General features: G+C 34.1%; 37 protein-coding genes (2 of these 37 only partly in view). 14 read left to right on the top strand and 23 right to left on the bottom strand.

Translation table 11 applies throughout. The features are described from left to right. The 3 genes from IPJ23_16645 to IPJ23_16655 form a co-directional block, all read right to left on the bottom strand. Positions 1 to 1,964, bottom strand: partial view of a CHAT domain-containing protein gene (locus IPJ23_16645; GenBank protein ID MBK7632297.1) — the 5' portion only. The gene continues 1,147 nt to the left of window position 1, outside the view; the window shows 1,964 of its 3,111 coding nt (coding positions 1-1,964); its start codon is at positions 1,962 to 1,964; its stop codon lies beyond the left edge, outside the window. Between the two features lie 338 nt (positions 1,965 to 2,302). Continuing rightward, positions 2,303 to 3,259 (bottom strand): hypothetical protein, encoded by a 957-nt coding sequence (locus IPJ23_16650; GenBank protein MBK7632298.1) that lies wholly within the window; start codon positions 3,257 to 3,259, stop codon positions 2,303 to 2,305. Positions 3,260 to 3,319: 60 nt separating this feature from the next. After that, entirely contained in the window at positions 3,320 to 3,769 is a 450-nt protein-coding gene (locus IPJ23_16655; GenBank protein MBK7632299.1) for a sigma-70 family RNA polymerase sigma factor, read from the bottom strand. 162 nt (positions 3,770 to 3,931) lie between these two features. Between IPJ23_16655 and IPJ23_16660 the strand changes: the two genes are divergently transcribed. From IPJ23_16660 to IPJ23_16700, 9 genes are all read left to right on the top strand, one after another. Then, positions 3,932 to 4,351, top strand: coding sequence for a hypothetical protein (locus tag IPJ23_16660; GenBank protein MBK7632300.1), 420 nt, complete (start codon positions 3,932 to 3,934; stop codon positions 4,349 to 4,351). Continuing rightward, entirely contained in the window at positions 4,320 to 5,525 is a 1,206-nt protein-coding gene (locus IPJ23_16665) for a T9SS type A sorting domain-containing protein (GenBank protein MBK7632301.1), read from the top strand. The genes IPJ23_16660 and IPJ23_16665 overlap by 32 nt, the downstream gene beginning before the upstream one ends. Before the next feature lie 213 nt (positions 5,526 to 5,738). Continuing rightward, on the top strand, positions 5,739 to 6,077 hold the full coding sequence (locus tag IPJ23_16670) for a hypothetical protein (protein ID MBK7632302.1): 339 nt from the start codon (positions 5,739 to 5,741) through the stop codon (positions 6,075 to 6,077). Between the two features lie 251 nt (positions 6,078 to 6,328). Further along, complete coding sequence (locus tag IPJ23_16675) at positions 6,329 to 8,311, top strand: T9SS type A sorting domain-containing protein (GenBank protein ID MBK7632303.1); 1,983 nt, start codon at positions 6,329 to 6,331, stop codon at positions 8,309 to 8,311. A gap of 140 nt (positions 8,312 to 8,451) precedes the next feature. After that, the gene (locus IPJ23_16680; GenBank protein MBK7632304.1) at positions 8,452 to 8,658 is read left to right on the top strand and encodes a DUF2892 domain-containing protein; all 207 of its coding nucleotides are present in this window, start codon (positions 8,452 to 8,454) and stop codon (positions 8,656 to 8,658) included. A 46-nt stretch (positions 8,659 to 8,704) separates the two neighbouring features. Next, the gene (locus tag IPJ23_16685) at positions 8,705 to 9,124 is read left to right on the top strand and encodes a hypothetical protein (GenBank protein ID MBK7632305.1); all 420 of its coding nucleotides are present in this window, start codon (positions 8,705 to 8,707) and stop codon (positions 9,122 to 9,124) included. A 355-nt stretch (positions 9,125 to 9,479) separates the two neighbouring features. Then, the gene (locus IPJ23_16690) at positions 9,480 to 12,122 is read left to right on the top strand and encodes a T9SS type A sorting domain-containing protein (protein MBK7632306.1); all 2,643 of its coding nucleotides are present in this window, start codon (positions 9,480 to 9,482) and stop codon (positions 12,120 to 12,122) included. A gap of 1,124 nt (positions 12,123 to 13,246) precedes the next feature. Beyond that, on the top strand, positions 13,247 to 13,660 hold the full coding sequence (locus IPJ23_16695) for a T9SS type A sorting domain-containing protein (GenBank protein MBK7632307.1): 414 nt from the start codon (positions 13,247 to 13,249) through the stop codon (positions 13,658 to 13,660). An 80-nt stretch (positions 13,661 to 13,740) separates the two neighbouring features. Beyond that, entirely contained in the window at positions 13,741 to 16,341 is a 2,601-nt protein-coding gene (locus tag IPJ23_16700; protein MBK7632308.1) for a T9SS type A sorting domain-containing protein, read from the top strand. A 114-nt stretch (positions 16,342 to 16,455) separates the two neighbouring features. Here the strand turns inward: IPJ23_16700 and IPJ23_16705 are convergent, their stop codons facing one another. Next, on the bottom strand, positions 16,456 to 17,388 hold the full coding sequence (locus IPJ23_16705; GenBank protein ID MBK7632309.1) for a cation transporter: 933 nt from the start codon (positions 17,386 to 17,388) through the stop codon (positions 16,456 to 16,458). A gap of 375 nt (positions 17,389 to 17,763) precedes the next feature. Between IPJ23_16705 and IPJ23_16710 the strand changes: the two genes are divergently transcribed. Then, positions 17,764 to 18,843 carry a hypothetical protein gene (locus IPJ23_16710; GenBank protein ID MBK7632310.1) on the top strand — a complete coding sequence of 360 codons (1,080 nt, stop codon included), beginning with the start codon at positions 17,764 to 17,766 and terminating at the stop codon, positions 18,841 to 18,843. Positions 18,844 to 19,111: 268 nt separating this feature from the next. On the opposite strand, the gene ugpC is transcribed toward IPJ23_16710, so the two are convergent. The 18 genes from ugpC to IPJ23_16800 all read right to left on the bottom strand — a co-directional run bounded on the left by ugpC (position 19,112) and on the right by IPJ23_16800 (position 50,946). Next, entirely contained in the window at positions 19,112 to 20,212 is a 1,101-nt protein-coding gene (gene ugpC, locus IPJ23_16715) for a sn-glycerol-3-phosphate ABC transporter ATP-binding protein UgpC (GenBank protein ID MBK7632311.1), read from the bottom strand. Positions 20,213 to 20,221: 9 nt separating this feature from the next. Then, on the bottom strand, positions 20,222 to 22,054 hold the full coding sequence (locus IPJ23_16720; GenBank protein MBK7632312.1) for a peptidylprolyl isomerase: 1,833 nt from the start codon (positions 22,052 to 22,054) through the stop codon (positions 20,222 to 20,224). Between the two features lie 13 nt (positions 22,055 to 22,067). Next, the gene (locus tag IPJ23_16725; protein ID MBK7632313.1) at positions 22,068 to 22,880 is read right to left on the bottom strand and encodes a carbohydrate ABC transporter permease; all 813 of its coding nucleotides are present in this window, start codon (positions 22,878 to 22,880) and stop codon (positions 22,068 to 22,070) included. Then, positions 22,877 to 23,758: a sugar ABC transporter permease gene (locus IPJ23_16730; GenBank protein MBK7632314.1), complete on the bottom strand. Its 882-nt coding sequence runs from the start codon at positions 23,756 to 23,758 to the stop codon at positions 22,877 to 22,879. Before IPJ23_16730 ends, IPJ23_16725 begins: the two co-directional genes overlap by 4 nt. After that, positions 23,758 to 25,047 carry a sugar ABC transporter substrate-binding protein gene (locus IPJ23_16735; protein MBK7632315.1) on the bottom strand — a complete coding sequence of 430 codons (1,290 nt, stop codon included), beginning with the start codon at positions 25,045 to 25,047 and terminating at the stop codon, positions 23,758 to 23,760. Before IPJ23_16735 ends, IPJ23_16730 begins: the two co-directional genes overlap by 1 nt. Before the next feature lie 3 nt (positions 25,048 to 25,050). Further along, on the bottom strand, positions 25,051 to 26,934 hold the full coding sequence (locus tag IPJ23_16740; GenBank protein ID MBK7632316.1) for a T9SS type A sorting domain-containing protein: 1,884 nt from the start codon (positions 26,932 to 26,934) through the stop codon (positions 25,051 to 25,053). 35 nt (positions 26,935 to 26,969) lie between these two features. Then, positions 26,970 to 29,093, bottom strand: a complete 2,124-nt coding sequence (locus IPJ23_16745) for a beta-galactosidase (GenBank protein ID MBK7632317.1) — start codon at positions 29,091 to 29,093, stop codon at positions 26,970 to 26,972. A 23-nt stretch (positions 29,094 to 29,116) separates the two neighbouring features. Next, positions 29,117 to 32,287 carry a discoidin domain-containing protein gene (locus IPJ23_16750; GenBank protein MBK7632318.1) on the bottom strand — a complete coding sequence of 1,057 codons (3,171 nt, stop codon included), beginning with the start codon at positions 32,285 to 32,287 and terminating at the stop codon, positions 29,117 to 29,119. 12 nt (positions 32,288 to 32,299) lie between these two features. After that, positions 32,300 to 33,700, bottom strand: a complete 1,401-nt coding sequence (locus IPJ23_16755) for a Tat pathway signal protein (GenBank protein MBK7632319.1) — start codon at positions 33,698 to 33,700, stop codon at positions 32,300 to 32,302. Positions 33,701 to 33,716: 16 nt separating this feature from the next. Beyond that, positions 33,717 to 34,754 (bottom strand): PorV/PorQ family protein, encoded by a 1,038-nt coding sequence (locus tag IPJ23_16760; GenBank protein MBK7632320.1) that lies wholly within the window; start codon positions 34,752 to 34,754, stop codon positions 33,717 to 33,719. 13 nt (positions 34,755 to 34,767) lie between these two features. Then, on the bottom strand, positions 34,768 to 38,100 hold the full coding sequence (locus IPJ23_16765; GenBank protein MBK7632321.1) for a hypothetical protein: 3,333 nt from the start codon (positions 38,098 to 38,100) through the stop codon (positions 34,768 to 34,770). A gap of 2 nt (positions 38,101 to 38,102) precedes the next feature. After that, on the bottom strand, positions 38,103 to 40,772 hold the full coding sequence (locus tag IPJ23_16770) for a TonB-dependent receptor (GenBank protein MBK7632322.1): 2,670 nt from the start codon (positions 40,770 to 40,772) through the stop codon (positions 38,103 to 38,105). Between the two features lie 76 nt (positions 40,773 to 40,848). Then, the gene (locus tag IPJ23_16775; protein MBK7632323.1) at positions 40,849 to 42,771 is read right to left on the bottom strand and encodes a T9SS type A sorting domain-containing protein; all 1,923 of its coding nucleotides are present in this window, start codon (positions 42,769 to 42,771) and stop codon (positions 40,849 to 40,851) included. Positions 42,772 to 42,828: 57 nt separating this feature from the next. Beyond that, positions 42,829 to 45,204 carry a glycosyl transferase family 36 gene (locus IPJ23_16780; protein MBK7632324.1) on the bottom strand — a complete coding sequence of 792 codons (2,376 nt, stop codon included), beginning with the start codon at positions 45,202 to 45,204 and terminating at the stop codon, positions 42,829 to 42,831. A gap of 21 nt (positions 45,205 to 45,225) precedes the next feature. Next, positions 45,226 to 46,224 carry a LacI family DNA-binding transcriptional regulator gene (locus IPJ23_16785; GenBank protein MBK7632325.1) on the bottom strand — a complete coding sequence of 333 codons (999 nt, stop codon included), beginning with the start codon at positions 46,222 to 46,224 and terminating at the stop codon, positions 45,226 to 45,228. 66 nt (positions 46,225 to 46,290) lie between these two features. Next, positions 46,291 to 48,288: a T9SS type A sorting domain-containing protein gene (locus tag IPJ23_16790; GenBank protein ID MBK7632326.1), complete on the bottom strand. Its 1,998-nt coding sequence runs from the start codon at positions 48,286 to 48,288 to the stop codon at positions 46,291 to 46,293. A gap of 784 nt (positions 48,289 to 49,072) precedes the next feature. After that, the gene (locus IPJ23_16795; GenBank protein ID MBK7632327.1) at positions 49,073 to 50,605 is read right to left on the bottom strand and encodes a solute:sodium symporter family transporter; all 1,533 of its coding nucleotides are present in this window, start codon (positions 50,603 to 50,605) and stop codon (positions 49,073 to 49,075) included. Positions 50,606 to 50,784: 179 nt separating this feature from the next. After that, positions 50,785 to 50,946, bottom strand: coding sequence for a hypothetical protein (locus IPJ23_16800; GenBank protein ID MBK7632328.1), 162 nt, complete (start codon positions 50,944 to 50,946; stop codon positions 50,785 to 50,787). A 229-nt stretch (positions 50,947 to 51,175) separates the two neighbouring features. Between IPJ23_16800 and IPJ23_16805 the strand changes: the two genes are divergently transcribed. After that, on the top strand, positions 51,176 to 51,940 hold the full coding sequence (locus tag IPJ23_16805) for a L,D-transpeptidase family protein (protein ID MBK7632329.1): 765 nt from the start codon (positions 51,176 to 51,178) through the stop codon (positions 51,938 to 51,940). Between the two features lie 46 nt (positions 51,941 to 51,986). On the opposite strand, the gene IPJ23_16810 is transcribed toward IPJ23_16805, so the two are convergent. After that, positions 51,987 to 55,241: a glycosyl hydrolase gene (locus IPJ23_16810; GenBank protein ID MBK7632330.1), complete on the bottom strand. Its 3,255-nt coding sequence runs from the start codon at positions 55,239 to 55,241 to the stop codon at positions 51,987 to 51,989. A 234-nt stretch (positions 55,242 to 55,475) separates the two neighbouring features. Here IPJ23_16810 and IPJ23_16815 point away from each other — a divergent pair, with 234 nt between their 5' ends. The 3 genes in view from IPJ23_16815 to IPJ23_16825 are tightly spaced (at most 11 nt apart) and all read left to right on the top strand, a layout consistent with a single transcriptional unit that may run on beyond the window. Beyond that, positions 55,476 to 56,039 carry an RNA polymerase sigma factor gene (locus tag IPJ23_16815; protein ID MBK7632331.1) on the top strand — a complete coding sequence of 188 codons (564 nt, stop codon included), beginning with the start codon at positions 55,476 to 55,478 and terminating at the stop codon, positions 56,037 to 56,039. An 11-nt stretch (positions 56,040 to 56,050) separates the two neighbouring features. Then, complete coding sequence (locus IPJ23_16820; protein MBK7632332.1) at positions 56,051 to 56,995, top strand: HEAT repeat domain-containing protein; 945 nt, start codon at positions 56,051 to 56,053, stop codon at positions 56,993 to 56,995. 1 nt (position 56,996) lies between these two features. Then, positions 56,997 to 57,671, top strand: partial view of a DUF4097 family beta strand repeat protein gene (locus tag IPJ23_16825; GenBank protein ID MBK7632333.1) — the 5' portion only. Its footprint extends 402 nt past the window's final position; the window shows 675 of its 1,077 coding nt (coding positions 1-675); the start codon lies at positions 56,997 to 56,999; its stop codon lies beyond the right edge, outside the window.

A 57,671-nucleotide genomic window follows, 5' to 3' on the forward strand; every position in this document is an offset into this window, starting at 1 on the left:
CTTTTTTCGACTACGTAATTTGTTTGGTTAAGCTTAAGGAAATAAAGTTTTTTTCCGCTAAAAAACAGGGTTATCAAATTCTCGCCAGCACTAAGATTGTTTTGAATATTTGAAAGACTAAAATCTCTATTGGTATTAATAGCAGGAACTATTTTCTGTCCAAAGTTACTATTTAGGATTTGATAATCCGAAAGAAGTTCTTTAAGCTTACTGCCGGAAAACAATCCCGACTCAATCATCCATTTTAAATCGTAGTATTCGTTTAATTTTTCATTGGAAATACCAGACGAATTAATTCTCAGATTGGATAAATTTTGGAAAGTGTTTCTGGAATGTGATTTTTCAATAATTGAAAACGCCTCTTCATTGCGATTCTGTTTAATATACAGCTCAGCAAGATCCGAATAACAATCGTTTATACCAGAAAAGTGTGCGATTTGTATTTCTGCGTTGTTTATTAAAGACTCAGAAATCTTATCAGTAAGTTGAATGGCTTTTAGAAAATGTTTTTCTGCTTCAACAATATTGTTTTGATTCAAGTAAGATTTTGCCATTAGATATTCAGATTCAAAAACATTATTGTAATCCAGTTCATTTGCAGCTAATGAAGAAGCTATATTAAAATATGTTATAGCGTTACCGATATTGTTTTTGGCAAGGGCAATTTTACCCAAATACAAATTTTGCAATCCTAAAAGTTGATTATAACCATAGTTTTTAGATACCTGCATAGATCTTGTTATAATATTCTCGGCCCTAGTTAAATCTTTTTGCAAAAGATAATTGTATCCAAGTTCTGTTGAGATAATGGTTTTATAATACACATCGGTTAAGGATTCGGATAAGCTGAGTGCATATAATAATGCAGCATTGCTTTTATTAAAACTATCAATCTTAGAGTAAGCTAACCCTATTTTAAAATAAATATCTTCTGCTGTATATGGATCTGATTCAGAATTAACTTTATCTTTTGTTTCAAGAAAAATCTGCAAGGCTTTAATTGGTTTATTAATATTGTAATACAGCGTTCCAATGCTTACATCAACAGATGATTCCGTAGAAATATCTTTTACTTGATGAGCCAGCTCTTTTGCTTTTTGATAATATTCTAAAGACTTAGAATAATTCGAAAGATTAGCATAAACATCTCCTAGTCCGCGTAGATTTAAAACTTTAGAAACAACATTGTCTCCTGAGTAATCTAATCCATTATTATAATATTCTATTGCCGATGAGTAATTAGCTGTTTGTGCGTACAGAGAGGCAATGTTTGCACAAAGATTTGAAAGTCTTTCTTTATTATTTAGAATCTTAAATATCTTGAAGCTTCCTTCATAATTATTCTTTGCTTCAACCACATTTCCCGAATATGTATAAGAAACAGCGATTTCTGATAAGGCAGTTGCTTGTAGTTCTTTATCCTCGATTGTTTTTGAGATTTTATATGCTGATTCTAATTTTAATTTAGCTTCATCAATATTTCCATTTTGATCATCAAGTATTGCAAGATTTATCAGTGATTTTGCTTCTTCTATCCTGTTGCCGGATTGTTTTGCTGATTCAAGTCCTATTAGATATAACTTTTTTGCTTCATCATAATTGCCCGATAGTAAGTAAAGCGAGCCCTTTGAAATTAATACCTTGCTTACTTCATAGCTGTTCTGTTGTAATAAAATTTCTGCATTGTTTAACACCTTTAAAGCGTTATCATAATCACCGAGACCACGATAAGAGTATGAAAGCAAATATTGTGGTTGAATATCATTATTATCTTTTAGCAGTTCAATAGATTTTGAATATTGATTTGTATGATAAAAATATAGTGCTTTAAAATAATCTAAATACTTATTATACGATTTTTCGCTATTTATAGACTGTTCAATCTGCATTAGATTATTTGAGGCTTTTGCAGAGAATGTTAACTCATCATAAAAAGGATAATATTTTGGATAGCTTGAAAGCATTGAATATAATAGATCGAATGATTTTCTATACTCGCTCTTTCTTTTAAATGCTAATGAAGTTAAATAATTTTTCTCAAAACTATTTGTTAGTTGATTTATCGAATCGGAAGTTGAAGTAATATTTGATGAGTTTATAAGTGCCTTCTCAATTCGTCGAAACGCTATAGATGGAAAGAAAATATCAGATTGATTTTTTTAAATCTGTTGTTTGGAGAGAAATATTTTTATCGTTAGATGAGAAACCTGTGGAAATAATAAACAAACCCACAAGAGCAGACAGCATCAGAGCAAAAAATATAATTGCGGGCTTTTTCATAATCATTGTTAATTAGGGCTAATCATAATTCTTTTATCAACTGTTCGGCATTTTTGTAATAACTTCCCTTTCCTTCAACAACTAATTGTAGATGTTCACGTGCAGCTATTTTATCATCAATCATCAAATATGATTTTCCAATAAAATAGTGTGCATCAAGTTTTAGGTTATCAAACTTTCCGCTGTCATTTAGTTCGATTGATTTATTGAAGCTTGCTATACCATTCTCCACGTCTGCTTTATTAAACGATTTAAACAATCCAAGAAAATCACTTTCGGCTTTATTCACATAAGTAATCCCGAGAATAAAGTGCGTATAAAAAATGGATTCCTGAAGACTGTTATTGTTCACATCATCTTCCAAATACTTGATCGCGCTATCGTAATCTTTTCTATCAATTGCATCTAACCCACGCTGGAATAATTCCGAGGTTCTTCCGCGTGTTGTGTAAAAATCTTCACCGTCTAAAAATGATTTTTTATAATCAGGGGTTGTTAAAGAAGAAACAGCAAATAATCCTAGATATAAAACAACAACAGCAGCTAAAGATGCAAAGGCATATTTTGCCGAGCTAAAATTGTTAAACAAAAAGAATCCTTTTTGATTGGCCTGCTTATTCTGTGCAATTTGTTGAGAAACCGATTGGCCAACAAAAGTGTCCACTTCCGCATATTCAACGTTTAATTCTTTAAACAAATTTTCACAGTGTTTACATTTGCGAATATGATCTTCAACCATCTTTGAAAGTAGGATAATTACATTTTCTGATGAAATATCGTTTTTATACAAAACATATTCAGCTATAAGTTCTTCATCTATGTGTTCATTTCTTTTAAGAGTAGATTTAAGATCTAAATATGTATCGTGAATTTTCCTTGCTTCAGGATCATTGTCAATTATTCCATTAAGAAGTTTTTTTTCTTCATTTGTTATGGAATCCTTATCCAATAGTTCAATTATTTTATCAATATCATTCATTTTAAAAATGCCTTTTTGTGCTTCTTAACCATTAGTAATAACAATCATTTAAAAGTGACATTATCCTAATTTATTTTTTATCTCTTCAATCGTACGATAGAACATTTTCTTAATTGCCGCCTCGTTTTTATTCAGTTTTTGAGCAATCTCAGCAAATTTCAAATCACCCCAGAACCGTAGCTTTACTATCTCCTGCTTTTCCTCACTTAAATTATCTAATATTTTTAAAATTGCATTTACATCAAATCCTTCATCAGTCCTAAGGTTTGAATCATCAGCGGTAATTTCTTCGTTCAGTTCTATGGTTCTTCGAATATTATTTTGCTTATACCATCTTACAAATGTTAAAAATAGAACTCTACGAAGCCAGTTTTCAATCTTATCGATTTTATGATATTGTTCAGCAAAAGAGATGTAAACATTTGTAGCTAAATCATCCACATCGTCTTTATTTACAATTTTGTGTGCACGGTGTTTGGATAAAAAGTAGGAAAATGATATTTCCCGCACATAACCGGATATCTTCTTAAATGCTTCAGAATTCCCTTCTTTTGAAGAATTTAAAAGTGATTCTAGCTCATTTTTGGAAAAATTTAAAAAATCGATTTTTATCTCTCTTTATTTTGTCACTAATTTTATATTATTAGTACTAAGATAAATAAACTAGTGACTATGAATAAATATTTTTTTACAATTTTAATGTTAATAACATTGGCTCGCGGCATTTTTGCCCAGCCAAATATAAGAATCGAACCAAGAAATATTCGATTTGAAGATGTTTTTAATAGATACGATTACGCAATAATATATAATGATGGAGATCAGCCACTATCTATTGATAGCTTATCCCCGACAAAACCATATTACATTTTAGATTTTGAGGAGCATCCTCAATTACCATTTATAATTAATCCTGGGGACACGATAAAATTAAATATAACGCTTGCAAATTTTTATAACATAACCATAAGCGATACAACAGATACTATTTGGGTGTACAGTAACGATCCTGAAAGTCCAAGAGATATTAGAATTAAAATAGACTTTTTTGATGATGATTTTGGAACATATCTTAGGTACAATTTCAGATGAAACATTGACCCCGCTACCCGATTCTAAAATATTTTTTTTCTATTATGGTGTATATCTTTTTGATTCTACGTTCACTGACTTTTTGGGTAATTATAATAAACTATTACCTAAGGGCAATTATACAGTTGCGGCTGAAAAAGAAGGTCATCGTGTGATCTTTTCGGGTAATACACCTGATCCATTTTTTGCTCAACCAATTCAGCTCGATTCCGGTCAGGTAATAAATGTTGATCTGACACTTCCATCTGTGAATAATATTGGATTTAGTGTTTCAGGGGTTGTTATAGACTCTGTTTATGGTACACCAATAGATAAAGGTGTTGTCATTGTTAGAAAAGGAACTCATACACCTACATTATTAAAACAAAATACCTTAGCTGCTGATTCAACAGTCTATGCGGGATTCGTAGGATCTGATGGCGTGTACAATATAGTTGTAGAAGATAGTGCTTATTATTTTGTTCAGGGATACTCTGATTATTATTTACCTACCTATTTTAACAGCAAAAGTGCAGCATCACTTTTTTGGCAGGATGCTGATTCTATATTTATTAACCAATCCCTACAAACCAAAAATCTTTATTTAAAGAGGGATTCCTCTTATGGTGGTGGAGGGGCTTATGGAACAATATCGATTCCATTTTTTGATGCACAAGGATTTGATGGAATAACAGTACTTGCAAAATCTTTAACAAATAATCAACTCTATTCTTACAATTTCGGAAAAGAAGATGGGCGGTTTAATATCAATAATCTTCCTTACGGATCTTATCAACTGGTGGCACAAAAGGTTGGATTTGATAATGCACTGAGCAATGTTTTCACGATCAGTCCACAAAACCAGAATCAATATAATTTAAACATACAATTTACTTTAACTGATATAGATGAAGAGGAAAGGTTTATTCCCGCTGAAGTTTATCTTTACCCAAATTATCCCAATCCTTTTAACCCAATAACCACAATTTCTTTTGTGTTGCCATCGTCACAGATTGCAAAGATTAAAGTGTTTAACCTATTGGGCGAAGAAGTTGCCGAAATTGGCAATCAATTTTTTTCGGCAGGATTAAACAAGGTTACTTTTAATGCTAATGGATTAGCCTCAGGCATTTACCTTGTCTCACTCGATACTAAATCTATACGGCTTTCACAAAAAATTGCTTTGATGAAGTAAAATTATTAATTACATAGATTTTGTTTTTCGAGTACCATAGTATCTCTGTGAGAATATATCTTTAAAGCTGCTTTGTAAAACTCACCAATGTTCATTTTGTCACTATTTGTTGTTTTATGTTACTTATGTATTAGTAGCGATTAAAAGCTCAGAAATTTTTGACTGATAATTTTTTTCTAAACATTAATAACTAAACAAAATAGGAGAAATGAAATGAAAATATTTAATAGCCTGCTCATTACAACCTGCTTACTACTTGGGTTTGCAGCTTGCACTCCCGAAGCACCAAAGGTTCGTGTTCAAAACCAGAATCAGGAAATTGTGGATGTTGCATTAAAACCGCCTTCAGGCAGTACAATAAACATTAACGATGTTAGTGCTGGAAATGAAACCTCTTACATTGAAGTCCCATCATCAAACTTTGAAGTTGACGTAAACGTGGAAAATGTTAGTCCAAACATAACAACATTTTTTCAGGCAGATGAAGACGGAAATTATACGATTGTGGTTTCAAATGCTTCACCACCATCTGTAAGAGTAAACAAGCAATAAGAACTTTTAAAAATAGCCGAAGCAATTTGATTGTTTCGGCTTAATTATTTCACAGTCAAGGTTTTAGTAAGAAAATACCTCTCACAAATATCATAATTTTTAATACCTCCTTCTCAGTTCAAAAAATCAGAAGAAATAATTTTTTTCCATGTCACCTTTATGTTATGACACACACTTAATCATTAAAGAACATAAGTTAAGAGAATTAAAAAGATCAAAATTCAATAAAACAAAACACAAAGGAGTCCGATATGAAAACACATCAAACATCTCGCAGCTTTACTTTTCTGAATATCAGCAAAGTATTACTTATCCCACTGCTTATTCTTATTAGCAGTATTAATCTTTTTGCAATTCACGATCTGGAAGTTACTGGTAACATAACAGAACTTGGTTCTGACTACTTAGTTGTTCAGGGTTACACGGTCTATGTTGATGGTAATACAGATCTACGTGGACCAGGCAACACGACAGTTACATTTTCTTTTTTCCAATTAAATGATCTCGTTCAGGTTCAAGCAGATAACAGAGGTGATGGTACCTTTCTTGCAACCAGGGTAAAATCAGAAGATGGCGTAGGTAATGAAAACGAAATTGAGCTAACAGGTTATGTAACAGAAGTTGGTACGAGTTCATTTGTAATCAATGGAAGTACTTTTGTTGTAGATGCAAACACAGAATACAGGGGACGACACGGCAATACATTTTCATTCTCACAAATTGAAGTTGGTTTACTTTTAGAAGTTAAGGCTCGATTGCAGACAAATGGAGATTTACTTGCAATACGTGTAAAAACTGAAGATGATGAAAATCATCATCATCAAGGAGAGCTTGAGTTAACGGGATTAATTGAAAACTTAACAGCAAATAGTTTAACTGTTGCACAAAAAGTATTTTTTGTAGATGCACAAACAGTTGTTCTTGATGATAACAGAATGCCTATTTCATTTTCTGATCTAAATGTTGGCGATAGAGTTGAAGTTAAAGGATTCAGACAACCAGAAAGTTCATACCTTGCTGTAAGAATTAAAATTGAAGATATGCCTGGAAGTGAAATTGAATTTACGGCTCAAATTGAAAGCATTGTTGGAACAGACATAACAATAAATAGCATTGTTTTCTCAACTGATTCTAACACAGTTTTTCTCGATAATAACAGAATGCCTGTTACAATAGCTTCTTTAGCTGTTGGAATGTGGGTTGAGGTAAAAGGATTTAAGAGACAGGATGGTTCTTATTATGCCAGCAGAATTCAGATTGAAGATTTTGTAAGAACTGAAATTGAGTTAAAAGGAAATATTACAGAACTAACAGCATCTTATCTTATTGTAAATGGAATTACATTCTCAGTTGATAGCACAACAATAGTTTTAGATCATTTGAACAATCCAATTTCATACTCTTCGCTTCAAGTTGGGCAGCTAGTTGAAGTAAAAGGGAATAAAACTGGTGCAACAACTGCAAAAGCAACTCGAATTAAACTTGAAGGAAACGAAGACATTGAAATATTTGGTAGAGTCACCGCTAAAAATTCTAGTAGCGTTGAATTAAATGGTTTGGTTGTCTATGTTGATTCAAACACAGTTTACCTTAACCACGCAAATATGCCAATCACATTTGGTGATCTTACAGTTGATCAATTTGTAGAAGTTAAAATGATCCGCAATGTTGACAGCATTTTACTTGCCTTAAGAATCAAAATAGAAGATGGAATGAACTTCTCAAAGATTAATGGTGTAAGCGGTACGGTTTCTGGTTCATCAATACAACTTCCGACCGGCAGCTATACAATAAATAATCAAACTGTTGTAATTGATTTAAACTTCAATTTAATTTCAGCAAATCAATTAGCAAGCGGTCAGCAAGTAAAAGTTTGGGCAGTAGTTGATCCTTCATCAAACAAAACTGCTTTACAAATACAGGCATTGCTAAGTTCACCAACCGGTGTTGATGAATCTCCAGCCGTTGTAAATGAATTTGCATTGGAACAGAATTATCCGAATCCTTTCAATCCATCAACAACTATATCGTTTACATTAACTGCAAATCAATTTGTAACACTAAAAGTATTTAACGCTTTGGGTGAAGAAGTAAGCACAGTAGTAAATGAAAATCTAAACCAAGGTGTACATAGTGTTAGCTTTAATGCAAATGGTTTAAGTTCAGGATTTTATATCTACAGATTAGAAAGCAACAACCAGGTGCAAGTTAGAAAAATGATGTTACTAAAATAAAGTAAAACTAACTGGGGCAATCTTAAAAGGCGATTCATTTGAATCGCCTTGATTAATTAGAAAATGAAAATAAAAGTTGATTGTCACTATTGTATTTAAACTAATACTAATTCATATAACAAAAATAAAGGACGTATCTTATGAAAAAGAATGTTGGAAGTATCGACAAAGTCGCCAGAATAATACTGGGTTTGGGACTAATTGTATTTGCTCTTATCACTAAAAACTGGTGGGGACTTATTGGAATGGTTCCATTGTTAACAGCATTTATGAATTATTGTCCTGTTTATAGTTTGCTTAAAGTATCAACGACACAAAAAGTAAAAACAGAAAAACTTGATCTATAATATTTTTTAAATATATGTGTGTTTTAACACAAGTGAGGAGTTATAAATGAGAACTCAATTAATTTTACGATACTTAGTTATTATAATATTAACCTGGATTTCGGTTTCCTGTTCTGAAGATCAAACGACAGCACCACCAATAACTAATTCTAATTTGGCAAATTTTAGTGAAATAAAAGCAAAGGTATTTGTCAATTGCACCGGAGCCCAATGCCATTCTTCAGCGGGTAACCAGGCAAATCTTGTATTGGAACCAAACGTTGCATTCAACAACTTAGTAGGTGTTCAAAGCGTATTGTTTCCTCAGTTTAAAAGAGTTGAACCTGGAAATAGTGCAAATAGTTTAATCATAAAAATTTTAAAAGGTGAAGTAAGCCCGCAAATGCCGCTTAATGGAACCCCAATACCTGCTGCTACAATTGATAGTATAGCCAAATGGATAGATCAGGGTGCATTAAATAATTAATTATTTATTCTCAATCACAAAAAATAGGGGAATAATTATATTCGAATGTTTGAAGTGTCGATTAAGATATCAGGTTTATTCTTGGAGTTGTAATAATTACTCTAAGGATTTACAATCAGTGTTGGTGGGTGCAAGTAGGAATAATCATCTGTTTATTTTTCATAAACCGGTGACCTGTTCGCAGTTTACTTTATAACCAATAATGATAAATATTCAATTGAGGCGATTCGAAAGGATTGCCTTTTTTGTAATCCAGCATATGATTTGATATTTATAAATTATTTTTGTCACCTTTTCTTAAATTACTGAACTTATGTATTATAACACTCAAATTAACATTTCAGAGGAGCTTTAAGTGAAAAACCTAGTACTGTTTTTATTCGTCCCCTTTTTATTAATTTCAATTACAATGGCTCAAACTATGGACTATTCCTGGCGATATTACAATACGGGTAATACCGGAATACAAGGTGATTACGTTGAAGGAATCTGGATTGATCATGATGGAGACCCATACATCGCAGCTTACACACCCGGTTGGGAAGAAGGCGGTTTTGCAAAATATATTCAATCAGAAAACAAATGGATAAATTATTCAAATATTGATTACCCGGTAATCGGAGATATAAATGATGTCGGCTCATCCCGAATCAGTGATATTGAAGAAGATGCGAACGGAACATTATGGATGGCAACCTGGCGCGGTATATTAAAATTTAATCCTGCTGTTGGCGGAAGTTCCTTAGAATTTTTTAGTGCTAACAATTCACTTCATCCGGGCGGTAGAACATCAGATATAGCAATTGCACCTGATGGCTCTATCTGGGCTTCTGTTATTTCTGTTGTTTGGGGTGGCGGCGGACTTGTTAATTATAATCCGGCTACAAACCAATGGCGTTATTGGTATTATGGATCCAACGCTAACAACTGGCCCAGCTTAATTGGATATTGTGAACACGTAAGCATACAGGAAAAGACCGTGGGCGGTTATGTTGTTTGGGTTGATGGTGAAGGCTGGAACACAATGATAACCTTCGATAGTGACACACAATTGTTTACTCTTCTTCCGCAGAATGGTGATCCGGGTGAAGTTGTTTCATTTTCTGGTAATGATAATTTAGATGACTCAAACAATTTATGGGCAACAAGACAGTCTTCTACTCCAAGTGTTTTTTCACTTGATTATAGAACTCCTGCGGGTACCTGGATATCTCCTGTACAACCTCCTGTATCACTTGCACTTGATGTTTGGGCTTTTAAAGCTTACGGAAATGGTAATGCACTTTTAATTGATGGGAACAGCAACGTTTGGCAATTCAATGGAACGAATTGGCAGAATCTAGGAATTTGGAGAGAAGGCGGATTTTCTTATGGTGTTGATATAGATGCAAATGGAAATATTTGGGTAACAGGTATTGGTGGTGCAGCAAAACGTGATGCAGTTACTGGACAGTGGCAAAGACATAGAATTACTAATTCATCACAGATTGATTATTGGGTGAATGATATTTCTATTGACGATCAGGGAAATGTCTGGATGACCGGCAATGCAGGAACAGGTATGGGTGGCTTTCAAAAATTTGATGGAACAAGATGGATAGGATTTAACGAATCCACTTATGGTTTAGGAAATCCTTTTCCATTTCCAACTGATAACTCTGAAGCAATTTATTACAGACCTTCAAATGGAGCAGTGATTGTTAATCCAATGTTTAATTCATTACATAGCTGGAATGGTAGTAATTATTCTTCATTAAATTATTCTTTGTCGAGATCGCAAGGGCTTGTTGAAGATTCACAAAACAGGTTGTGGAGTCTTGGTGAATACTATAATCTTTCATACTATAATGATGTGGGAAACAACTGGACAGATGTTCCATTTATAGGCATTAGTACAAACATTAAAAAAGATCCTCAAAGAGCAGGAACAATTTGGGCTTGTTCTTTCTACCAGGTTTTAAGAACAGACGGCTCGTATAATTTTTCTAAAGTTGCCGATGATTTTTCCGAACTTAATCCTCAAAGTGATGTTCTGACTACTGTTGTTCCTATACAAGATGGCTTTGCATGGGTTGGTACCAATCAGGGACTTGCAAAGGTAAATGCCAACAACGGCACATATCAATTTTATTCTCCATCCAATTCACAAATACCAGGTGAGAATGTTTCACCCTTAGCCGTTACTCCCGATGGAAGACTATGGTTTGCAAATTTTCAAAGTACAACCACCTCAACCTATGGTTTGTGCTGGTTTGATGGAACCGCCTTTGGAATTATTCCTCAGCAGCAAATCGGTGGTTTACCACACGCTCAAATCTATGATCTTGAAGTAAAAAATATTCAAAACGGTTATGAGTTGTGGATAAGCTGTGCAAGCAGAGGTATTGCCGTTCTCACAGTAACCGGTTCTGTTGTTCCTGTTGAACTTGTTTCTTTTTCTGCCAGTACGAACGAAAATAATGTAAACTTAAACTGGTCAACCTCAACGGAAACAAATAATTCAGGATTTAGTATAGAGAGAAAGCAAGTCTACAGCCAACAGTCCTCAATTGGCACCGGGGAATGGACTGAATTAGCATTTATAAATGGCAATGGAACAACAACTGAAACACAATCGTATTCATTTGTTGATAATAATTTATCATCAGGAAAATATCTTTATAGATTAAAACAAATAGATTTTGATGGAACATTTGAATATTCAAATGAAATAGAAGTGATCGTAACAATTCCAGAAAAATTTGAATTATCACAAAACTATCCTAATCCATTCAATCCAAGTACAAAGATTAAATATCAAATCGTAACAAGTAATCCTGTTAGTTTAAAAATATATGATGTTTTGGGAAATGAAGTTGCGACACTTGTAAACGAAGTACAACCTTCGGGTAATTATGAAGTGACATTTGATGCCGCTTCATTATCAAGCGGAACATACTTTTACAAACTACAAACAGGTTCATTAGTTGAAACTAAAAAAATGTTATTATTAAAATGAAAGATAGAAGTATGAAAATCTCTTATTACTTGGTTACAATTTGTTTTGTGTTATTTTATTCATCTTTAAATGCACAATGGGTTCAATCAGGCCTCGATTTCTACTTTGTTCGAACCATAAATGTTTCCGGCACAAGTCTCTTCGTTGGAACAAGTGGTGATGGTATATCTCGCTCCACTAACAGCGGCGCAAGCTGGGCTCCGGTTAATACAGGATTAACAAATCTCTTTGTTAATGCTTTTACTGTCTCTGGTACAGATCTATTTGCAGGAACCGAAGGCAATGGCGTATATCGTTCAACTAATAATGGTGCAAGCTGGTTTGCAACTGGCGTGCTTTCAACTCCATATATTTATGCGCTTGCTGTTTCGGGCAATAACATTTTTGCTGGTGCTGATGGTGATGGTGTCTTTCGTTCTACAAATAACGGCGCAAGCTGGACTCTTGTTAGTGCTGGACTAACAAACACACGTATCTTTGCTCTTGCCTCTTCCGGTACAAATCTGTACGCAGGCACTTTTGGTGGTGGTGTGTTTCTTTCCACAAATAATGGTACAAGCTGGACTCCGATCAGCACAGGATTGACGAACACTTCTGTTAATACTCTTTTTGTTTCAGATGCAAATCTTTTTGCCGGTACAGAAAATGGTCTTTTCCTCTCAACCAATAACGGCACAAGCTGGTCTTCTGTAAATACGGGCTTAACTAATACTTTTATTCATGCACTTGCAATTTCTGGAACAAATCTCTATGCAGGAACTGAGGATGGTGTTTTCCATTCAACAAATAATGGTGATAGCTGGACAGGGATTAACCAAGGTTTAACTGATCCGGTAATCTTTGCGCTTTCTGTATATGACACAAATCTTTTTGCTGGAAGTAATGGTAGTGGCGTTTGGAAACGACCAATAGATAACATTGTTCCTGTTGAACTTATTTCATTTGCCGCAAATACAAATGGGAATAGTGTAATTCTGAATTGGTTAACGGCAACTGAAATAAATAATTCAGGATTTGAAATTGAACGCTCTCTCATTTCGAACGAAGTGAGAAATCTGATTTGGGAAAAGAGGGGATTTGTTCATGGCAATGGAACGACAACAGAAACACAATCGTATTCTTTTATGGATGAAAATCTTGCAAGTGGAAAATATTTATACAGATTAAAGCAGATAGATTTTGACGGATTGTTTGAATATTCAAACAATGTTGAAGTGGTGGTAGCAGTTCCAGATAGATTTGAACTTTCACAAAACTATCCAAATCCATTTAATCCAAGTACAAAAATAAAATATACAATCCACGATGTCACCCTGAGTCCCGATAAAAACGGGATAAACTCCGTCGAAGGGTCTCGAGTGATACTTAAAGTTTATGATATTCTAGGCACTGAAGTAATAACATTGGTTAACGAAAACAAACCCGCAGGAAATTATGAAGTAACATTTGATGCCAGGACTTTATCGAGCGGAACATACTTTTATAAATTGCAAGCGGGTAGTTTTGTTGCTACAAAGAAATTGTTATTATTAAAATAATAGTGCGATATATTTGTTTTCCGTTCCCGTGAACTATAATTAACAATAAAATAATTATTTAAGCTATAATAGGTGCCATTTTGAAAACAACGACTATCATACTTAGTTGTCTTCTATTTTTAATCTCCGAAGTTCTGGCTCAGAATACGCCAACTTATTCCTGGCGTTATTATCGTCCCGGTAATACTGGTATTCAGGGAGATCAGGCAACTGCCCTTTGGATTGATGAAAATGGAGATCCATATATCGCTGCTAATAACGGTAATTGGGGCGAGGGAGGATTTGCAAAGTTTCATCAGTCTGAAAATAAATGGATTAACTACTCAAACGTTGACTATCCAATATTAGGATCATTTTATGGTGGCGAAGAGCAGATAGATGAAATAATCAGAGATTATGATAATAATCTTTGGATGGCAAACAATACCGGCGCATTAAAATTTAATCCCCAGGCAGGTATTTCATCGATTGAAAAATTTGGACCTACAAATTCGGGATTATTGGGTTCGACTGTAGATATGGATTTAGCCCCCGATAGTACAATATGGTTTGTAAGCGATGGTCTTGTTCGGTTTAATCCTAAGAACGGAGGATGGACTTATTGGCAAGGTGGTAATATCCGAATTGCTGTGCAACCAAAAACGAACGGCAGTTATCTCGTTTGGTCTGCAAACACTTATTTTGGACAGGTGTTCACATATAATAGCGCAACAAATCAATTAACAGATTATTTGCCTACAGCCATTGGAGAGATTGCCGGATTGCCTGGAAAAGATTGCGTTGATGATGCCGGAAATTTTTGGGCTTTAAGAATGACCCAAAACGGTGATTGGGAGACGCTTGAATATCAACGCCCTGATGGAGTTTGGATTTATCCTTCGCCACCATATGCCAATGTTAGTTTTTATATTGAAGCATTTAAAGCTTATGGAAATGGTAAAGCAGTAATGGTTCTTGCTAGCGGAGAAACCTGGATGTTTGATGGACTGACATGGAATAATTTTGGAACATGGCGCCCGGGTGATTTTAGTCTTTCTATTGATGTAGATAACCAAGGCAATGTTTGGGTTTGTGGAATAGGTGGTGCGGCAAAACGTGATGCCGCTACTGGAAACTGGCAGCGTTATAGGATAACTAACACATCACAAATTGATTATTTTGTTGAAGATTTTTCACTCGATAGCGAAGGAAATGTTTGGCTTACTGGAAATGCAGGAACGGGAATTGGAGGATTTCAAAAATTTGACGGCGAAAGATGGGCTGGTTTTAATGATTTTACTTATGGGTTGGGTCATCCTTTTCCATATCCAGCAGATAATACCCAGGCTATTTATAGGAGACCATCAAATGGTTATGTAGTATTCAATCCTACATTCTCTGGCATTCATGCCTGGGACGGTACTAACTATTTTGCTTTAGAAGATTCAATGAGTGTCTCAAAAGGATTTGTTGAAGACTCACAAGGAAGATTGTGGAGTCTTGGTGAATATTTTAACGTAAGATACTATGATGAAAATATCCCCGATTGGATTTATGTTCCTTTGGTAGGCTGGGGTAGCAAAATTAAAAAGGACCTCACATTAGATGGAACAATCTGGGCATCCACTGACTTTGAACTCTTACATACTGATGGGAGTTCTTCGTTCTCATACACAATTGACGATTTCACGGAAGCAGCAGGATCATTTACAGGCTTAGCACTTGAAGGCAACGGCATCGTCTGGATCGGGGCGTGGATGCAGTCCACAAGTAGTGGCAGCACACTTATTCGTCTTGATGCGAATTCCGGATCTTACACTATCTTTCAATACGATTTGGGCTGGCCGTTTCCTGGCGAGCATGTGCGTCCCTTGGCGGTTACTCCTGATGGACGACTTTGGATGCAGTATGACAGTGAGTATCCATCCAACGATAACGGTTTATGCTGGTACGACGGCGTAAATGTTGGTATGTTTCCATCGCCACCAGGTAACGAACCCCAGTATGGAGGCTTGCCTAGCAGCACTATCAAAGATCTTAAAGTACGAGAAATACCAGGTGGATATGAACTATGGATGAGTTGTCTTGGAAGAGGAATGGCGGTATTAACTGTAACTGGTACTGTTGTTCCTGTCGAGCTTGTTTCATTTGCAGCAAATAACAATGGAAACACCGTAAACCTAAATTGGTCAACTGCTACTGAAACTAATAATTCAGGATTTGAAATTGAACGCTCTCTCATTTCGAACGAAGTGAGAAATACGAATTGGAAAAAAGTTGGATTTGTTAATGGCAATGGAACAACAACAGAAACCCAATCGTATACTTTTATGGATGAAAATCTTGCAAGTGGAAAATATTTATACAGGTTAAAGCAACTAGATTTTAATGGTACATTTGAATACTCAAACGAAGTTGAAGTAGTAGTAAACATTCCCGATAAGTTTGAACTTTCACAAAATTATCCAAATCCTTTTAACCCAACTACAAAAATCCAATTCAACATCCCTACCGCGGGAAATGTAAAATTGATAGTGTATAATTTGCTCGGACAGAATATAAAAACGCTTGTAAGCGAATTTAAAGAATCAGGCACTCACTCGGTTAATTTTGATGCACCTGAATTAACAAGTGGTGTGTACATATATAAACTAGAATCTGGCGGATTTACTCAAACCCGTAAAATGATTTTGCTTAAATAAAATCAAATATTTAAAGAATAGAAAAGATTAATTAATATTAAAAAACAAAAAAGTAAAAATGAAAATAAATGTTAAAAGTATCCTATGAGTTAATTCTTTTATATCTGTCTATCATTATTTTGATGCACTATCTTTGCGGTCCAGATACATATCATCCCAAGATGCGGGATCGTCCAATGATTCTAAATGAGTAAATACTGTGACTCCTGGTAAAAGATTCCGAATATCTGCTTCAATATTTTCTAATAATTGATGACTTTTGTGGACAGTCCATTCCCCGGGAACTAAAACGTGCAGTGATACAAACTTTCGAACCCCAGATTGACGACTGCGGAGTGCATGATACTGCACTCCACTTTGTGTATAATGATCTAATGTTTTTTGTATTTTATTTTGTTCCTCAACAGACAAAGCTGTATCCATTAAGCCAAACGCGGATTTGCGTATAATACGAATACCGGACCACACAATATTTACTGCTACCAGGATTGCGATGATAGGATCAAGCCTTCCCCATCCTGTGATTGATACAGCACCAACTCCCAAAAGAACTCCAGCAGATGTCCAAACGTCTGTCATTAAATGCTGAGCATCAGCCTCAAGTGTTATGGAATTATATTTTTTGCCAGCTCTTGAAAGGACAACCGAAACAAACAAATTTATAATTGAGGCCACTACTGAAACCGCCATTCCTAATCCGACTTGTTCAAGAGGTTTCGGAGTAATAAGTCGGGGGATAGCAGTAGCTGCTATACCTAATGCAGCAACGAGTATCAACATACCTTCGACACCACTTGCAAAGTATTCTGCTTTACTATGTCCGTAAGCATGATCCTCATCGGCAGGGCGAGCGGCGACCGTTAGCATTGCTAAGGCCATAAGTGCTCCAGCTAGATTGACTATGGATTCTAATGCATCTGAAAGAAGCCCGACCGAACCGGTCAACAAATAAGCTATACCTTTTAGTGCAATAGTAAGAACAGCCGCAGCTACTGAAAGCCACGCAAAGCGAGTAAGTGGTTTGTTTTTAGTAGTTTCTAATATCATAGTTTGATTATTATATCAGTTAAATGCCAAATTGTTTTTGCCTAATATTAATTTATAGATTTTTATTGTAAAGATAGGATTTCAATCAAATCAAAAACATTATTGTTTACCATTTCTGATCATAAATAAGACTAAAAATATAGTGCCAAATATTTCATTGCCCATTTATCAGCTAAAATCTCGATTCTAAAAAAATATTTATATCAGCTCATATTATAGCAAAAAATCTAAGAATAGCTGAAAATATTATTGAATAAAATGTCACCATCTGAACATAATAAGTACTATATATGTAAATTCTTGAGCATTTCATTTTTTAATTTAAATATCATTAACGAACTTTATAACTGAATAACTAATTAATAAAGGAAAGATATGAACAAATTAATTCTATTATATTTATTTTTTGTTTTATTTCTAACTTCATTTAATCTGCAAGCATTGCCAAGGTTTGCGGTTAAGCTTGGTGACAAATGTAGTGATTGTCATTACAATCCAAGTGGAGGTGGAGTAAGAACTTTAGATGGCTGGTATTGGGGCAAAAATAATTTAAGTATGATTTCATCACGCGATAAAGATTTTTTAATGTCACCAAAGGTTTCTGATAACATTTCTATTGGGCTTGATTACAGGACGCAATATATTTATTCACAATCAATTAAACGAACTTATTTCCAAAATATGACTGCGGCACTTCATACAAATTTTGCTTTATCAAAACAAATAAATCTGGTTGGTAAATATGATTTTGTAAATCAACTTTGGGAGGGATATGGAATAGCTAAAATTCTTCCTGGTGACGGATATATCAAAGCAGGTGTTTATACGCCTAATTATGGAATTAGGTTAGATGATCATACAGCATACACAAGACAGGGACTAATATTCAATCCATTTTACAGAGAAGCCGGGGTTGAAGTTGGAATTTTTGTTGATAACTGGCTTTATGCAAGCGCAAGTGCCGGCTCAAATCTTTCTGATGTTGCAAGTAACTATACAAAAGATCCAACTTACACTGCTAGATTAGAATTTACACCACATTTTGGTGAATTTGGATTAATGCTTGGCGGTTCAGCTGCAATAGTTAAGTTAGAGAATTCGCAGGGTTCACTTAATTCAAATATGTATGGCGGATTTTTCGGTATTGGATATGATGAATTTTCACTTCTTGCAGAATATGATTTAGCAAATAACCTTTCCACACCAGATGTAAAATCAAACGTTCTTATGGTAGAAGCTGCTTATGGCATAGTAACTGGACTTGATGCAGTAGTACGATATGATAGAATAGATTATAATGATGCTATTGATTCAGATGAAATTTCCAGAATTATTTTAGGTTTTGAATTTCACCCATATAGTTTTATAGAGGTTCGCCCTCAATATAGATTGGTTTTAGAAGATCCTTCGGTTGATAATGATTCGTTTGTACTTCAATTGCACTTTTGGTATTAATAATACAAGATTTAACAAACACTTTTTGAACACAATAAACTTAGTCTTTAAGATAGAAGACAGTTAGAAGACATTTTAGAAATGATGCGTTTTTAATCAATAAATGCACCTTTTTTGTACTCAAAGAGTTTCCCTGACTCTCCGCTACTAAAAAACAAGCCTCATTTACGTTCAAAATATACGTTCTTGAGGCTTTTTTGTAATATTTTCTTGTGGAATTTTGGTAGAACTTTTTGGTACAATATTGCTCTAACGATATTGCTGATTACTAAGCTGTCTGCAAAATGTTTATACCTAAAGTTTTATTAAATAAGTAAATACTCTGGGTATCAATGTACAATTTTATTCTTTCGTTAACTTTCAAAACCTCAATGGGTTTTACTCTGGCAATAAATGGATTTTTCTCAATCTCAAAATAAACGAATGTTTCATTGCCCATTGGTTCAATCACATCGATCAATACTTCAAGTTCAATCGAATTCTTTAAGTCATTTTCTAGTCGAATATCTTCGGGTCTTATTCCAAGTATAATTTCTTTATCTAAATAATCCTTTAAATGATTTTTTTGTTCGACAGATAAACTAAATATAAGTTTTCCATCCTTACTGACGATTTTATTTTCACTATTAACACTCACATCAATAAAATTCATTGCGGGACTTCCAATAAATCCTGCAACAAATTTATTAACCGGTTTATTATACAAGTTCATTGGAGTATCAACTTGATTTATATTTCCATCTTTCATAATCACAATCCTATCCCCCATCGTCATAGCTTCCGTTTGATCGTGAGTTACATATATCATCGTTGCGCCCAGCTGTTTGTGGAGTTTTGATATTTCTGTTCGCATTTGAACCCGAAGTTTTGCATCAAGATTACTAAGCGGTTCATCAAACAAAAATACCTTTGGTTTACGAACGATTGCTCTTCCTACAGCAACGCGTTGCCTTTGCCCTCCGGAGAGTGCTTTTGGTTTTCTATTCAGATAATCTTCAAGACTCAAAATCTTTGCTGCATCTTTTACGCGGATATCTATTTCTTTCTTATCAACTTTCTTTAGCTTTAATCCAAAAGCCATATTTTCATAAACTGTCATATGCGGATAAAGTGCATAATTCTGAAATACCATTGCAATGTCTCGATCTTTTGGTGGAAGATTATTTACTAGCTTCCCATCAATATATATTTCTCCACTGGTAATTTCTTCAAGTCCTGCCACCATTCTTAATGTAGTTGTTTTTCCGCATCCAGATGGTCCAACCAGAACTACAAACTCTTTATCTTCTACTTTAAAGTTTGCATCTATTACTACTTTATTGTCTCCATCATAAACTTTACATACATTTTTTAATATTACTTCGGCCATAATTATCCTTTAAGGAATTTCTTTTTTCTGTTCGTATAGTTTATACCATTCATACACCGGGATCGTGACTGGGAACGCAGCAATCTTGCCTCCGAATCCAATAAACCGATACGTAAAAGTATTTATTTCTGAGGTTTCAATCTTTTTCAATAATTGTTCGTCAATATTTATTCTATACTTCTTAGCGAGTGAAACAGTTTTATCATTTATAAGATTCTCCATTTTACTCAGTGCAATCTTCAAACGAATAAATTTTAGACTATCAAGATCTATGATGGATTTCTGGCTGCTGTTTCGATTTCTCTTATCGATCAATTTAAATATTGAATATCCTTCATTAACTTTAATTGGCCCATATACCTGCCCAATATTTAGGCCTAGTGCAATTCTCCCTATCTCTCCTGCTTCTTTTGGATTAAAAAATCCCCATTCACCATTACTTTTTTTTGTCCATTCTCGTTGGTTATAAATATCTACTAAAGATTCGAAATCTTTTCCATCATTTAAATCATTAAGAATTATTTCTGCATCTTCGATATTATCGGTAAGGATTTCCCTAATATTCACTTCCAAGCTATTTGATGAATCGCTTTCTTTAGAATCAAGTTCTTTAATATCCTCATCGGTAATTGTAATCGAATCAATATAGCTGTTCATTAATACTTCTGACAAATAATAATTTCTCCAGATTTGTAAGTCATTCTTCACTGAAATTAGATTTTCTATGCCAAGTCTAAACCCTTCACCTGCGATAATTTCATCTTCAATAAACTTTTTAACAAGTCTGTTTAATAATTGTTTAAACTTATTAGAATTGAATGAATTAAAAGAGAATTTCTGATAAATCTCGTAAAAAAGAAAATCCTTAATTGTAACGGAGTATGTATCCAATTTTATAAATTCCGCATTCGAGTCTAATGGATTAAGCAAAGACAATACTTTTCTAACATCGGTTTCAAGCAGTTGAACATCAGCAACGGAATCCTTTTCAGTTTTACCTGTCCTATTTTTTAAAATTTCTAAAAGATTGTCAGCTAATATTTCAAATAACTTACGGTCTGCGGTAATACTTTTACCACTAAATAGTTTGTCTAGGTAAGTTCGTCCAAGTTTTTGAGACTTTCTATCTCTAAGTTTTTTGATTACAATATTCTTAGCATGTTCTTTTGAAGGATCGATTGAAAGATCCTGCTCATCACTTATAAGTTTAAATATAAACCAATTGTCCTTGTATCTAACTGGTATAGATATCTCATTAAGTTTTAGAGAATAAAGTATTCCTTCCATTGCTTCATCTTCAAATGATCCAAATTTAACCTCAAATGATTTTTCTGGCATTTTCCTAATAGCCACAACTGAATCAAATGACGCACCTTTTTGAAAAGCGTCGTAAAGTTTCCAGACTTTTTCAGAATCCGGTGATGTTAGGATTAAAGTATTTAATATTCGGGTAACGCAAGACAATCCAACTGCTATTTCCGTGCTGGATATATTAATTTTTGATTCAACCTCTTGTTTATAAAGTTCATCTTTAACAAAAAGTTTTTGCAATGTTCTTAATGATAATTTTATCGCTTCAATTGTATCAATATCCAACTCATCAGCTTCAAGTGCCCACAGTTTTTCTGCTACTAAAGAATAAAGAAATTCTTTTTTAATAGAATCAATATTCGATGATGAATAATTCAAATGGGGCATAAAATCAAATCGATTTTGGAATTCCTCAACAGTTAGTTTATCTGAGCCAATTTCTGCAAGTACTTCAGTGTTATATTGAGCAATAGCCATTGCAGGCAAAACCAATCCGATAAAAATGATATTAAAAACTATAGATGACTTCATTCTAAATTCATAATTATTCTTTTACGCTTCCCATCATGATCCCTTTTATATAATACTTTTGAAGTGCAAGAAAAACTATTATTACTGGAATTATAGTTACAACTGAACCCGCCATCATTAACTCAGGATCTTTGGTGTGTTCAAGCATTAAATTGGCAAGCGCAACTGGTAATGTGTACATTGATTCGTCTGTTAAGGCTATTAGCGGCCACAGGAAATCGTTCCACGTACCAAGAAATGAAAATATAGCAAGTGTTACAAGTATTGGTATAGCAACTGGCAGTATCACTTTTCTATAAATCTGAAAGTCTGTTGCCCCATCCATTCTTGCGGCTTCAATTAAGCTATCAGGAATCGAAATACAATATTGTCTAATCAAAAAGATTCCAAAAATATTTGCTAAACCAGGTATTATAATCGCCATATAAGTATTAATAAATCCCATGGATTTTAGCATTAGAAATAATGGCAGCATTGTAACCTGGCTTGGGATTATCATCGAACTCAGCAAAAGATTAAATAAAACTTTTTTTCCTGTAAATCTGTATTTAGCGAAAGCATATCCAGCCATTGAAGTAAAAGTTATATAAAGTACAGTAACTATTGAAGAGAGAAATAAACTATTAAAAAAGTTTCTCCAAACACTTAGTCTTTCAAAAAGAATTTGATATTGTGTTACAGTAAAGGGATCAGGCAAAAATATTGGAGGGAAAACACTTGCCTTTCCATCGAACATAAATGATGCACTAAGCATCCAAATAAATGGAATAAGCGTAAGTATAGAAGTAATAATTAGAAAACTATATAGTAATACTTTTTTGATCATTCTGTACTCTTCTGAATTTTAAGTTGGATAAGTGTTCCAATCATAATAATAAAGAAAAAGACAAATGCTATCGAAGCCGAGTAACCCATGTTCCACCATTTAAAGCCTTCTTGATACATATATTGCACAACGCTTAATGTACTGTTCAATGGTCCGCCTTGTGTCATTATGTATGGTTCGGCAAAAAATTGGAAGTAACCTATCATAGTTATAAGAGAAATAAAAATCGTTGTTGGGGCAAGCATAGGAATTGTAATGGATTTAAATTTTTGCCATCCGCTCGCACCTTCTATAGATGCTGCTTCGTAAAGATCTTCTGGAATGTTTTGCAAACCCGCAATAAAGATTATCATATTATATCCAAAACTTTTCCAAACTGACATAAGAATGATTGCAGGCATTGCCGTGGTTGTATCGCCAAGCCAATCTATTGGAGCAATTCCAATCAAACTTAAAATATAATTTATGATTCCAAATTTTGGATGGTAAATGAATCTCCAAACTATTGCTACAGCTACTAAAGTTGTTACAACAGGAATAAAATAGCTAAGTCTAAAGATTGCCTTGAACTTAATAAGTTTTGAGTTAAGAAGTAGTGCAGCACCAAGCGAAATCGCTATTGATAGTGGTGCGGCGACAATAACAAAATAAAAAGTATTTTGGAGTGCTGTAAAAAATAAAGGATCATTAAATAATTGTAAGTAATTATTTAACCCCACAAATCTTACTGAATTTAGATCACCAAGAGCGTAAATATCAAAATCTGTAAAGCTCATAATGAATGCAGCAATTACGGGCAAAAAGAAAAAGATAAAAATAGCACTCATTGCTGGCGCAAGAAAAAAATATGCTGCTGTTTGTGATTGTTTAAAACTCATTATTTGGTTTTCTTGTGTTCAACAATCCATCTTCGCTTTTCCAATATTCGATCTACATCCTTATCAAGATTTTTTAATGCTTCATCAATGCTCATTGAATTTCTTGCAGCTAACTCTGCATACTGCTGAACTTTTGAAAATGCAATCTGTTCCCACTCAGGGATTTTTGGAGTTGCTTCTACATTAGTAAACTGTATATAAAATGCCTGCATATAAGGATCGTCTCTAAGTATTGGATTCTCCCAGGCTGCTTTTACTGAAGGCAGATTATTAAGCAGTTTGTAAAACTCAATTTGTGTATGCACTTGAGAAAGATATTCAAAAAATTTCCAGACTTCTTTTTTATGTTCTGAGTTTTTGAAGATCACTAAGCTTGATCCACCCGCAAGTGAAACTCCAGGATAATCATTTGCATAACCTGGCATTGGTGCGGTCATCCATTTATTTGCAAGATTTCCCGTCATCCATTTTTTAAATTCTGGAATATTCCATGGACCGGAGATGTAAATTGAAAAATACTCTTCAGCAAAAGCCTGATACTGATTTGTAACTTGAGAGAAACCAATTGGTGCAAGATTTTGCTTGTGAAAATCAATTAAATATTTAAAAGCCTCTTTAAATTCTGTACTGCAAAAATTTCCTTGTGTGTCTTCATTTTTTAGTAAAGATGAACCTGCCTCCATACCGAACATTATAAAAGGGGCCCATTCATTTGTAGGAAGATAGATTGCATACTTTTCTTCCTTTGGATGAAATGCTTTTATTTTTTTTGATAAGTCTAAAAGTTCAGCCCAGGTTTTGGGTGGATTTTTGTAGCCAGCTTTTTCAAAAACATCTTTTCTGTAAAAAATAACCCGTGTATCCATATACCAGGGAATTCCAAACGTTTGATTATCAATTACATTAGTTTCCCAAATACCAGTAAAATATTTTTCTTTATTTATCCGGCTAGATGTTTTGATAAATTCATCAAGAGGAATGATGGCATTTAACGCTGCGAATTGCGGGACCCAAGTATTACCAAGCTGACAGGCATCTGGAGTGTTATCGCTTGCAAAAGCAGTAACTAATTTTTCTTGTGCTGCTGTCCATGGAACTTGCTGAACTTTTACTTTTATTCCGGGATTTTGTTTTTCAAACTCGGGAACAAGCTTAGTAACATACTCAGCTTCAGCTCCCATTGCCCAAAACTTTATAACTTTTTCGGATTCGTTTTCTTTTGAGCAGGAAATTATAAGTACCAAACTTAGCAAAAGAATTTTTTGAAATATTTTTGTTACTAATTTCACAAGTTACTTCTGCAAAATCATTTTACCATAAATAGCATTATTACCCGTACTTATTTTGTAAAGATAAACTCCTGAACTGACAAATTTATTATCATTATTTAAACCGTTCCAAATAATTTTATTTTCACCCGCGGAAAATTCTTCGTTGACAATATCTTTAATTTTTTCACCAAGATGGTTATAAATATTAATAGTAACATTTTCTCTTGATGGAAGATTAAAAACGATTGTAGTTGTTGGATTAAAAGGATTGGGATAATTTCCAACTAGTTTAAAATCTTCAACACTATAAACAGGATTATCAACACTTGTAACTGAATCAGGAACAAAACCAATTGCAGTTAGCATCGGCTGAATTTCAGGATTTGCCATGAACTTGTTCCACAAAAGTTGAGTTCTATAGTTTTCTATCATTACAATTATTGGACCTTGATCAATAGCAAGATAACTGTTGGCATACCAGCTTACATTATCATTAAAAGCATCTTTAAATCCATATTCACCCCAAACTTGGCTGCCGTAAGTTCTATAAAAATATTTTAATGCTTCTAAAGATTCCTGAGGAGTATAAGGCATCGAAGAAAGAGCAGCAGAGGGAGTAATAGTTCCATTATCATTTGTCGGCTCGTGAACCCTATAACCATTTGGATCATCACTAGCGGTTAAACCCCAGCAATTAGTATTATATCCAAGAAAACCATGGGGATTGGTTATGCAATGTTCTCTATTTATCAATGTTATATTTTTAGCATTATTATAATAATTACAATAAGCATCTTTGATATTTCTTGGATCGAAACCCAGAAAAGAATAGTGTTGGAAGAATAGAGGTCCGCCATAATTCCATCCAACCCAAATTCTATAACCATAAAAAAAGTTAGTATTTGTATAATAAGAAGAACTAGCCCAACCATTTGCATAAAGGCTTGCCGGCACACTAAAGGTTGGAGAGGCAATGGCAAGTAAGTATGTTATCATTGTTTCATTAGGTCCACTGATCGCAAAATTCATTTGCCAACCATAATTAGGTGACCAGTGCCAGTAAAGGAAGTTACTCGTTGGATATCTTCTGTACCAGCTCCATTCAACGCCTTGCCAAATTTGTGTTATTAAATTTCTAATTTGTTCTTCGTTTGTATTTAATTGATCAAAGTATTGTCTTGCTGCAAGTAATCCTTGAATAAGATACGCAGTTTCGACCAAATCGCCGCCGTTATCATAAGTACTAAAAGGTATTACAGCACCGGTAGTACCGTTTAACCAATGTGAGAAAGCACCATGAAATTTTTCAGCAGTATTTTGTAAAAAGTTAGCAATCTTCAACATTCTAGTAACACCTTGTTCACGACTGATAAACCCTCTTTCAATTCCAACAAGTAAAGCCATCACACCAAAACCAGAACCGCCACTTGTAACAGTTTCACCGGATCCTAATCTCTCCCTTGATAATCCGGATACAGGATGAGCATAATCATAAAAGTATCTAAATGTTGCCCTTTCAGTCATATCTAAAAATTCTTCGTCTGTCATCGGATGAGGTGCACATTCAACGCTGTCGCTTAGAAGTGATTCATTTCCACTCGAATCATAAGCACTGACTTTGAAATAGTAAGTTAAAGTTGCTGAACCAAGATATAGATATATATAGCTTTGAGATTTTGGAACATTCAAATAAAATGTAAATACTCCACCTGTGCTTTTGTATATTTTATAACCTAATAGATCTGTTTCGGAGTTTTCCAACCAGTCAACCTCAACATGTTTTTCATACCTGAAACCTTGAACATTCTGGGGTGTTCCCGGTGGATTTACATCCTGCCCCAAGAGAAAAGGAGAAATGTTTAAAGTAATAAATACAAACATTGAATAAATACATTTTCTAATCATCTTTTTTCCTTTACGATAAATAATTAATAAATATTTTATCGTTTTGATTTAATAATCTTATAAGAAAAAGGTTTTAAAGTTTCGTTTTTAGAATTTACCTTAAATATCTTAGACTGATTATGATAATTTATTAAAAACATATATGAATGCTTTTTACCTTTTCTTATAACATACTGAATGTCAGGATCAGATACATTGGCTTGTCTTTTTATTTTATCAAGTGATACAATTTTTTCGTATAAGTGTAAATGTTCATTGCTTGAATATCCAAAGGTAAATCCCAGTGATGTTAATAATCCTTTCCCGATTTTTTTTCTTATACCACAAACATCGCCGGAATTAGTTTTAGAAACTATCTCAGCATTAGTTGACTTATATATTTGTTTCTCTTTAAAAACAGTAAATATATCTTTGATCCCAAACGCCTCAACCTTATTCAAACTTACTGATCTATCAATTTCTATATTCAATTCATCTTGCAATACATTACAAGGATTGAGATACAAATCCAGAGTTGGAATAACTGGATAAATGATCAGATGTCCGCCTTGTTTAACAAAAGCGGCTAACAAACCTTGTGTGGTAGCATCCATAAATTCAGTAGCCGTAACCCACAGTTGTTTATATTTTAAAAGTACTTCGACAGATACGTTTTCTAAATCTTTTATATCATAATTAAAATTGAGTGTTTGTAAGCTTCTGAGCAAACCATTAAAAAATATTTCTTCACGAACAAACCGCGGATCGAGTAAAAGCCCAAGTTTTTCTACGTCAAGTTTTTTTTCCTTAAGCATTTGAGAAGTAGTAAGCTCAGTATAAAAATATGGTTTGTAAAGTCCCACACATATTTGAGATGAAGTTTTACTTAATAACAAATCCTCTTTTTCTTTATTGATAAATAGATCCACTTTTTTGACTGCATCATATAACTTTGATTTAATACCATTTGCAATTAAAGGAGTTTGATAATAAAAGGTTTTGCCATAAAACCCTTTTTGATCATAATTTATACCTTGAGAAAACATATAATAATTAAAGCTTTTTAATCCATGAGCAAGTGAGGCATAATAAAATGTTTCTAAATCATTGGCATCACTTTTAACATGGTGTTCACGAGTGCCAGCTTGAAATTCAGCAGCCCAAACAGGTCCATAAGGCTGCATTGCCTCCAGAATCTTATTGCAAGCTAAATCTGAATGCGCATTTCTGAATGAAACAAACTCAGGTATATGATCTAATCCAAAAACTATATCTTTTCGAGTTCTCAGTATTTCTTCATATGTACTGATGAGCATGGGTAATTCTGCAGCACTTCCATAAATCCAGCCAGGAATATTATGCGTAAGTTGTAGATTAAAATTAAAACTTCTGATTTTGTTGATTAGAGTATCAAGATATAATGCATAGTAATGCCGATAGAATAAATGAAAATCATAATAAGCACAGTAGTCTTGTTTGTTTTCGATTTTGCCAACAGGCGCTGAAATATTTTCAAATGACGAGTAATTTTTTCCATAAATAGCATTAAGTTTTTCTATCGATTTGTATTTATCTACTAAAAACTCTTTATATAATTTTATGACTATCGGATTGTAATCGATCTTACCATATAACCACTGAAAGACTCCAACTTCATTGCACACCTGCATCATAATAATTGGACCACCATTACTTTCCTGATATTTTGCAACTATTGGCATTACCTTATCATACCAAAGAAAACTGTAATGTAGATATTCCTCAGACAAATAAGACATCAAATCTGGGGAGATGATATTTCCATATTCATCTAATGCGTGAGCACCTTTGTCTACTTTATTTATTAACCATCCGGGCAATCCATGAGCTTCGTACTCTGCAAGAATATAGGGACCTGGTTTTACGATTAGATCTAAACCGATTTTTTTACAGAGTTCAATATATTTAATAAGATTTCTTGCTGGATCTGTTTCACCACTAAAGTCAAATTTGTTTTCTTCATATTCATGCCAATCCCAAGGAATGTATGTTGATGTGGTGTTTGCCCCTGATAGCTTAAGTAGTTTTAAATGTTTTTCCCAAAGTCTTGGATCAAGTCTGAAGTAATGAATTTCTCCTGAGATAACAAAGTGTGGTATTTCATTTTTTACAAAATATCCTTTTTCTGCAATAAAGCTCATTATGATTTTTCCTATTTCTACTTTTAGTACTCTACAACAACTTTGGCAGGAAACTCCTGAATAGAAATTTCATTTTCAGTAAAGCTTTGTATTTTTTTTCCATTCACAGTTACATTCGTTGGAAGCTTGGAGCCATTAAAGTTATTAATCTTAATTCCATTCCCTGGAATATTAACATCACCAAAAATTGAAAAAATATATTTCTCATTTTCTTTTATAATTGAGTATGATAACTCACCATAATATGTTGGAAGATTTTCAATCGACATTCCGGTAGGTGAATCTATCCAATCCTGATAAAGCGCAGATGCTAATACTAAGGATTCGTCAGCTTCATTTTCATAAACAAACATTGATCGGATTGCATTTATAAAATCCGAACCAACCCATGTATGAGGCATATCGCCAATAAATTTTGGAGTTCTATAATCTTTCCACACTACTTCTGCCCAATGATTCCAACCTTTTGGTCGTTGATCATTTAAAAAGAAACTAATTAATTCGTGTGACGTCTCCGGTTGATCCAACTGAATGAATGAACCAATTAAACGATTTTCATAAGGAGTATAATTAATCCAATCAATTTTGCCATCTCTTCTGTTTTTAAAAAATTCATAATACTTATTAAAAGTATTATACACTTGTGGTTTTGGTAAGTTGCTAAACTCATTACAAGGGGTAAGAGCAATTGTTGTTGAAGTAGCATCGAAGTCACCAAGTTCAACACAACCTGGTATGTAATCTATCTTTCTTGTTTTCATCGCAAGATTGAGTGAGCTATAGAGATTTTTCTTAAAAGTGTCTCTAACTTTTTTAATTCTTTCATACGATTCTTTTTCTCCTAAAACTCTTTGAATTTCTGTTGCGTCTTTCAATCCTTTCATTGTAAAGAAATCATCCCAATAGGAATGCATTGGCTTTGCTGAATATCCTTCGTGACTTATAGATTCAGTAACCAAACCATAATAAGCACGCACACTGTCATTTCCATTTTTAAAATGATCTGTCGATTGTTCTGCGATTAATGATTCAATATACTTAACAGCTCTTTTTACATTTTCATTTTTTGATCTAAGAAATGTTGTGTCCTTAGTAAAGTTAAAATACTCGCGAATCAGGTAAATCAATTCACCGTTACTGTCGTTTTCCGGTACTGGATCCGGACCTCTGGAATCAACTACGCAAGGTACCTTACCATTTTCATATTGATTGGCTGTGTACCAATTTATAAATTCTTTCACCTCATCAACGATCCCTGATTTTAAAAGTGCCGATGAAGTTAATGCGCCATCTCTTATCCAGCTTCGTTCGTAAGATCTTGAACCGGGTTGGATTCCGGACTTATCCCTGTTTATTAAAATATAAGCAAGATTAGATTTGTAGGTATTAACAATTCTATCCGCAGATTCCGGAAGATGAAATTTTATATGATTCACTTTTAATTGCCAGAACTCTTTTGTTTCTTCAAGTTTTTGTTCAACTAAATTCTCAGTTAGATTTTCTGTAACAAATTTTTCATCATAAAATGGAATTGCTAAATAAATTATTTTTTCTTCGTCAGGTTTTAGATTAAAATCGTATTTCAAAACTCCGTTAGCTAAATTGTCAATCACGGCTATTGATTTACTTTCAGGAAATTTATTTTCCCTTAACCTTTCTACAATATTTCCTTCATCAAATGAGCTGGTTCCAAATGAGGTATATTTGGTTATGGGTATTATTACTTTATTATCGTTCACATATATTTTGTCATCGTTTTCTTTAATAGAATTTATTTTCCCAACTCCGCCTTGCAGATTTAGAAATTGATAATAAGGATTAACTTGAAGAGGACGAATAAGTAAAAACAAATTACCGTTTTGGGGTGAAGGTGAATTATTGGTTATAGTATACTTCAAATAAAGATTCGAACTACGATTTGCTTCTCCATTTACAAATGCTTGGGTTTCAAGACTAAGCTTGTCGCTATTCCAGGTTACTTTGGGAATTGGAAGATAATTTTCTTCAAGCGATTGATTTGATGTAACATTACTCCAATTAATCAATTTATTATCAATTTTGAACATTGGCTCAATTGAAAAACCTCCTTTGTCAACCTCCACCATTCCATCTTCATTAATCAAAGCCTCTTGAACATCGTTATTAACTCCAACTACTGTCCAATAGGAAGCTTGTTCCAAAAAGGATCTTGGATAATTTCCCTTCTCAGAGTTTTTTGCAGTATAAATAAAAAAATCGTTTAGAGTCAATGAATTATTGATGTCTAGAAAACTGACTTCCTTAATACCAAAACTATTTTCTGAAATACTCTTAAGAAGATTGATTTTTAAAAATCTTGATTGTGCTTCAGAAATTTTTATAAAGCTTACGTCGCTTAAATTATTATTAACAGAATAAACCTTTTCCCAACTAGTTCCATCATCTGAAAGTAATACTTCAAATGAGCGAGCTTGATAATCTTTTAACCAATCAATTTTTAATCCGCCAAATTCTCTTTTTGTTTTAAAGTCAATTGTTACGTATTGGTTTTTGATGCCAAAACTGCTCCAGTAAGTAGCTGACGATCCATCAACAATACTATTAGGCATTAAATCAAAAGATTGTGATCTTGCTGTCACTATAGGTTTGGGGTAGTCATTCGTTTCAGGTGGTAATGGTTCAAACTTTAGATCATCAATCCAAATAGTTCCTTTCCCGCCCACAAAAGAGGCTATTGTAAATTCTATTCTGTCAATCCTTTTTAATGATTGATCATTTGTAGGTCCCCAGGCAAAGTTAATATGCCTTTTCTTTATTCTAATCTTTTTCCATTCTTTTGGAAAATCAAAATTGCGGTTATTAACCCACCAAACATTTTGTCCTGTACTGTCTAAAAATTTTACTTCAAAATTGTTTGCGGGAGATTCAGCTTTAAGGTAAAAAGTGAATTCATAATTTTCAGGTAAATCAGTGGGAAATAATTTTTGTATACCTCCGTAACCTGTCCCTTTTGTAAAATCATAATCAAATCTTATTGCTTGATCATGTAATCCCTCATCATTAGCTATTGAGAGATTTACTCCATCAGACTTAATAATGCTCCAGTCATTTGTATTATCAAATTCATCAAGTAATTTTATTTGTGAGATTATAGAATTATTGAAAGATATAATTAGGACTAAAGTATAAAGCAGGCCGATTATTTTTTGTTTCATCAGGTTGTAAAATTATTTTATGTATTCAAATCCCAGCTTAGTTAATCCTTTTTGAATAATAGGATCTTTCATTACATAATTCCAAACCAAGCCGGTCCTAAAATTCTCAATCATCAGTAACATTGGACCTTGGTCAATTCCTATATATTCTTTGTTATACCAATTTAGTGTTGGATTGAACGAATCAACATAACCATATTTTTTCCATAAACCTTCGCTGTATTTTTCATTGAAGGATTTGATTGTTGGTAAAACTATTTCAGGTGCAAACACAATGGATGATATAGCAGCATATGGTGCAATTGTTCCATCATCAAAATAATTTAGATCAGGTCCGCTTGTTCCTCTGCCTGCATAACCTAAAAATATTCTATCATCAAAATTGTACTTTTCTGTCGGACCATCGCTTGCAGAAATTCCCCAGCATAAAGAATCATATCCAACCCAATTATGAGGATTATCAATTGCATATAATCTTTGAACTAAAGTTGCTCTTCGTGAATTTTCGAAGTAATCAATTCCCTTTTCGCTCATATACCTATCAGCTAGACCTCTAAAATCGATAAACACGTGAGAAAACTGATGACCAAATAATGGAGGGAAAACTGCATGTGAAAGACCCGAATATGGTGTTCTCCAATCGTAGAAGGCCAACCAGGCATTGTAAGCTTCTTCGATATTACTCATACCAGAGCCTGCAGCTAAAACATATAAGAACAAAGCTTCGTTGTAACCCACCCAGCCCATATTATGTAATCCTTCATCGGGATCCCATCCCATAGAAATAGAATTAGCATATTTTCCAATCGGGGGCATTTTAAAGAAATCCCAATCAAGTCTGTCTAGTAATTTTCCTGCTAGTGATCGAATTTCATTTTCAATTTTATTATTCAGATTATAATAATTTCTTGCAAAAATAATTCCCATCATTAAAAGCCCGGTATCAATGGAGGAAAGTTCACTACGCCATTCGCGTGTACCGGAATTCATTCCGAGAAAATGATAATAAAAACCTTTATATCCCGTAGCATTTGTCTCTTTACTTTGTGTAGAGTTCAAAAAGAAATTCAGAGTATTAAGTGTTATTAGTGATGCTTCTTCTCTGTTAACCCAATTCCTCTCAACTCCCACTGCATAAGATGGAAGAGCAAAGCCAATAGCAGCAATACTTGCTGGAGCCCAGCTAGCATTTCTATCTTTAACTAATCCGTTTTCATGGTTTGATTCATTAATAAAATATAGAAAGGTACGGTATTGAATAGAATCCAGAAATTTTATTTCGTTAACAGAGAGAGTAAAATTAATTTTTCCGTTTGATTTAAAAACAATCGTCTGGTGTTCCTGTTGAGCATTACAACTTCCAAATATAAAGACAACCATCAATAGAGTTTTTATTTTAATCAATCGTTTCATATACTTTTCCAATAGCTCATCTAAATCCCACACTAAGGGTCAGTCTATGCGTATCTGCTAGTCTGCCATAACCAGCATAAGCATAATCAAATCTGATATTATTAGTTTCATCGTAGTTTGTCTGCACACCACCGCCAAGCACCAGTCCGCCTTCTGCATCAGGCATAAACAAATTTCTAAACCCAAACCGAATGGAAAACATTTTCAGTAAATTAAACTCACTCCCAAGATTTATGTACTGGTCATTATCATTTGGATGAACTGCATCAGCAGCAACAAGCAATTTATAGTCATCGCCAAAATCAAACCAGTAAGAAACACCTGCCCTGAATATTGTTGGTAGATTAAAATAATCTGTTCTCAATTCAGCAGGCAGTTTATCATTATCACCATATTTCTTTGGGTCAAAATCATAATTTAGGTAGAGGTCTCTTCCGTCATAAGCAGCGCGAGCACCGAAATTAGAAACACTTGCACCAATTGTTAAACCATCTGGTTCAACTTGATATTGTACACCAAAGTTCAACCCAAAAGTTGAAATAGAGCTGTGCCATATTGCCTCGTTGATATAGTTTATTTGAAGACCGACAGAAACTCTGTCTGTTAACATCAAACCATATCCTAATCCAAGTGCAAGGTTGTTAACAGTAAAACGCTCTCCGGTTCCTAAAGGATTATCAACAGTTCGTACATCCATTTCACCAGAATTAAGCAGCGTACCGACTAATGCAAAAGTTCCGACACCTTCCACATTAATACCTGCAGCCATATAATTATACGTTATATCAGCCAACCATTTGTTAAACGTAAATTGGATATCGGTACCCTGCAATCTTCCTAAGCTTGCAGGGTTGTAAAATAAGTTGGATATTTCTCCTGATAGTGATGCTCCTGCATTTCCTAATCCAACAACTCTTGAGCTTGGTTCAATTTTAAGAAATTGTCCAATTGTAGTTCCTGTCTTACTTTGTGCAAAGTTTAGTCCTGCAAAAATAAAAATGAATAGAAAGCAGGATATAATATTTAATCTCTTATGTATTATAAATTTTTTCACACAACCACCTTCATCATTTAATTATTGCAAATTTGCCAATGTATGTTCCAACTTCTACTCCATCAACATGGTAGATATAAAGTCCAGGGGCTACTTCAAGATTGCTCGAATTTCTCAGATCCCAGGCAATTATTCCTTCATTAATATTTCCATCATGTTTAAGAGTCTGGACAAGTTCACCGGTAATAGTATAAATTCTAATTGTAGAATTTGTGGGCAGATTTCTAAATTCAATCTTTCTTTCACCTCTACCAGAAACACCAAAACGTTGTGGTTCAAAACTTGCAGCCCCCACGTAAGGATTTGGCACGACATAAGGATCACCTTCAAATTGCTGCCTAGCTAAATTAGGGTCTATGCGTTGTGCTTTTGTGGTAAATCTAAATTCATCCTGACTGGAGTAAGGGAAGATTAATCTCAGCTCATATCTATCACTCATTGTTGGAGCAACAATCGGGTTTCCGTCAGTTCCGATAGAATCTGTAACAGTTAATCGCCAGGTTGATTTTCTTTGAGTTGGGGCCTCAAAACTTGCTGTTAATATTTCAATATAATCTTCTTTTGAATCGATTGTTCCAGAACCAACGCTGTTATTATCGTAGAATCTGAACTTTAGTTTTTGATCACCGGAGTCAGTTTTTGCTACTACAGTAAACTTAACAAATCTAGCAGGCACACCAGCCGCCGCTAACGATGTATCAATGATCTGGTCGCTAAAAATAACATCAATATTTTCCGGAAATCCTATTCGTCTTAGCCCAATAGGAAAAGTTGGTGCATACCTAATACTTAAAGGTATATTTGTTCCACTGGCAGAAATCAATTTTGTATTTGGACTATCAATTTCTGTAACTTCTGAGGTAAAAATTGTTGGCATAATTCCCGCACCGGAAGGGCCTGAACCTTGCCCCGATAAATCTATGCCTAATTTAAAAAGAGTGTCAGCCATTGTTTCATCAACCATATAATATGATTGTGCGCGCACGCTGTCTTCAGGATTTTCAAATTTTATCAAAAATGTATGATTTTCCGAAACAAGTTCGGAGTTTAGAACTGATAAATTTACAGTACCACTTCCCCTTCCTTCACTCTGTACAAGATTAAATATCTCTGCATCTAGATAACCCAATGACGGCGGGTTTGGTGTTACTTCCACCGTATTTGGGGCAAGTATTATTCCGCCACGCAAAGTTTGGCTTATCGAAATCGCATTTTCTGAAGGATATATTTGAGAAGAATCTACACCTCTGTCATAAGATACAACTGCATAGTAATATCTTTGTCCATTGACTACGGTAGTATCTTTAAATGTATGTTTAATACCGGTATCATTGCCAAGGTAATATGCGATGCCATCAACCGTAGTTGTGGAATAGCCTTGAATATTATTTACTAAATCAAATTGGGCAAGTGGTTTAAGTCCGAATGGTCTACTTCCAGTCCCCGTATAAATAACTCTCGGATCAAGAAAAGATGGATCTGTACTTCTATAAACTCTATAACCTTCAAAATCATTGTTGTGAGTAATAGGATCATAAGCTTGTTCACCGGCATTATCCCAATTTAAAGTTACAAACCCATCCCCTGTAAAAGCATTTACTTTTGGAATCGGTGGGGGAACAGCAAACTGGTAATTTGCTTTATAAATTAGTTGTACAACTTTTGTAGTTACTCTTAACTCTGAAAGATTTGCACCATAACCTAAAGCCAGACTAAATCTTTCTCGACTTCCTGAGCCCAAATAAAATGGACCTGAAGCGAAAAGAAAACCAATGTTAAAATCCAATACTAATGGATCGTCTTCGAATGCAGTTTGGGGATCAGAAAATAAATTATATAATCTACTCGGCCATGAATTCGGATCATCATAAAAAAGAATATTATCTGTAGGTGCATTTGGATTACTTGCCCCTGCTCTAATTCTATTGAATTTAAATCCTGTTAAACCAATCTGATCGGATTCGTCAATATCTACTTTATCAAAATTTTCTTCACCCTCAGTAGGCATGCCATCACCTTCGCCCAAATCATTTGTGCCCCAAATTCCATCAGCTCCTGTATCATAATATTGAGCCACCCAATCCATATCTTCATCACCAGTAAACCAGATACCTGCAATATAGGCAGGCAAATTCTCTACAGGACCATAAATCGATTGAAATTTACTCAGATTGTAATTTAGTGTAACAAAATTCAATATCGCTTCTTGTCCAACAATTTCCTGTCCTGGTCCGCTGTTTCTTTTCTCATCCGTTATTCCATCTTCATCGTTATCAATACCATCTATTGAATTACCAGGCGTCTCCAAATACGAATAACCCAGGTATCCGGTTTTACCAACAAACCCATTTCCATTTTTATCCCATGTATAAACTAAGTTTAACGCGGTACTATCAAAATATGCATTATCATCATCCGATTCATAAACTCCATCTACTCCAATTCCTGAACCGCCCACACCAGAATCCATATATAATCCAAATAATATGTTATTATTATAGGGAGTGGTACTTTCGTTAGTAATATCATAGTGAAAGAAAATAACTAAACCTGCTTGTGGATTCGCCCATTGGAAGCCTCTTTGCTCAATGCGCATCCCCAACCCACGTCTTGTCAAGTCTCTGTTGTCAGGATAGTAATTCCATGCATCATAAAAATTATCATCATACACAACAAAACTTTCCTGATCAGCCTTTGGTTGTTTACCAAAAAATCCATTCCATGCAGAGTGAAGCGGATCCGAATCACTGCCATTTGGTCCAAGCCCATCATTTTTCCAGCCTGGGTCATCCGAATCATTTAATTTATCATACCATTCATCAGGCCAAGTTCTTGTATCTGTACTTAAAGCAACAGATCTTCCTTGATTTATCGATGGCACTGTTTGAAAGTAACCAAAGCGTGGTTCAAAACGCATAATTTTATTTGTTATTGGGCTTTGTGCTTGTCTCTCACGATACCCGGTTTCCATAATATATGCCGGAGTACCATCTGCCTGAATAATTTTTGTAAGAATAAAAGGTGTAGTTCCATCACTGTAATTTTCACCTGAACCTTTTAGTATTTCTACCGAGTGGTCAACTGTGTTATCACGTTCGGGACCAAAATAATCTCCAACCATTCCAAAATTATAAAATATGGTTCTTATAAGATTTGCATCGTGTTGACCGGATCTTTCTGCATCGATTGTTCCTCTCCATTCTGGAGGAACAGGATCTGGTAATATTTGTGCAGTGGTTTTAGAAACCAATATTAGCGTTAGAAGAACTGTTAGCAGAGTTAAATATATTTCTTTTACCGAGCCAGTAGATAAAGTTGGTACATTTAATTTTTTTATATTATTCATATTTAATTGCTCCTCAAAGAAATACCAAACTCAATACGCCTAGGATTATAAAACCTTGATGGGTCAGAAAGTGCAGAACGGTTCGTTGATGGATTTAATGCATAGTCGGGGCTACCTGTGGAGTTAAATACATAGCCATTAACAAAGGTAGTATTTAATACATTAAATGCTCTTACAAAAACACTTAGATACAATGAACCAAGATTGAAATATTTTTCTGCTCTTAAATCAAGTAAAAAATAACTGTCTTTTCTTCCGGAGTTAGTTTCTAAGTTAGCGCCAAACCCTGCACCAATTTCCGGAGTATAAGGCTGTCCGCTGCCAAACTTTAGAATTGTGCTTAATGCATAATCATCAGGAATAGAATAAACAGCAGAGAGATTTAATGTGTGTCTTTGATCCCAATTAAAAGGAATATTCCTTGGTCGTGGATCAGCACCTGCTTTTGCTCGGTTGGCTGTTTCCTCAGGATCACTAGAATTACCTTGAGCAAATTGAAGTGTGTAATCTATAGAAGTATTAAAATTATTAATATCCTTCTGAAAAGCCGATAATGTAAAACCTGTTACACTTCCGTAATCAATATTAGTAAATCTTGAATAGCTTGCTGCTGTATAAGTATCAACAAATTCAACACCCAGCAAATCCCTTATATCTTTATAGAAAAATGAAAGTTGAACGCCAAGAAAATCGGAGATAGATTGTTTTAAACCGAATTCATACTGAATTGTAAATTCAGGTTTTAGATCTGGGTTTCCCATTACACCATAATCAATACCTCCTGCTTGCAGGTCTTCAAGAACAGAATAATCAGAGTTGCTGTATAGAAGATTCAGACCCGGTAACTGATAAAAATGTCCGTAAGAAAAATATACTGAGGCTGCATCAGAAATTGGAAAACTTAATCCAAGCCTAGGTGCTAATGCATTTTTTATTGTTGTTGGAATATAGGTGGATGGGGGTGCATCTTCGATTGAGTTTGCAGGATTTTGTAAATTACTTGGAACTACACTTGCTGCATCATAATATTCATAGCGTAAACCTGCTCTTACTACTAAGTCGCCAATTTCAATCCTATCTTGTAAATAAACCGCAAACTGTTTTGGGTAATATGATCGTAAACCGGGTGTCCTGTAAAACTCTTCAAAAGGATAAAGAACTACCTGATCATTAATATAGAAATCCACAAAGAATCCAGGAGGTCCAAATAGAACATCAGAATACTGCCCTTCAACACCGGCTTCTACAAAATTATATTTATTAGCTTGTAAAGTATAGTCGCCCTTGATAATTAATGAATTTGTTTCCTGTTTAAACCTACCGAGATCAAGACCTTGAATAAATGCTCCATCTTCATAGTTTGCATCGCCCTTAGATCTACCAGCTTCTATATATCGTGGATCATATAGGTCTTCATACTTGTAGTCGGCATATTTAAAAATATTCTGTCTTATGTTTATCTTATAAAACATTTCCGGTGAAATAGTATGCGTAAAAGCAAGACCATGGCTTATAGAAGTTGTATAATTTGTTTTAATGCCATCTGGGTTTAAACGATAAGCTTGATTATAATCTTGGCGTTCTGCATAATTATAAATAATCTGGTAGCTTAATTGGATGTCTTTTATTAAAGTATTAGTGAGTTTAGCCTGCCCGCTCCACTCATCGTCTGTATTCATATTTACAAGTGCATTATCGCCGGTAGAATTTAATATCTTATTTTCAAAATCATTTTTGTCAAATGGAGTAAATTTTCTTGTTCCAAACAAGTATCCACCGTTATAATATTTCCTGCCATTAGCAAAAAAAGTTGTTTGAGGTAAACCTGTTGGCCCGCTAACTGAAAGTTGATAGTTTTGAATTGTAAGCGGTTTATATTTATTAACATTAGGGTAACGATCTGTGTCTGTAGTATAATAGTCACCAAAAAAAGTTTCGGCAGAAAATTCAAATTTGTCAGAGCCGGATTTTAAAACCGTGTTTACAACACCAGACATTGCCTGGCCATACTTAGCATCAAAGGTACCACTGATGACCTGAACTTCCTCGATTGCAGAACGATCTAATTGCGGCAATATGGATTTGTTATCAAACGGGTTATTAGCAGTAACACCATCAACCTGGTACTGAACTTCGCCAATTCTACCTCCTCTAAAGTGTCCATCAACAACGCCTGCTTGAAGGTTCACTATTTCTTCCAAACTTTGAATTGGAAGACTTTTAATATCATCTTTATTAATAGAAGAAACGGAGCTTGTTTGATTGAATTCCACCAATGGTTTTTTTGCAACAACAATAACTTCTTCACCAACAATTGCTTCGGAATTTAAAGTAGCATTAAGTTTTGTGGTTTGGTCAGCTGAAATTCTAACATTGGAAATAAGCTGGGATTGAAATCCAAGATAGCGGAAGATAATAGTATAAGTTCCGGTTCTAATATTAATGATATTATAATAGCCTTCAAAATCTGTGGCGGCACCCTGATTTGTTCCATCTATTAAAACATTAGCTCCAATTAATGGCTCCCCGTTTTCATCTGCAACCACACCGGAAAGTTTACCAGTTGTTTGTGCATTTAACATTGCAGAGGTTATAGAAAACAAAAGCATTAGAAATATTAGCTGCCATCTAAGTTGTTTAAGTAAAAAAAAGCTTGTAAATGATTTATTCATAACTGATCCGTCTTTTATCTTATTTAAGATCGTAAAAAAAGCGGAGAATATTATTTTATCCTCCGCTGTTATTTAATTACTTAAGAAGAATCATTTTTCCGACTTTACTAATATAATTTGTGCCAGATGCAGAATTGTTTAATGTAATTTTATAGAAGTAAACTCCGGATGAAATTGATGAGGCACTAAATGAGTAACTTAATTCTCCGGCATTTCTGTTAGTCAAATTTATACTCTTAACTTCTTCACCAACGGTATTGTATATTTTTAGATTTACATCCCCGGTTTCAGGAATAGCAAATTTAATTGTTGTAGAAGGATTAAATGGATTTGGATAATTTCCATATAACTGAATTGAGTTTGGTATCGAGACAGTATATTCATCTTTAACACCAACCAAAGTACCCGGATCTAATACAGCCCATGCCGCAGTAGGCCCACCTTCTAATTCTCTAAACCACCAAACACGAGTACCGTAATTTGATAATGGATCTTCAAAAGTGTCACCATCGGCCAGCATAACACCACAGAAAAGAGCTTTATCACCTAGATCTGTAGGATAATCTAAACCTGTAAGATCTATTTTCATCTCAATCGAATAACCTTCATCAAAATCCGTATTATTATTTACTGTTGTTGCTCCTTTTAAAGCTGCGCCAAATTGTGCCTTGCCTGAATCAACCAATGTTTTTAAATATTCATAAGGTTCGCCCAGACCAGTAAAACTAAAACTCACTCTGCAATTTTTGAAAATCATATTATTTTCAACATCATTCAGTTCTGTTCGATGTCCAAGTACCAATCTAACTCCGTCAATTAGATCAAAGATTGTGGTCCCATAAACAACTCCATCTGTAACATCAGCAGAGAAGTAAAGATAATTATCTTTAAAAAACATTTTAATTACTGCAAAAGATGGATCAATTATTGGTGGGTATGAAGGAGGAGTAGTGAATGAAGGTTGGTATCTGCCACTCATAAATTTTCCAACTCCAGGGTAGTCTTCTCTTAATGTTTGTATATCCCATCCCAAATTAAAAGTATAAGCTCCGGCCCAAACAGCTTCATCCGGTTTGCCATCAATAACAGGATCCGGGTAATTAGCCCCGTTTGGAATTATAACATCCGGCGCAATCATAGGAAGTACAGTGGTTAAACCAACATCCGGTTTGCCATAAACGCGAGCAACATTAATTGTGTTAGCATTACCCCAAGGAGCTTGATAATAAGTTTTAGTACTGTATGTTTTTAATGGGTCATTTTCAAATAAAAAATCATTATCCCAGATACTAAAATTTAGAGCAATTGCATCACCATCCGGCTGATTTACATTATAACCGAGTGAATCTAAATTTATTCGCATTTCTGTAACCCATCCTTGGTCCCTCCCTGCATCATTTGAAATACCATTTACAACAGTTCTTGCATCAACTATGGAAATTTCTCTATTAGTTCTTGGTGTTCCATCGTAACTTCCATAACTACCAACTATTCTTGGAAGAGATCCAACCACTGGTGTTGAATCGGGCAATGAGTTTGTCCAGTAAGTATAGAAAATTTCGGCAGGACTGGCCATGAAAGATGATCCATCTAATTGTAATTTATTTTTAACAGACATAAGAACTGCATCAAATTTAGGCCAAATATCATTTCCACCAATAGATGAATCCGGAATATCAAAGGCTAACCATAGTTGGTTATCGCTTGCTACTAAGAATTTTATTGTAGCATTAGTTGGATCTGTTACCACTCCTGGTCCCCCGTCAGTTTCTTTTTTATAACCGCTTGTTGGTAAAAGCCCTGGTTGACCGTAAGTTATTGTTATTGATTCAGCTTGTGCCCAGGCAGTTTCATCAAGAACACCATCCATAGTAATCGTTCCGGCAGGCACATATCTTGCCCAAATTGCATCCTGTCTAGGTATAAACTGAGCGAATATTAAACTGTGCGATAACAACAAAATCGCAAAAGCTAATAGTGCAAGTTTATTTGTTTTCATAATATCTCCTTTGATAAATGATTATTTAATTAGTTATATCTAAAATCATAAAATATGTTAAATGTAAACTTCAACTTTAACTTCTTTGTTTTTTGATAGAGGTAAAATATTTCCTTCAATTTTCTCACCATCAACTGATATATGTTTTTTTTGTTTATTGGATTTTGAAGTTTGAATAACCAGAATATTATATGTAGTACCTCTATATAATCTTTTAACTGAAAATTCTTTCCAGTAATCCGGAACGCAAGGATCAACAACTAATCCACCTTTGCTAGCTCTAATTCCAAGTATCCAATCAACAATTACTTTTTGATACCACGCTGCTGAACCGGTATACCAAGTCCAACCGCCCATTCCGTAATTTGGTGAGTCCGGACCATCTATGTTTCCTGGTGTAACATATGGCTCAGCTACATAATCATCTGGATTCATTCCACTGTAAACAGGACATAAGTTTTTATAAGATTTAAATGCCTGTTCCCTATCTTTAAGTAATGAGTAGGCCCACACTGCCCAAGTTGCCGCATGAGTGTAAACGCCTCCATTTTCTCTTCTTCCAGGAGCATATCTAGACAAATACCCAATCATTTTATCAGGTTTTGTATAAGCGGGACTTAAAAGCAAGCATCCATTATTTTTTAATAAATGTTTTGAAACAGAATCCATTGCCTTTTTTTGTTTATCAGATTCCGCAATTCCACTTATCACGGACCAAGTCTGAGCATTAAGATATATCTTTCCTTCAGGAGAAGTTTTACTTCCAACTGTATTTCCATCATCTTTAGTAGCACGCCAGAACCAGTCCCCATCCCATGCATATTTATTAAATGCTTTTTTTAGTTCAATTGCTTTTTTAGAATATTTTTTGTGAAGTGAGTCTTTTCCAATGTCTTTACACAGATCTGAAAATTTTGTCAGAATTAAATAGAAAAATTCAGTTAACCAAATTGACTCACCTTTCATTTCCAGTCCAACAGCACTAAGTCCGTCATTCCAATCACCGGCTCCTATCAAAGTTAAACCACGATTGCTTAATCTTGTTAATACTTTCTCTATTGCTGCAACAGAATGCTCAAAAAGTGAATCCTTTTTATTTTTGTTATCATAGTAATGTTCTTTTGCAGATAGGATTTTATAATTTCCTGTTTCTTCAATGTAGTTCATCAAGACAAATGGAAGCCATAAAAGATCATCAGTCATTTTTGTAGGTAATCCTGTTTCAGATATAGGATGCCACCAATGCAGCACAGTTCCATCTTCAAATTGGTGTTTTGCATGTAAACGAATTTGATCCTCTGTTTTTTTCGGATCAATTGGTAGAAATACCATACTATCTTGCAACTGATCCCTAAACCCAAATGCACCACTTTGCTGGTAATAAGCGGTTCTTCCCCAGAGTCTGCCGGCAATTGACTGATATCTTAACCATTTGTTTACCATTAAATTCATTGCTTTATCGGGTGTTTCAATAACAAGTGTATCAAACATTTTATGCCAGAACAATTTCAGATCAAATAAAGCTGAATCAATATTTTTTTGGTTGTTGAATTTTTTGAGAGATGCCGCAATTGCTTTCTTATCTTCTTTAATACCCATAAAAAAGTTTACGTTCTCTTTTTCATTTGGTTTAATTTCAATTTTGGTTTTAACTGAAGCAATTGAATCATTCCATTTACCTATAGATTTACTTAAACCTTTTGCAGATAACCCTGCAGGATTTTGTAAAGAGCCGTATTGCCCAATAAAAGTATCTTTGTTTCCATCATAATCTGATATTTTTTTTGAACATGAAATAAACCCGAGATATGGATACTCAATATTCCAATGCCCTCTATCGCCTAATGGAATTTCCCACAACCTTTTTGTAGCAGTCATACAATTCAGTTTTGTATCAAAGTGTGTTTCTAAAAATGTTTTATGAAATTCTCTGTGGTGATCTGATGATGAACCGAGACACCACTCAAAATACGAGAAGATTGAAAGCGATTTTTTTTGCGATGATTTATTTTCAATTTCAAAATTCCACACTTCAATATTTTCATCAATCGGAATAAAAACCGTTAAAGCAATTTTAATTCCCTTATATTCTGATGTGAATTTTGCATATCCAAAACCATAAGCAACCTGATATGAATCTAATTCAGTTTTTACAGGCATCCAGGTAGGTGACCAAACATCGCCGGTTATGTTATCTTTTACATAAAAATATTTGCCCCAATTATCCTGCACTAAATCCTGATGCCAGCGATTTAATCGATTAAATTCTGAATGTGTATCCCAACTAAACCCACCGCCAATCTGAGAAATAACTAATCCATATTTACCGTTCGATATTACATTTACCCAGGGTTTTGGTGTTCTATAATTTGCGATTATATATTCATTTCCGTCAGCGGAAAAGTGTCCATATTTTGTAGAAAATTGTTCCATCAACTTTTCACTTAAAAAGGTTTAACAAGAATTTCTGATTATTAATTCAGTAGGAATTTTAATTAAAGAATGAGTTTTACCGTTTGATTTATTTAGTCGTTCAATTAAAAGTTTTGCAGCTGCCTTGCCAACCTCTTCAATTTGAACACGTACAGTAGTTAAACTTGGATTGAGATATTTGGAAATAAAAATGTCATCAAATCCAATCAAACTTACATCATCGGGTATTTTAACATTAAAATAATTTGCTGCATCATAGCAGCCAATTGCCATCATATCGTTTGCTGCAAAAATTGCCTGAGGTTTTTCTGCCAGACCATATAATTGAATAAATCCATGATACCCTGAATCTATTGTATAATTTCCTTCGACTATAAAAGATTTATTAATGCTAACACCATTTTTTTTGCAGGCATCAATAAATCCCTTTTTTCTAAGAAATGCATCATAGTTCTCAGTTGGTCCGGTTATATGGGCAATTTTTTTAAATTTTTTCTTCTTAATCAAATATTCAGTTGCATTATAAGCACCTTGATAATTATCAATTGTAACGATGTCAAAGTCGGGCTCTTGTTTACCACCACCAATTATTATTACTGGAATTTTAGTTTCTTTTAAAATATTTTTTATATCATCAGTCATTGCAGATGTTAATAAAATTACTCCGCCAACTAATCCTGTTTGTGAGAATGTTGTGATAGAATCTACAAGAGTTCGATGTTTATGAGAACTTGCTACCATCGTGTAATATCCATTTTGAAAAGTTATTTCATCCACACCTCTAATAATATCAGTAAAAAATTCATCTGAGATATCAGGTAATATCAATCCTATGCTGTAAGATGTTTTTTTTACAAAATTTCTGGCAATTAAATTCGGTTTGTAATTAAGTTCATTTGAAATACGCAACACTTTTTCTCGGGTTTCAACAGCAACACGAACATCATTGTTAAGAACTCTTGAAACAGTCGCGATTGACACATTAGCTTTATTAGCTATCTGCTTTATTGTGAGTATCATATTATTATTTAATAAAGGGGAAGCGGAATAGAACTATTCCGCTTCCAATTATTTTTAGTTCAAATACTATTTCAGCAAGGTCATTTTTTTACTTGATGAATATTTAGTTCCATTTTCCCCTACAGCGGTAAGCTTATAGAGGTAAATTCCAGAGGATAAAGAAGAAGCGTTAAATTGCGCTGTGTGTTTTCCCGCTTCAACATTGCCTTGCATTAGAGTGCTTACCTTTTGTCCAATAAGATTGTACACTTCAAGTGTAACATCTGATTTTACAGCAACTGCATAAGCTATAGTTGTTGAAGGGTTGAATGGATTTGGATAATTTTGTTCTAAAACAAAATCTAATGGTAATGTAAAACCAAGATTTACAACTGAGGAATATTCAAAAGTTCCATTAAAATCAATTTGTTTTAATCTATATGAGTAATTAATTCTTGATTCAACATTGCGATCAACAAATGTGTATTGTTTTTGTTCTGTTGTTGTTCCATGACCTTCAACAAATGCGATTGTTGCAAATTGAGAGTTATTAATACTTCTTTGAATTTCAAATCCTCTATTGTTTAGTTCAGTTGCAGTTGTCCATTTCAACTGGACATCACTACCAACAAATGAACCTGTAAACGCATTCAACTCTACTGGAAGGACATTTCCAAACTCTAAATTTCTAAATTCAGAACCCCATTCACTTCCCCACCATTGTTTGTAAAAGTTTCCATTTGGACCCCAAGGAGGAGCACCTGCACTGAAATTATCAGGATCAAAAATAACTACGGATACTTGTAATGATGTTGGTAATGTTGGATATCCCAAGGCACTTAAATCTATAAATGCTTCTGCTGTATAACCACCATCAACATCCGTTGAATCATAAATTGTTCCGCTTACAACACCAACACCACCATAGCTGCCAGCAGGTATTGGAGCTGCTCCGCCTGTTTCAGCACCAAATGTTGTAGAGTTGATAACATACAATTTTAATTCGCTGTTTTGATTGATGGGATTCTTCAATATCATAAACATTCCATCACCTTCCCAATCAAACTTACAGACTTGTTGGTCATCTGATTGTAAAGCTACGTATAAGTTTGTACCTGAATATAAGTACTTTACATACGTAGTTGATTCATCAGTGTATGGTGGTTTTACAACTACGCCACTAGTTGGTGTAAAATTATAACCAGAAGGAACACCGTCTTTTTTGAACATTATTTGTGGAACGTTTGCTGCCCAATCTGGTTCATCTAGAATACCATCTATAGTAATTACACCTTGTGCACCGTGAACAGTGATTGATGGTGGATCATAAGGGGATGTACCTTGAAGAAAATTTAAATTTCTAAATTCAGAACCCCATTCACTTCCCCACCATTGTTTGTAAAAGTTTCCATTTGGACCCCAAGGAGGAGCACCTGCACTGAAATTATCAGGATCAAAAATAACTACGGATACTTGTAATGATGTTGGTAATGTTGGATATCCCAAGGCACTTAAATCTATAAATGCTTCTGCTGTGTAACCACCATCAATATCCGTTGAATCATAAATTGTTCCGCTTACAACACCAACACCACCATAGCTGCCAGCAGGTATTGGAGCTGCTCCGCCTGTTTCAGCACCAAATGTTGTAGAGTTGATAACATACAATTTTAATTCGCTGTTTTGATTGATGGGATTCTTCAATATCATAAACATTCCATCACCTTCCCAATCAAACTTACAAACCTGCTTGTCATCAGATTTTAAAGCTACGTATAAGTTTGTACCTGAATATAAGTACTTTACATAGGTTGTGGATGAGTCTGAATAAACTGGTTTTACTACCGCTCCATTTGTTGGGGTGTTGTATAATCCGGAAGGTTCACCATCAATTTTAAACATTATTTGTGGAGCCGCTGCTAACCATGCTGCTTCGTCAAGAACACCATCAACTGTAATTGGACCACTTGCTTCATAAACATCAATCGAAACCGGATCTTGGACTGCCTGTGCGTATGATTCCGCACTGGCGAAAAGAAAAAGAGTTGTAAGAAGAATCGCAAATGAACAATAGAACTTTTGCATAGAACCTCCAAATGATAAGTTATATTAGATATTTAATTAGAGACTAACCTGTCTCAAATATTTTTTAATAAATAAATTTATCTGGCAAATAGAATTAAAAGACAACAAGTAAGGAACTATTTAAAAAAACCACAATGTAAACGTTTACATAGTGGTTTTAAACTATATTTTTTTTTTTAGATTGTCAAGGGTTTTGGACAAAATAAATTACAGTAAAATCTTTCCCTTCAAAGTGGAGCTCAGAAAGTAAGATTTATTAAATATGATTTAACATTCGATTTAGTGCATGGGATAGTCTTCAAGCACACTAAATATCTTTTATTTAAGGGTTTACTTCTCATGATTTTTTCCTGCCATATGTTTAGTTTTGTATTGAAAATGATGGCAACTAATCCTTGCACAGATTAAATCCTTCAAATAACCTTTTTCTATCTAATTAGATTATTTGTTTTTAACTTTATTATATAATCAACAGTTATATGGTAGTATTCAATCCATCAAAGGGATGAAAAAAGAACTACATCCTTTGGGGGATATTGCTATACAAAACTCAATCCTATTTCAAAATTATTTACTTAAATAACACTCCTTGTGAAAGAAAGGCTTCGGTAACAAAAAATTTACAGAGAAGATATTTAGAAGAATTTTTTGAAAAGATTCATTTATAAGCTATAAATAAATAACTGATTTTTTAACTCACAAAGTTTCCGCTATGCCAATGCAAAATAAATCCCACTTTTGGTGGGATTTACTATTTTATATGTCTTACATAGTTTAATATTTTTTACCAAAATATTCCGTACAACACCAGAGTCATCAGAATCACTGCACTCCCAAACCAAATTAATTGCGGTGTTGGCGTTAGATCAATATCAGTTCTCTTTGGAAGTTGTTTCGGTTCTTGTAACGGTTTAATCATCGTAATAATTGACATTAATAAAAGTATAACACCAAAAGTGATTGCCATTCTGTTTAAAAATGCTATCTCACCAAATTGCCATTGCAAAAATCCATAAACGGGAACGCAAGCTAACAATGCAACTACTCCAGCCATGGGTGGGGCTTTCTTAACTAATATCCCAAAAATAAATGCAGCTAAAATTCCAGGCGAAATGTATCCTTGAAATTCCTGGATGTAAGTAAATATTCCCTGAAATTTAGGATTGCCTAAATTTGGAGCAATGATACAGCCAAGTAAAACAAAAAGTAAAGTCATCATCCTACCGATAAAAACCAGGTTTTTTTGTGAGGCATCTTTTTTAATATAGATTTTATACAGATCCAATGTAAAAATAGTTGAAGCTGAATTTAACATTGATGCAAGAGAGCTAATTACAGCACCTGCAATTGCAGCAAGCATAAATCCTTTAAGACCGGTGGGTATTAAGTTCTTTATAAGGGTTGGATAAGCCGCATCCGATGTGCTCATTGAACCACTGTAAAGTTGGGCAGCAATAATTCCAGGAAATACAATCACAAATGGAATTATTATTTTTATTGCTGCGGCAAAGATTATTCCCTTTTGTCCTTCTCTTAAACTTTTTGCGGCAAGAGTCCTTTGTGTTATATACTGATTTAGTCCCCAGTAATAAATATTTGGTATCCACAAACCAATTACCAAAGCCGTCCATGGAAGTACAGGATGATCAGCAGGTAAGACCATATGAAGTTTATCAGCATTATGATTAAAGAAACTATCTAATCCGCCAACTGCAATTAGTCCAAAATATAGAACAACAGCTCCTCCAATAATTAATGCGGTGCCTTGAAAAACGTCAGCCCAGGCAACAGCTTTTAATCCTCCCCATGTTGTATAAAGTGCTGCAATAATTCCAATACCCCAAACAGCAATTTCTATATCAACATTAAAAATTGTGTAGATAGTGATAGCCCCTGAATAAATAACTGCTGAAATAGTAACTCCGACGTAAATTACCATTGTATAGAATGCCATTAAAGAGCGAGCAGTTGAGTTATATCTGTACTCCAGGAATTCAGGAATTGTATATATTCCACTGCTTAAAAATCTTGGTAGAAAAAAGAAAGCTACAAAGACAAGTGTAATTGCGGCCATCCATTCATAACTGGCAATTGCTAATCCAACATTGCCGGCACTTTGCCCGGACATCCCAACAAATTGTTCTGATGAAATGTTTGCAGCAATTAATGAGATCCCGATAATAGGCCAGATCAATCCCCGGCTCGCAAGAAAATAATCTTCACCTGTTTCTTCTTTCCTGCTTTTGAACATACTTGTTCCAACAACCACAAGAAAAAAAAGTATAAATACACTTATATCAAGGAGTCCTAATTCCATAAATTATTCCTTCTAATAATATTTTGGTAATAATTATTCAATAAGAATTTCTCTTGACACTAATTGAAGGCATATTTCTGTTATGCTTTGACCAGTTGATTGAAATTCGTTCCTCAAACAATTCAGTAGATTTTTTATTACATTTTGTTCTAGTTCTTATAAGCAGCCGCAGCAAGATTCTATTTTATATCGTCATATCTATTAACAAAATCGTAAATCTCGGCAATTGTTTTGTACCCAATTTTTCTAATAAGTAAATCAATTACTTTATCTTTGTAAAATATTATTTGTTCGATGCATTTCATTTCTCCACCATCAGTAATTTGCATTAGTTTAGACAAAAACCTTTTATTGAATATTATTAAAAATTAAATCTACTTACAAAGTTAATACACCAGATGAAATAATTAATTTAGAGAATATTTAGATTTACTATGTGTAAAGCAGTATTCATTTCATAAAATGATATTTATATAAAATACCGTTATAGAAAAAATTTATTTTAATAATAAATGAAATGAGTTTTAAGATATGTTTATTTAATTTACTTATGATATTAAAAGGTTATTTATGAAGAGATATTTTTTAATTATTATTTTGTTATTTATAACAAATTGTTATTCTCAAACCAAATTTCAAACACCTTTACCTTTTGATACAAGACAATTGATTTTAGTATTAACGGATTCAACCACGTCAACGAAAGGTGAACTTGTTTATTTTGAAAGAAGTAGTGGAAATAGCGTTTGGGTTAAGGTCAGTAATATAATTCCAGTCGTAATCGGTAGAACAGGACTTGGTTGGGGCAGAGGTCTGAATGATATTGATTCATCAAAACTGCCGATAAAAACCGAAGGAGATGGAAGAAGTCCCGCCGGTATATTTAAATTAAGTGCCGCCTTTGGATATGCATCACCGGATCAAATGAAAGGATTAAAAATTCCATACTTGCCAATTACAGAAATGGTTGAATGTATAGATGATATTAAATCAGAATATTATAATCAGATAGTTAACCGAAATGAAATTAAAGATGTCGACTGGCAATCATCAGAGAAAATGTTTTTTGCAGATATATGGTACGAGCAAGGCCTAGTGGTTGATCATAACACTAATCCAACAACCAAAGGTGCTGGCTCTTGTATTTTCTTGCATAATTGGTCTCAACCAGATGAAACAACAGCCGGCTGCACAGAAATGGAACCAACAAATTTGAAGAAAATAATTTACTGGCTGGATTCTGCTGCAAATCCTGTCCTAGTTCAATTAACTAAACAACTTTATGAGGATTATCAAATACCTTGGGAGCTACCTTCCACAAAAGATATTCCTTAATTTTAATAACCTCCTGCTAACTTTCATTAGCAGGGGAAAAAACGTTCTAATTCTTTTTCCACTCAGGGATTCTACCAGGAGTATAAGGCGCAAAAGATTTTTCAAGCTCTGATTCAACAATTTTTATACTATTATCAATTGATTTGAGATCATTTAGTATTTCATCAAATCTACTTGCAGCGCCATCATAAGATTTGATAAAAGTATTCGTAGGAGCTGCAGTTGTACCCCATAGTGCCCCAGTAATTAGATCAACTCGTCCTTTAACTGAGGTGGGTGTTCCGCCCTCATATCTTGCTCTAAGTTGATCACCATTAAGTTTTCGGTTTAATTCTCTCAAATCGGACTCAATGTTAATTACATTATTATAAATTGAAATCGGAACTTCCGCACCATCCAAAACCGCTTTCTTCAGATATCCTATTTTTTCCACAAGATCATTTCTAAAAGCATTGGCTCCTGTAATTGCGCGAGTAAGTTCGGCGACTTTTTTGTTAAAGGCATCGAGTGCAAGTTTATCATCTGCCGGAAGTGTGGTATTGTTTAAAGCAATGCACAAAAATTCTTTTGGAGCAACTAGATCGCTAAACTTGCCATCTTGAAATTTTGAAAGTGAAACAAAATATTTACCGGGCACAACCATATAACCTTTATCCGGTTCATTCCATGGAACTGAATCATCATATGGTTGAAGGGACACAGGAGTAACTGGGTTGTAACGGAAATTCCAAACCAATCGGTTTACCCCTTTCTTTGCTTCAGTTTTTATTTTATGAATGATATTTCCGGCTTCATCTGTAATTGTAAAAAGAAGATAAGCCTCAGGTTCTTCCTGTTCACCCTTTAATTTTTCATACGAAGGATATTTAATGTCTTCTTTGTTTTTCTGCTTTTTCTTTTCTTCATCTCTACGTATTTCCTTTAAAGTTTTAAACTCATCTTTCAAGTAATAAGTAAACACGGCACCAACTTCTGGATTAGGTGCAGAATAAAAACTTGCACCCTGGAATGCAACTCCTTTAAAGCCAAGCGGATTGGATGGAATGAACATCAAAGCATCTTTGATAGGAAATATTTCTGCTTCTTTATTTAAAGTTTCGGCAGACATATAACGAAGAGCCGAATAATCATCGAGTATATAAACTCCTCTTCCAAATGTAGAAACAACAAGGTCATTTTCTCTTTTTTGAATTTCAAGGTCCATCACACAAGCGGGAGGCATTCCATTATTAAAAGGGATCCATTCCTTTCCACCATCGTTTGAGAAATAAACACCAAAAAGAGTCCCAAGTAATAAAAGATTTTTGTCTATATGATCTTCTGCAATAGAAAAAGTACTTCCATTTTCCGGGAGATTACTGTTAATTGAAAACCAGCTTTTTCCTCCATCCGTTGTTTTATAAGTATAAGGCTTATAATCTCCGCCAAAGTAATTGTTGCACGCTGCGTAAGCAACAAGCTTATTAAAACTTGATGCAATAATTTGATTAATTCGTGAATATTCAGGCAGCCCCTCTATTGATGATTTTATCCAGCTCGTTCCTCCATTTGTAGTAAAATTAATTAATCCATCTCCAGAGCCAACAAATAAAATATTTTCATCTATAGGCGATTCCGCAATTGATACTATCTGGGCCATAGAACCCTTGCGTGCAAGTTGATCAATACTCCAGCTTTGACCCATAAGGTTTTGCATTTCTTTTGGAACGCCACGAGTAAGATCTGGACTAATTTCTCTCCAAGTACTACCCTGATCATCACTGCGCATCAATTTATTACCACCATGGTACAATCTTTTATTGTCAAATTTTGAAATCAACAATGCCGCATCCCAATCAAATCTGTAAGCGGTATCCGCAAAATCCTGAGGCTGGATGAATAAATTTTCACCACTTCTTTTATCAAAACGAACAAGACCACCATTTTGTGACTGTGCATAAATATTATTTGGATCTTTCCAATCAACTTGTGTTTCAAAACCATCACCGGCATTTGTAAACATCCAATCCTGGTTAAGAATGCCTGCAGAACTTATAGTTCTTGATGGACCGCCGAGACTATTGTTGTCTTGTGTTCCAATGTAAACATTGTAGAAAGGCAATGCATTATCAGTAGTTACTTTATAAATTTCTGTAATTGGAATATTTGATTTAAAATCCCAGTTCTTTCCCTGATCAAAAGTTTCATAAACTCCACCATCGCAACCTGCACGAAGGTGTATATTATCTTTTGGATTTATCCACAAGGCATGATTATCAACATGTTTTTTATCATCACCCAAATTTTTCCAGGTTTTTCCACCATCAATTGTAAGTTGAATAAAAGTATCATTACTATAAACCTTATCTAAATCAACAGGATCACATATAAGTTCGTGATAATAAAATGGAGCAGATGCATTGTACCCGCTTTGTTTTGCCCAGCTTGCACCACGGTCAGTGCTTCGGTAAACACCTTTATCTTTGTCAGTAGCTTCAACGATTGCATAAAGAAAATCAGGGTTCACTGGAGATATCGCCATTCCAATTCTTCCGACATCCTCAGAAGGCAAACCATTTTTTAGTTTTTCCCAAGTAACACCGAAATCTAGACTACGATAAATACCACTCTCTGGTCCGCCGTAAATACCTGTGTATAAATTTCTCATCCTTTGATGAGCAACAGCATATAAAATATTTGAAAATCTTGGATCCATATGTACCTGGTAGCAACCTGTGTACTCACTAATCTTTAAAACATTTTCCCAAGTTTTACCGCCATCAGTTGTTTTAAAAATTCCTCTATCCCCTCCTGGAATTCTTGATGAGCCATAAGCAGCAACGTAAACTATATTTGAATTATTTGGATCAATCGCAATTCCGCCAATTTGCTGAGATGAACTTAATCCCATATTATTCCAGCTTTTACCGCCATCCTCACTTTTGTATATACCATCACCATAAATCACATTATTCTGATTGTTGTTTTCACCTGTTCCGACCCAAACTACATTTACATTTGTTGGATCAATAGCAACTGAACCGATTGCATAGGATTTATTTCCATCAAAAACTGGATTAAAGGTTATTCCACTATTAGTCGTTTTCCACAATGAACCGTGTCCGGATGCAACATAATATTCGCTATAGTTAAGTGGATTAACAGCAATCTCTATCACTCTCCCTCCCGTCACAGCTGGACCGATGCTTCTGAATGACAGTCCGGTTAAGGAAATATTTTTCAGAGAATCAGTTTCTGAATTTTTCTGCGCCGTGGCATTGAATGAAAATAGAATAAGACTGATAATTATTAGGGAAGGAATTAGTTTTTTCATTTGACAACTCATGTTTAATTTATGATAGTCATAACTAAGGAATCAATTAGAATAATATTTGTAATAAATCATGTAATCTTTTTTTACTAATAATAAATTAAATGATAGAACAGAATAATCCCAAGAAACCTGGCCAAAATTAACTGGTAAAATATTTATTCTTCTCCCACCAACCATTTCTGCGTAACTTTAGTCTAATAATTTGTAAAAAGATAAAAATTAATGACACTAAGCGATAACGAACTAATAATAAACGCTCAGAATGGAGATATATTGGCTTTTGAAGAGCTGATATATCGATATGATAAAATGGTTCTGCGCATTGCTTTTAAGTATACAGGCGATAACGATGATGCAAAAGATATTTATCAAGAAGTATTTATTAAAGTATACAAAGGGTTATTAAATTTTCAATTTAAAAGTGAGTTTTCAACCTGGCTTTTTAGGATAACATCAAACACATGCATCACTTTTAAAAGAAAATATGCTAGGGCAAATCATTTTTCTTTGGATGATGAAAAAAATGAATCTTATATATCAACAATTCCTGATGACAGCGAGTTATCCCCTGAAAATTTAGCTATTAATTCAGAAAATGAGAAAAAGATAAATGAAGCTCTAAATTCATTGTCGCCAAATCAAAAAATGAGTTTTCTATTAAAGCATTATGAAGGATATAAAATTCGGGAGATTGCGGAAATGATGAATTGCAAAGAAGGAACAATAAAAAAATATCTTTTTGATGCGATTAAAAGATTAAAGCTACAATTAGAAAACAGTTATTAAATTTTAGTTAGATGGAAAAGCAAATGGAACATAATGATTATAAGGAAATGATTCAGTTTTATCTGTATGAAGAACTGGATTTAGATAAGAAAAAAATATTTGAAGATCACGTTAAAACTTGTAATGAGTGTAAGCTTGAATTAGAAGCATACAAAAAACTTTTTGCAGATATTCAGAATGATGTGTCTGTTTCTGTAAATCCGAACTTATTACATGAAGCACGACTTGAATTAAGAGGTCAATTAAGAGCACAACGAAATAGCATCTCTTTTGTTAAACAAATTTTCAACTCTGTTTATTCAATGATAACCAAACCTGCTGGGTTAGCATTTAGCGGATTTTCAATTTTGTTAATAGGAATGTTTATTAGTTACCTAATTTTTAAATCTCCATCTGTTGAAAATTCTCAACCAAACCCCCTTATAAACGATCAAATAAAAATTAGTAACATTAATTTTACAGATCCTGATCCATCTGATGGACAAGTTGAATTTACTTTTGATATTGTAAAACCAGGACATTTTAAAGGAAATATTTCAGATCCTAAATTGCAACAATTTCTAACATATGCCGTTCTTAACGCCCAGAATCCAGGTACAAGACTAAATTCTATAAATTTAATAAATGTAGCTAAAGGTACCGGGATTGATGATGAAATAAAAAACTCTTTGATAACAGTAGCAAAATATGATGGTAATCCGGGTGTTAGAAGAGAAGCTCTTAAATCCTTAAATGAAATTCCAATGGACACTGAGATTAAAAATACCTTCATCTATGTTTTATTAAATGATACAAGTGCAGGAATTCGCATTGAAGCAATCAACAATTTAGTTGATGCTGCAAAAAAAGGATATAGCTTTAGTGTTGATGATTTATCAAAACTAAGAAATAAAATTCAAGTTGATAATAATAATTATGTAAGACTGCAAGCAAAAAATATTATAAAGGAGTACTGATATGAAAAATCAAAAATTTACAAGATTCTTACACACAAGCCTGTTTTTTATTCTAACTGGATTTGCCGTATTCACTATGGCAACAGATAAGGACAAGTCGTTTAATGTTTCCAAAGGTGATAACCTTGAAGTTTCAATTTCAAATGGAAATATTATAGTATCAACGTGGGACAAAGATCAAGTATATGTTAAAGCGATTAATTTAGAGGAGGAAGATATTAATAACCTTAAGCTTGAGCAGCAAGGGAATAGAGTAATTGTAGAATTTAAAGGTGAAGATTCGGATGATTTTCGTGTTGAAATATCCCTGCCTTCAAAATTTAATTTGGATCTTTCATCAGGCGGTGGCAATGTTGGGGTAAATGGAAACATTAATGGAAAAGTTGAAATTTCCACAGGCGGCGGAGACATTAATGTTGAAGATGTTGCTCTAAAATTTTCTGCATCAACCGGTGGGGGAAATATTACTGTCGGCAATGTTAGTGGTGAAACCGAATTATCAACCGGCGGTGGAAGCATTAGTGTAAAAGATGTTAAAAGTAAAATTGAAGTATCAACTGGTGGCGGAAATGTTTCGATCGGAAATATTGGTGGCAGTGGTGAAGTTTCAACAGCCGGAGGAAATATTTCAGTTGGCAAAGTTTCCGGAAGTGCTGAATTAAATACTGCTGGCGGT

The sequence above is a fragment of the Ignavibacteriales bacterium genome (genome assembly GCA_016709765.1).
GTDB lineage: Bacteria > Bacteroidota > Ignavibacteria > Ignavibacteriales > Ignavibacteriaceae > IGN3.

Bases quoted from the DNA above. Each gene is read 5' to 3' on its own strand.
- IPJ23_16765 (MBK7632321.1), bottom strand. From the start codon at position 38,100: ATGAATAATATAAAAAAATTAAATGTACCAACTTTATCTACTGGCTCG.
- IPJ23_16720 (MBK7632312.1), bottom strand. From the start codon at position 22,054: ATGAAGTCATCTATAGTTTTTAATATCATTTTTATCGGATTGGTTTTG.
- ugpC (MBK7632311.1), bottom strand. From the start codon at position 20,212: ATGGCCGAAGTAATATTAAAAAATGTATGTAAAGTTTATGATGGAGAC.
- IPJ23_16725 (MBK7632313.1), bottom strand. From the start codon at position 22,880: ATGATCAAAAAAGTATTACTATATAGTTTTCTAATTATTACTTCTATA.
- IPJ23_16790 (MBK7632326.1), bottom strand. From the start codon at position 48,288: ATGCAAAAGTTCTATTGTTCATTTGCGATTCTTCTTACAACTCTTTTT.
- IPJ23_16670 (MBK7632302.1), top strand. From the start codon at position 5,739: ATGAAAATATTTAATAGCCTGCTCATTACAACCTGCTTACTACTTGGG.
- IPJ23_16680 (MBK7632304.1), top strand. From the start codon at position 8,452: ATGAAAAAGAATGTTGGAAGTATCGACAAAGTCGCCAGAATAATACTG.
- IPJ23_16705 (MBK7632309.1), bottom strand. From the start codon at position 17,388: ATGATATTAGAAACTACTAAAAACAAACCACTTACTCGCTTTGCGTGG.
- IPJ23_16695 (MBK7632307.1), top strand. From the start codon at position 13,247: ATGGATGAAAATCTTGCAAGTGGAAAATATTTATACAGATTAAAGCAG.
- IPJ23_16730 (MBK7632314.1), bottom strand. From the start codon at position 23,758: ATGAGTTTTAAACAATCACAAACAGCAGCATATTTTTTTCTTGCGCCA.
- IPJ23_16775 (MBK7632323.1), bottom strand. From the start codon at position 42,771: ATGAAAACAAATAAACTTGCACTATTAGCTTTTGCGATTTTGTTGTTA.
- IPJ23_16675 (MBK7632303.1), top strand. From the start codon at position 6,329: ATGAAAACACATCAAACATCTCGCAGCTTTACTTTTCTGAATATCAGC.
- IPJ23_16780 (MBK7632324.1), bottom strand. From the start codon at position 45,204: ATGGAACAATTTTCTACAAAATATGGACACTTTTCCGCTGACGGAAAT.
- IPJ23_16750 (MBK7632318.1), bottom strand. From the start codon at position 32,287: ATGAAACAAAAAATAATCGGCCTGCTTTATACTTTAGTCCTAATTATA.
- IPJ23_16805 (MBK7632329.1), top strand. From the start codon at position 51,176: ATGAAGAGATATTTTTTAATTATTATTTTGTTATTTATAACAAATTGT.
- IPJ23_16815 (MBK7632331.1), top strand. From the start codon at position 55,476: ATGACACTAAGCGATAACGAACTAATAATAAACGCTCAGAATGGAGAT.
- IPJ23_16685 (MBK7632305.1), top strand. From the start codon at position 8,705: ATGAGAACTCAATTAATTTTACGATACTTAGTTATTATAATATTAACC.
- IPJ23_16650 (MBK7632298.1), bottom strand. From the start codon at position 3,259: ATGAATGATATTGATAAAATAATTGAACTATTGGATAAGGATTCCATA.
- IPJ23_16745 (MBK7632317.1), bottom strand. From the start codon at position 29,093: ATGAGCTTTATTGCAGAAAAAGGATATTTTGTAAAAAATGAAATACCA.
- IPJ23_16820 (MBK7632332.1), top strand. From the start codon at position 56,051: ATGGAAAAGCAAATGGAACATAATGATTATAAGGAAATGATTCAGTTT.
- IPJ23_16770 (MBK7632322.1), bottom strand. From the start codon at position 40,772: ATGAATAAATCATTTACAAGCTTTTTTTTACTTAAACAACTTAGATGG.
- IPJ23_16795 (MBK7632327.1), bottom strand. From the start codon at position 50,605: ATGGAATTAGGACTCCTTGATATAAGTGTATTTATACTTTTTTTTCTT.
- IPJ23_16660 (MBK7632300.1), top strand. From the start codon at position 3,932: ATGAATAAATATTTTTTTACAATTTTAATGTTAATAACATTGGCTCGC.
- IPJ23_16740 (MBK7632316.1), bottom strand. From the start codon at position 26,934: ATGATTAGAAAATGTATTTATTCAATGTTTGTATTTATTACTTTAAAC.
- IPJ23_16755 (MBK7632319.1), bottom strand. From the start codon at position 33,700: ATGAAACGATTGATTAAAATAAAAACTCTATTGATGGTTGTCTTTATA.
- IPJ23_16710 (MBK7632310.1), top strand. From the start codon at position 17,764: ATGAACAAATTAATTCTATTATATTTATTTTTTGTTTTATTTCTAACT.
- IPJ23_16785 (MBK7632325.1), bottom strand. From the start codon at position 46,224: ATGATACTCACAATAAAGCAGATAGCTAATAAAGCTAATGTGTCAATC.